This is a genomic window from Aerolutibacter ruishenii (assembly GCF_007830115.1).
Taxonomy (GTDB): domain Bacteria; phylum Pseudomonadota; class Gammaproteobacteria; order Xanthomonadales; family Xanthomonadaceae; genus Aerolutibacter; species Aerolutibacter ruishenii.
In genome coordinates this window covers 1-57,289 of sequence record NZ_VLKP01000014.1, presented here as the reverse complement: position 1 = coordinate 57,289, position 57,289 = coordinate 1, and the positions used below count along the sequence as shown (strand labels likewise).

At 68.9% G+C, this 57,289-nt stretch carries 50 protein-coding genes and 1 pseudogene (1 of these 51 cut by a window edge); 21 read left to right on the top strand and 30 right to left on the bottom strand.

The features are described 5' to 3' along the window. The 3 genes from IP93_RS14110 to IP93_RS14100 form a co-directional block, all read right to left on the bottom strand. Positions 1-307, bottom strand: the 5' end (the start) of a protein-coding gene (locus IP93_RS14110) for a DUF924 family protein (RefSeq protein ID WP_144816771.1). The gene continues 308 nt to the left of window position 1, outside the view; the window shows 307 of its 615 coding nt (coding positions 1-307); the start codon lies at positions 305-307; the stop codon falls past the left edge of the window. Continuing rightward, entirely contained in the window at positions 304-870 is a 567-nt protein-coding gene (locus IP93_RS14105) for a lysozyme inhibitor LprI family protein (RefSeq protein ID WP_144816769.1), read from the bottom strand. The genes IP93_RS14110 and IP93_RS14105 overlap by 4 nt, the downstream gene beginning before the upstream one ends. Positions 871-938: 68 nt before the next feature. Continuing rightward, positions 939-1,715, bottom strand: a complete 777-nt coding sequence (locus tag IP93_RS14100; protein ID WP_144816767.1) for an AMP nucleosidase — start codon at positions 1,713-1,715, stop codon at positions 939-941. Positions 1,716-1,863: 148 nt separating this feature from the next. On the opposite strand from IP93_RS14100, the gene IP93_RS14095 reads away from it, so the two are divergent. The 7 genes from IP93_RS14095 to IP93_RS14065 all read left to right on the top strand — a co-directional run bounded on the left by IP93_RS14095 (position 1,864) and on the right by IP93_RS14065 (position 10,615). After that, entirely contained in the window at positions 1,864-3,312 is a 1,449-nt protein-coding gene (locus tag IP93_RS14095; protein ID WP_144816766.1) for an amidohydrolase, read from the top strand. Positions 3,313-3,362: 50 nt separating this feature from the next. Further along, positions 3,363-4,697, top strand: a complete 1,335-nt coding sequence (locus IP93_RS14090) for an amidohydrolase family protein (RefSeq protein ID WP_242006880.1) — start codon at positions 3,363-3,365, stop codon at positions 4,695-4,697. Positions 4,698-4,714: 17 nt separating this feature from the next. Next, positions 4,715-4,966 carry a hypothetical protein gene (locus IP93_RS14085; RefSeq protein WP_158636362.1) on the top strand — a complete coding sequence of 84 codons (252 nt, stop codon included), beginning with the start codon at positions 4,715-4,717 and terminating at the stop codon, positions 4,964-4,966. 31 nt (positions 4,967-4,997) lie between these two features. Beyond that, positions 4,998-5,402 carry a DUF1761 domain-containing protein gene (locus IP93_RS14080; RefSeq protein ID WP_144816762.1) on the top strand — a complete coding sequence of 135 codons (405 nt, stop codon included), beginning with the start codon at positions 4,998-5,000 and terminating at the stop codon, positions 5,400-5,402. A 137-nt stretch (positions 5,403-5,539) separates the two neighbouring features. Next, a complete protein-coding gene (locus IP93_RS14075) occupies positions 5,540-6,487 on the top strand; it encodes a DegV family protein (RefSeq protein ID WP_144816761.1) in 948 nt (315 codons plus the stop codon). A gap of 153 nt (positions 6,488-6,640) precedes the next feature. After that, positions 6,641-10,108 (top strand): amidohydrolase family protein, encoded by a 3,468-nt coding sequence (locus IP93_RS14070; protein ID WP_144816759.1) that lies wholly within the window; start codon positions 6,641-6,643, stop codon positions 10,106-10,108. A 162-nt stretch (positions 10,109-10,270) separates the two neighbouring features. Next, positions 10,271-10,615 carry a hypothetical protein gene (locus IP93_RS14065; RefSeq protein WP_144816757.1) on the top strand — a complete coding sequence of 115 codons (345 nt, stop codon included), beginning with the start codon at positions 10,271-10,273 and terminating at the stop codon, positions 10,613-10,615. A 31-nt stretch (positions 10,616-10,646) separates the two neighbouring features. Here the strand turns inward: IP93_RS14065 and IP93_RS14060 are convergent, their stop codons facing one another. The 10 genes from IP93_RS14060 to yihA all read right to left on the bottom strand — a co-directional run bounded on the left by IP93_RS14060 (position 10,647) and on the right by yihA (position 22,648). Further along, positions 10,647-11,363 carry a response regulator transcription factor gene (locus IP93_RS14060; RefSeq protein ID WP_144816756.1) on the bottom strand — a complete coding sequence of 239 codons (717 nt, stop codon included), beginning with the start codon at positions 11,361-11,363 and terminating at the stop codon, positions 10,647-10,649. A gap of 90 nt (positions 11,364-11,453) precedes the next feature. Further along, positions 11,454-12,287 carry an S-formylglutathione hydrolase gene (gene fghA / locus IP93_RS14055; protein WP_144816754.1) on the bottom strand — a complete coding sequence of 278 codons (834 nt, stop codon included), beginning with the start codon at positions 12,285-12,287 and terminating at the stop codon, positions 11,454-11,456. Between the two features lie 48 nt (positions 12,288-12,335). Then, positions 12,336-13,445 carry an S-(hydroxymethyl)glutathione dehydrogenase/class III alcohol dehydrogenase gene (locus tag IP93_RS14050; RefSeq protein ID WP_144816752.1) on the bottom strand — a complete coding sequence of 370 codons (1,110 nt, stop codon included), beginning with the start codon at positions 13,443-13,445 and terminating at the stop codon, positions 12,336-12,338. A 35-nt stretch (positions 13,446-13,480) separates the two neighbouring features. Beyond that, positions 13,481-13,756: a formaldehyde-responsive transcriptional repressor FrmR gene (gene frmR / locus IP93_RS14045; RefSeq protein WP_144816750.1), complete on the bottom strand. Its 276-nt coding sequence runs from the start codon at positions 13,754-13,756 to the stop codon at positions 13,481-13,483. Between the two features lie 49 nt (positions 13,757-13,805). Next, positions 13,806-16,562 (bottom strand): phosphoenolpyruvate carboxylase, encoded by a 2,757-nt coding sequence (gene ppc, locus IP93_RS14040; protein WP_242006874.1) that lies wholly within the window; start codon positions 16,560-16,562, stop codon positions 13,806-13,808. A gap of 223 nt (positions 16,563-16,785) precedes the next feature. Then, positions 16,786-18,162, bottom strand: a complete 1,377-nt coding sequence (locus IP93_RS14035) for a glutamate--cysteine ligase (protein WP_425480054.1) — start codon at positions 18,160-18,162, stop codon at positions 16,786-16,788. A 230-nt stretch (positions 18,163-18,392) separates the two neighbouring features. Continuing rightward, positions 18,393-19,529: a PepSY-associated TM helix domain-containing protein gene (locus IP93_RS14030; protein ID WP_144816745.1), complete on the bottom strand. Its 1,137-nt coding sequence runs from the start codon at positions 19,527-19,529 to the stop codon at positions 18,393-18,395. 47 nt (positions 19,530-19,576) lie between these two features. Then, positions 19,577-21,775, bottom strand: a complete 2,199-nt coding sequence (locus IP93_RS14025) for a TonB-dependent receptor (protein ID WP_144816743.1) — start codon at positions 21,773-21,775, stop codon at positions 19,577-19,579. A gap of 54 nt (positions 21,776-21,829) precedes the next feature. Next, on the bottom strand, positions 21,830-21,973 hold the full coding sequence (locus tag IP93_RS15705) for a hypothetical protein (RefSeq protein ID WP_158636361.1): 144 nt from the start codon (positions 21,971-21,973) through the stop codon (positions 21,830-21,832). A gap of 39 nt (positions 21,974-22,012) precedes the next feature. Next, the gene (gene yihA / locus IP93_RS14020; protein ID WP_144816741.1) at positions 22,013-22,648 is read right to left on the bottom strand and encodes a ribosome biogenesis GTP-binding protein YihA/YsxC; all 636 of its coding nucleotides are present in this window, start codon (positions 22,646-22,648) and stop codon (positions 22,013-22,015) included. A gap of 350 nt (positions 22,649-22,998) precedes the next feature. Here yihA and IP93_RS14015 point away from each other — a divergent pair, with 350 nt between their 5' ends. The 4 genes from IP93_RS14015 (at position 22,999) to IP93_RS14000 (ending at position 26,420) form a co-directional block, all read left to right on the top strand. Next, the gene (locus tag IP93_RS14015; RefSeq protein ID WP_144816739.1) at positions 22,999-23,880 is read left to right on the top strand and encodes a c-type cytochrome; all 882 of its coding nucleotides are present in this window, start codon (positions 22,999-23,001) and stop codon (positions 23,878-23,880) included. A gap of 144 nt (positions 23,881-24,024) precedes the next feature. Beyond that, the gene (locus IP93_RS14010; RefSeq protein WP_144816737.1) at positions 24,025-24,729 is read left to right on the top strand and encodes a thiol:disulfide interchange protein DsbA/DsbL; all 705 of its coding nucleotides are present in this window, start codon (positions 24,025-24,027) and stop codon (positions 24,727-24,729) included. 88 nt (positions 24,730-24,817) lie between these two features. After that, the gene (locus tag IP93_RS14005) at positions 24,818-25,627 is read left to right on the top strand and encodes a thiol:disulfide interchange protein DsbA/DsbL (RefSeq protein WP_144816735.1); all 810 of its coding nucleotides are present in this window, start codon (positions 24,818-24,820) and stop codon (positions 25,625-25,627) included. Positions 25,628-25,646: 19 nt separating this feature from the next. Then, complete coding sequence (locus IP93_RS14000; RefSeq protein WP_144816733.1) at positions 25,647-26,420, top strand: endonuclease/exonuclease/phosphatase family protein; 774 nt, start codon at positions 25,647-25,649, stop codon at positions 26,418-26,420. A 135-nt stretch (positions 26,421-26,555) separates the two neighbouring features. Here the strand turns inward: IP93_RS14000 and IP93_RS13995 are convergent. After that, a pseudogene (locus IP93_RS13995) lies at positions 26,556-29,554 on the bottom strand (TonB-dependent receptor plug domain-containing protein). Between the two features lie 219 nt (positions 29,555-29,773). Beyond that, positions 29,774-30,601 carry a sulfite exporter TauE/SafE family protein gene (locus IP93_RS13985; RefSeq protein WP_277874045.1) on the bottom strand — a complete coding sequence of 276 codons (828 nt, stop codon included), beginning with the start codon at positions 30,599-30,601 and terminating at the stop codon, positions 29,774-29,776. 231 nt (positions 30,602-30,832) lie between these two features. Here IP93_RS13985 and IP93_RS13980 point away from each other — a divergent pair, with 231 nt between their 5' ends. From IP93_RS13980 to IP93_RS13970, 3 genes are read left to right on the top strand one after another with little or no spacing between them, the layout of a single operon-like run. Next, positions 30,833-32,827, top strand: coding sequence for a lytic transglycosylase domain-containing protein (locus tag IP93_RS13980; RefSeq protein ID WP_144816728.1), 1,995 nt, complete (start codon positions 30,833-30,835; stop codon positions 32,825-32,827). Beyond that, a complete protein-coding gene (locus tag IP93_RS13975; RefSeq protein ID WP_144816726.1) occupies positions 32,824-33,738 on the top strand; it encodes a complex I NDUFA9 subunit family protein in 915 nt (304 codons plus the stop codon). Before IP93_RS13980 ends, IP93_RS13975 begins: the two co-directional genes overlap by 4 nt. After that, positions 33,735-34,979: a multifunctional CCA addition/repair protein gene (locus tag IP93_RS13970; protein ID WP_144816724.1), complete on the top strand. Its 1,245-nt coding sequence runs from the start codon at positions 33,735-33,737 to the stop codon at positions 34,977-34,979. Before IP93_RS13975 ends, IP93_RS13970 begins: the two co-directional genes overlap by 4 nt. 95 nt (positions 34,980-35,074) lie before the next feature. Here IP93_RS13970 and IP93_RS13965 read toward each other — a convergent pair whose 3' ends face one another. After that, positions 35,075-35,479 (bottom strand): VanZ family protein, encoded by a 405-nt coding sequence (locus tag IP93_RS13965; protein ID WP_144816722.1) that lies wholly within the window; start codon positions 35,477-35,479, stop codon positions 35,075-35,077. After that, positions 35,476-36,660, bottom strand: coding sequence for a class I SAM-dependent methyltransferase (locus tag IP93_RS13960; RefSeq protein ID WP_338419424.1), 1,185 nt, complete (start codon positions 36,658-36,660; stop codon positions 35,476-35,478). Before IP93_RS13960 ends, IP93_RS13965 begins: the two co-directional genes overlap by 4 nt. Positions 36,661-36,721: 61 nt before the next feature. Here IP93_RS13960 and IP93_RS13955 point away from each other — a divergent pair, with 61 nt between their 5' ends. Then, positions 36,722-37,465, top strand: a complete 744-nt coding sequence (locus tag IP93_RS13955; protein WP_144816719.1) for a pteridine reductase — start codon at positions 36,722-36,724, stop codon at positions 37,463-37,465. Between the two features lie 70 nt (positions 37,466-37,535). Here the strand turns inward: IP93_RS13955 and IP93_RS15700 are convergent, their stop codons facing one another. The 4 genes from IP93_RS15700 to tsaD form a co-directional block, all read right to left on the bottom strand. Then, the gene (locus tag IP93_RS15700; protein ID WP_158636360.1) at positions 37,536-37,700 is read right to left on the bottom strand and encodes a hypothetical protein; all 165 of its coding nucleotides are present in this window, start codon (positions 37,698-37,700) and stop codon (positions 37,536-37,538) included. Between the two features lies 1 nt (position 37,701). Further along, the gene (gene folK, locus IP93_RS13950) at positions 37,702-38,184 is read right to left on the bottom strand and encodes a 2-amino-4-hydroxy-6-hydroxymethyldihydropteridine diphosphokinase (protein ID WP_144816717.1); all 483 of its coding nucleotides are present in this window, start codon (positions 38,182-38,184) and stop codon (positions 37,702-37,704) included. Next, the gene (folB, locus tag IP93_RS13945) at positions 38,184-38,567 is read right to left on the bottom strand and encodes a dihydroneopterin aldolase (RefSeq protein WP_144816716.1); all 384 of its coding nucleotides are present in this window, start codon (positions 38,565-38,567) and stop codon (positions 38,184-38,186) included. Before folB ends, folK begins: the two co-directional genes overlap by 1 nt. Before the next feature lie 225 nt (positions 38,568-38,792). Continuing rightward, positions 38,793-39,815 (bottom strand): tRNA (adenosine(37)-N6)-threonylcarbamoyltransferase complex transferase subunit TsaD, encoded by a 1,023-nt coding sequence (tsaD, locus tag IP93_RS13940; protein ID WP_144816714.1) that lies wholly within the window; start codon positions 39,813-39,815, stop codon positions 38,793-38,795. A 589-nt stretch (positions 39,816-40,404) separates the two neighbouring features. Here tsaD and rpsU point away from each other — a divergent pair. From rpsU to IP93_RS13920, 4 genes are all read left to right on the top strand, one after another. Continuing rightward, on the top strand, positions 40,405-40,620 hold the full coding sequence (gene rpsU / locus IP93_RS13935) for a 30S ribosomal protein S21 (RefSeq protein WP_036137208.1): 216 nt from the start codon (positions 40,405-40,407) through the stop codon (positions 40,618-40,620). 198 nt (positions 40,621-40,818) lie between these two features. Then, on the top strand, positions 40,819-41,262 hold the full coding sequence (locus tag IP93_RS13930; protein ID WP_144816713.1) for a GatB/YqeY domain-containing protein: 444 nt from the start codon (positions 40,819-40,821) through the stop codon (positions 41,260-41,262). A gap of 161 nt (positions 41,263-41,423) precedes the next feature. Next, entirely contained in the window at positions 41,424-43,172 is a 1,749-nt protein-coding gene (dnaG, locus tag IP93_RS13925; RefSeq protein WP_144816797.1) for a DNA primase, read from the top strand. Positions 43,173-43,342: 170 nt separating this feature from the next. After that, positions 43,343-45,325 carry a S9 family peptidase gene (locus IP93_RS13920; protein WP_144816711.1) on the top strand — a complete coding sequence of 661 codons (1,983 nt, stop codon included), beginning with the start codon at positions 43,343-43,345 and terminating at the stop codon, positions 45,323-45,325. A 37-nt stretch (positions 45,326-45,362) separates the two neighbouring features. On the opposite strand, the gene IP93_RS13915 is transcribed toward IP93_RS13920, so the two are convergent. Genes IP93_RS13915 through IP93_RS13900 form a run of 4 tightly spaced genes read right to left on the bottom strand, consistent with a single transcriptional unit; the run spans position 45,363 to position 48,725 of the window. Then, the gene (locus tag IP93_RS13915; protein WP_144816709.1) at positions 45,363-46,289 is read right to left on the bottom strand and encodes a heme o synthase; all 927 of its coding nucleotides are present in this window, start codon (positions 46,287-46,289) and stop codon (positions 45,363-45,365) included. Continuing rightward, complete coding sequence (locus tag IP93_RS13910; RefSeq protein WP_144816707.1) at positions 46,289-47,437, bottom strand: COX15/CtaA family protein; 1,149 nt, start codon at positions 47,435-47,437, stop codon at positions 46,289-46,291. The genes IP93_RS13915 and IP93_RS13910 overlap by 1 nt, the downstream gene beginning before the upstream one ends. An 8-nt stretch (positions 47,438-47,445) precedes the next feature. Beyond that, the gene (locus tag IP93_RS13905; protein WP_144816706.1) at positions 47,446-48,009 is read right to left on the bottom strand and encodes a hypothetical protein; all 564 of its coding nucleotides are present in this window, start codon (positions 48,007-48,009) and stop codon (positions 47,446-47,448) included. Beyond that, positions 48,006-48,725 carry an SURF1 family protein gene (locus tag IP93_RS13900; RefSeq protein ID WP_144816704.1) on the bottom strand — a complete coding sequence of 240 codons (720 nt, stop codon included), beginning with the start codon at positions 48,723-48,725 and terminating at the stop codon, positions 48,006-48,008. The genes IP93_RS13905 and IP93_RS13900 overlap by 4 nt, the downstream gene beginning before the upstream one ends. A 93-nt stretch (positions 48,726-48,818) precedes the next feature. On the opposite strand from IP93_RS13900, the gene IP93_RS13895 reads away from it, so the two are divergent. Further along, positions 48,819-49,025 (top strand): twin transmembrane helix small protein, encoded by a 207-nt coding sequence (locus IP93_RS13895; RefSeq protein WP_144816703.1) that lies wholly within the window; start codon positions 48,819-48,821, stop codon positions 49,023-49,025. 127 nt (positions 49,026-49,152) lie between these two features. On the opposite strand, the gene IP93_RS13890 is transcribed toward IP93_RS13895, so the two are convergent. The 5 genes from IP93_RS13890 to coxB are packed head-to-tail and all read right to left on the bottom strand — an operon-like array spanning position 49,153 to position 53,451. Beyond that, positions 49,153-50,031, bottom strand: coding sequence for a cytochrome c oxidase subunit 3 (locus tag IP93_RS13890; protein ID WP_144816701.1), 879 nt, complete (start codon positions 50,029-50,031; stop codon positions 49,153-49,155). A 37-nt stretch (positions 50,032-50,068) separates the two neighbouring features. Beyond that, positions 50,069-50,689, bottom strand: coding sequence for a cytochrome c oxidase assembly protein (locus IP93_RS13885; RefSeq protein ID WP_144816699.1), 621 nt, complete (start codon positions 50,687-50,689; stop codon positions 50,069-50,071). Next, a complete protein-coding gene (locus IP93_RS15995; protein ID WP_277874044.1) occupies positions 50,686-50,820 on the bottom strand; it encodes a hypothetical protein in 135 nt (44 codons plus the stop codon). The genes IP93_RS13885 and IP93_RS15995 overlap by 4 nt, the downstream gene beginning before the upstream one ends. A gap of 25 nt (positions 50,821-50,845) precedes the next feature. Beyond that, positions 50,846-52,462, bottom strand: coding sequence for a cytochrome c oxidase subunit I (gene ctaD, locus IP93_RS13880; RefSeq protein WP_144816697.1), 1,617 nt, complete (start codon positions 52,460-52,462; stop codon positions 50,846-50,848). 29 nt (positions 52,463-52,491) lie between these two features. Beyond that, positions 52,492-53,451 (bottom strand): cytochrome c oxidase subunit II, encoded by a 960-nt coding sequence (coxB, locus tag IP93_RS13875; RefSeq protein WP_144816696.1) that lies wholly within the window; start codon positions 53,449-53,451, stop codon positions 52,492-52,494. A gap of 393 nt (positions 53,452-53,844) precedes the next feature. Between coxB and putA the strand changes: the two genes are divergently transcribed. After that, complete coding sequence (gene putA / locus IP93_RS13870) at positions 53,845-57,075, top strand: bifunctional proline dehydrogenase/L-glutamate gamma-semialdehyde dehydrogenase PutA (RefSeq protein WP_144816694.1); 3,231 nt, start codon at positions 53,845-53,847, stop codon at positions 57,073-57,075. Positions 57,076-57,289 lie beyond the last annotated feature (214 nt).

Sequence of the window (57,289 nt, the reverse complement as noted above, 5' to 3'; positions counted from 1 at the left end):
AGGCGTGGGCGCTGTCGCGGAACACGTTGCGCGGGATCTGGTCGAGCAGCAACAGCAGCGCCAGCGCGCCTTCGGCGCTGGCCATCCACGCTTCCAATCCGCGACGTGCGGCGGCATGGTGCGCGGCCAGGAATCGCGTGCACTCGTGGTCGAATGCGTCGTCGCGGTTGAACCAGCGCTGCATGCCCGCTTCGCGCCAGAATCCGACCACCGAGGCGGCATCGACCGGACCATCGGCCCGCGCACCCGCGCCCGTGCCCGCCCAGGCAATCGCCGGGTCCGACGTGACGTCTCCGTGCCGGCTCATGCGCTTTCCTCCTCGTCGCCCAGTTGCGTTTCCAGCTCGGCCGCCCACGCCGCGGTGATGCTTTCCAGCGTCACCGCGTGGATCAACGGCCGGATCGACCCGCCGGCATAGGACTGGGCGATGAAGCGCGCGTAGTGCTCGCGGAACGCCAGCCAGGCCCGGTGCGTTTCCTCGAACACGGCCAGCCCTTCGGCATCCAGTTGCGCGCGCAGGTGCGTGAGCAGCGCCTGCAGCCGCGCCTCGGCCCCGGCCAGCGCCTCGCGCGCCTGGGTCACCATGTCGGCCGCGCGCGCGTCGCCGCCGTGGCGCGCCACTTCCTCGGCCTGGCTGAAGTAGTTGTCGGCCATGCGCGCGGCGGTCTCGGCCTTGCCCAGCAGGCGGTGCTCGAAACGCCGCAGGTCGTCGAGGTTGAGGTTGGCGCCCTCCAGCCCCTGCTTGAGCGCCAGCAGTTTCTGGTGGCGGTCGATGGCCTCGCTGGTGCCGCGCCGCTCCAGCCGTCGCTGGATGAAGTAGAACGCCCAGGTCAGCGCCGCGCCCAGCAGCAGGTAGATGGCCTTGTCCATGCGTTCCCCTTCTCCTTCAAACGGGGCCCAGTGTGCACCGTGGGCGTCGCAGGCGTTGCGATGCCGCGCTATTCGTCAAAGCGCAGGTGCCGCACCGACTTGCCGTTGCGCCGGATCAGCTTCAGCGCCTCGATGCCCACCTGGATGTGGTTTTCCACGAACTCGGCGCTGACCTTGGCGTCGCTGGCCTCGGTCTTGACCCCTTCCGGGATCATCGGCTGGTCGGACACCAGCAGCAGCGCGCCGCACGGGATGCGATTGGCGAAGCCGGCGGCGAAGATGGTCGCGGTCTCCATGTCGATGGCCATGCAGCGCATCGTGCGCAGGCGTTCCTTGAAGGCCTCGTCGTGCTCCCACACGCGGCGGTTGGTGGTGTAGACGGTGCCGGTCCAGTAGTCGTGCCCCAGGTCGCGGATCATGGTCGACACCGCGCGCTGCAGCGCGAACGCGGGCAGTGCGGGCACCTGCGCGGGCAGGTAGTCGTCGCTGGTGCCGTCGCCCCGGATCGCGGCGATCGGCAGCACCAGGTCGCCCAGCGCGTTCTTGCGCTTGAGCCCGCCGCACTTGCCCAGGAACAGCACCGCCTTGGGCGCGATGGCCGACAGCAGGTCCATCAGGGTGGCGGCGTTGGGGCTGCCCATGCCGAAGTTGATCATGGTGATGCCGTCGGCGGTGGCGCTGGGCATCGGCCGGTCCAGGCCCACCACCGGCGCGCCGGTCAGCCGGGCGAAGTGGTGCAGGTAACCGCCAAAGTTGGTCAGCAGGATGTACTCGCCAAAACCATCCAGCGGCACGCCGGTGTAGCGTGGCAACCAGTTGCCCACGATCTCGTTCTTGCTTTTCAATGCGTCCCCGCGTCCTCGTGATGTCGGCCCCATTCTGGCACCGGGCATGACCATCGTCATGGTTGTGCGGCACGGCGGGGGGCCGGTACGGTTCGGGGGCTGGCCCGCGGCGTGCGCGGGCCGCGCCTGACCAAGGGAATCCAGCACCATGTCCACACCTTCCACCGCCGTGCTTGCCACGGCGCTTGCAGCCACCTTGGCCTGCGGCAGCGCGCTGTCCGCGCCCGCGGGCACGTCCACCGCGACGTCGCGCTTCGCCGCCGACCCCTACCCCAGCACCTACCGGGTGATCGCCGCACCGCCGGTGCTGATCAGCAATGCCACGGTGCTGACGGGCACCGGCGCGCGCCTGGACGGCAGCGACGTGCTGCTGCAGGACGGCAAGGTGGTGGCGGTGGGCGCGGGACTTCAGGTCCCGGCCAATGCGGTGCGCGTGGACGGCACCGGCAAGTGGGTCACCCCCGGCATCATCGACGTGCATTCGCACCTGGGCGTGTATCCGAGCCCCGGCACCCAGTCGCACAGCGACGGCAACGAGATGACCGCGCCGGTCACTGCAGCGGTCTGGGCGGAGCATTCGGTGTGGCCGCAGGACCCCGGTTTCGCCACCGCGCTGGCCGGCGGCGTGACCGCGCTGCAGATACTGCCCGGCTCGGCCAACCTGATCGGCGGGCGCGGCGTGACGCTGAAGAACGTGCCGGCCACCACCTACCAGGCGATGAAGTTCCCCGGCGCGCCATGGGGCCTGAAAATGGCCTGTGGCGAGAACCCCAAGCGCGTGTATGGCAGCAAGGGCGGCCCGGCCACGCGCATGGGCAACGTGGCCGGCTACCGCGCGGCGTTCATCGACGCCAGCGAATACCTGCGCAAGAACACGCCCAAGCCGGCGAAGAAGAAGCACTGGTGGGAGTCGTCCAACGGCGAGAAGGCCGACAGCGACAAGGACACCGGCGGCAAGCGCGACCTCAAGCTGGACACGCTGGCCGGCGCGATCAGCGGCGACATCATGGTGCACATCCACTGCTACCGCGCCGACGAGATGACCACCATGCTCGACCTGGCCAAGGAGTTCGGCTTCAAGGTGGCCGCGTTCCACCACGGCGTGGAGGCCTACAAGATCGCCGACCGGCTGGCTGCGGAGGGCGTGTGCGGCGCGCTGTGGGCCGACTGGTGGGGCTTCAAGATGGAGGCCTTCGACGGCATCCAGGAGAACATCGCGCTGGTCGACCGCCCGGCCGGCAGTTGCGCCATCGTCCACTCGGATTCGGGCGAGGGCATCCAGCGCCTCAACCAGGAAGCGGCCAAGGTGATGGCGCAGGCCGGACGCGTGGGCATGGACATCGCGCCCGAGCATGCGATCCGCTGGCTGACGCAGAACGCCGCCAAGTCGCTGGGCGTGCTCGACCAGACCGGCACGCTGGAGCCGGGCAAGATGGCCGATGTGGTGCTGTGGAACGGCAACCCCTTCAGCGTGTACGCGAAGGCCGAGCAGGTCTACATCGATGGTGCGCGCGTGTACGACCGCCACGACCCGGCGCGCCAGCCCAGGTCGGATTTCCTGCTGGGCCAGGGTGCAACCGATGGAGGTGTGCGATGAGCCGCCCCGCTGCCATTTCCAACGCCACGGTGCCGTCGATGTCCAAGCCCATGCCACGCCGTCGCGCACTCATCGGGGCGTTGCGCCTGGCCGCCGCGCCACTGCTGGCGGCCATGCTGCTGCTGGGCACCGAGGCCGCCGCGCAGGACGCGCTGATCCGCAACGCCACCGTGCACACCGCCGGCGCGCAGGGCACCCTGCAGCACGCCGACGTGCTCATCGGCGGGGGCAAGGTGCGCGCGGCGGGCACCGGGTTGACGGCACCGGCTGGCGTCGAGGTGATCGACGCGCAAGGCCGTCCACTGACCCCTACCCTGTTCGCGGGCATCACCGAAATCGGCCTGGAAGAAGTCTCCGGCGAGAAGGCCACCGTCGACCAGGCGCTGTCGTTGGGCAAGGGCGGCGAGATGTCGGTGCGCCCCGAGTTCGACGTGACGCTGGCGTTCAACCCCGAGTCGGTGGTGATCCCGGTCAGTCGCATCGAAGGCATCGGCTGGACCCTGCTGGGCGCCAACGCCACCCAGGGCGGATCGCTGATTGGCGGCCAGGGCGCGGTGGTGCGGCTCGACGGCGGTCCCGATGCCGTGGGACCGAAAGTGCTGTTCGTGAAGCTGGGTGGCGACGCCTCCGGCCTGACCGGTGGCTCGCGCGCGGGCCAGTGGATGCTGCTGGACCAGCTGATCGACGAGGTGCGCGGGCGCATTGCGCCGGGCTCGCACGCGGCGCTGCTGACCCCGGCCGGCCGTGCGGCGCTGGCGCGCTACCTGGACGGTAGCGGCCGTGTGGTGGTGCAGCTGCATCGCGCTGCCGACATCCGCCAGCTGCTGCGCTGGGCCGGGCGCCACAAGGTGCGCGTGGCCGTGGCCGGTGGCAGCGAGGCGTGGAAGCTGGCGCCGCAACTGGCGGCGGCCAGGGTGCCAGTGTTCGTGGACCCGCTGGCCAACCTGCCGGCGGACTTCGACCAGATCGGCGCAAGCATGGACAACGCGGCGCGACTGCGCGCGGCGGGGGTGTCGGTAGGCTTCAGCCAGGCCGGCGACGCCTCGCACCACGCACGCAAGATGCGCCAGCTGGCGGGCAATGCGGTGGCCGCCGGCCTTCCGTGGGAAGACGGCCTGGCCGGCCTGACCCGGGTGCCGGCCGAGGCCTTCGGCGTGGCCGACCAGTTGGGCCGCATCGCCCCAGGCCAGCGCGCCGACCTGGTGCTGTGGAGCGGCGACCCGCTGGAGGTCAACAGCGTGGCGCTGCGAGTGTGGATGGACGGCAAGGCCATCCCCATGCGCAGCCGCCAGACCGAACTGCGAGACCGCTACCTGCGCACGGTGCCCGCGGCCGAGCAGGGCGGGCTGCCGCGCGCGTACCCGCCGGTGGGCGGGGTCCGCTGAGGACCGCTGCGTTGGTTGTGCCTCTGCTCTGGCCGGCGCTGCTGGGCGCGGCCTTCGGCCTGCAGCCACCGGGCGAGTTCCATGGCGACGAGCCGGTGGCGCGCGACGGCGAACGCTGGCTGGCACTGCGGGTCGACGGCCGCCTCGACCTGGTCTTCGATACCACCGATCATTACAACCTGCTGCGACCGACGCTGTTCCTGTCGTCGCGCGCCGCGGCCGGCGAACTGGTCGGCCAGGTCGCGCAGTACCAGTCCGTGGGCTGCTGAGCCCCGCCCACACCCCTGAGGATCCCTCGCCATGCCCCCGATACCCACCGACCTCAACTGGCTGGCGATCCTGGCCGCCACCGCGTCCAGTTTCGTGCTGGGTGGACTCTGGTACGGGCCACTGTTCAAGAAGGCCTGGTGCCGGGAGGCCGGCATCGATCCGGATACCGCGCCACCGCATCCGGGACGGGTGTTCGCCACGGCCATCGTCTGTGCCCTGCTGTCGGCCACGGTGTTTTCCACCCTGCTGCCCGCCACGGCCACGGCGGTGGACGGCTTCGGGGCGGGGTTCGTGGTCGGCGTGTTCTTCGTGGCGATGAGCTTCGGCATCAACTACGCCTTCGCCCAGCGCAGCCTGAGGCTGTGGATGATCGACGGCGGCTACCACATCGTCCAGTTCGTCCTGTTCGGGGTGATCCTCGGCGCCTGGGGTTGAGGATCCACTTCCGCGAGGCGCCGCCGCCCGCCGCCCGCCGCACAGGCTCCTGCGCACCCTCTCCGAAGATCGGATTTGCCGCTATGCTTCATGCATGAGCCGCCCTCAGAGCGGTTGTCCGACAAGGGGGAGGCGCGATGCGTATTGGACTGGCAGTGGACTCGGCCTGCGACCTGCCGACGTCGTTCCTGGAACAGCACGACTTCACCATCCTGCCGATCACGGTGCGCATCGGCGAGGCCGTGCTGGCCGACCATCGCGACGAACAGGCCACGCTGGAATTCCTGGACTCGCACGTGGCCGCGCGCGGCCATGAAGCCGAGACCATGCCGTTCACCGTGCAGCAGATCCAGGACCTGTTCCTGCAGAAGCTGGTGATCGACTACGACTACGTGTTCTGCATGACGATCACGAAGACGCGCAGTCCGATCTTCGACAACGCCAGCCAGGCCAGTTTCGCGATCCTCAATGACTACCGGCCGATCCGCACGGCGGCCGGGCATGACACGCCATTCGCGCTGCGCGTGATCGATACGCAGAACCTGTTCGCCGCGCAGGGCGTGCTGGCAGTGGAGGCGGCCCGCCTGGTGGCCGCGGGCGAAGGCGCGCCGAAGATCCGCGCGCGCCTGGAGCACCTGGCGCTGCACACGCAGGGCTACCTGATCCCTCCGGATCTGTATTACCTGCGCAACCGCGCACGCACCAAGGGCGACCGCAGCGTGAGCCTGCTCAGTGCGGCGCTGGGCACCGCGCTGGACATCAAACCGGTGCTGCACTGCAACCGCGGCGAAACCGGACCGGCTGCCAAGATCAAGGGCTTCGAGCCGGCGGTGCAGAAGACGCTGGAGCACGTGGCGCGCCGCGTGGAAGCCGGCGACCTGCTGACGCCCACGGTATGCATGAGCTACGGCGGCAACCTCGAGGAACTGCACCGCCTGCCGGGCTACGAGAACCTGCGCGCGGCCTGCCGGGCGCACAACGTGGAATTCTTCGAGAGCGTCATGAGCCTTACGGGCATGGTCAACGTGGGCAAGGGCGCGGTGGTGGTCGGCTTTGCCGCCGAAGGGCAGAAGTTCAGCGCATGACCATTCCGGGCCGGCACGCCTCCGTGGCGGCTGCCCGCCCCGCTGGAGTCGCCACCCAGCCCCGGCGGGTGGCGCGACCGGGACTTTCTACCTAGAGCCACGCGGGCGCGCGCGGGTTAGGCTGCGGGCTTTGCCCGCCTGCGTGGTTCTTCGATGACCTCCAACCGATGCCTGCTCGCCGTCGCGCTCGCCAGCGCGATCTCCTTCCACGTGGCCACGCCCGCGCACGCGCAGCAACCGCCGCCGCAACCGCAGCCCCAGGCCAAGGAGCAGGCCGACAAGGACAAGGTCCAGCTGGAGCAGGACGCGCTCGACCCGGCCGGCAACGACCCGGCCAAGGCCCCGGCGCAGACGGCCAAGGGCCGCACCAGGCCCGGCGAGGACGCCGACCAGAAGAAATGGGACGTCACGGCCGCGCACGGCCAGACCAAGCCCGTGCGGTTCGAGACCGACGAAGGCACGTGGATGGATGTGGATGTCTCGCCCGATGGCCGCCAGATCGCGTTCTCGCTGCTCGGCGACCTGTACCGCATGCCGATCGGCGGTGGCGCCGCCACGCGCGTGACCAGCGGCCCGGCGTGGGACGTGCAGCCGCGCTTCTCGCCTGACGGCAAGGAACTGGCCTTCACCTCCGACCGGGGCGGCGGCAACAACCTGTGGCGCGTGCCGGTGTCGGGCATGAGCGCCGACGGCAGCAACGCCACGCAGGTGACCAAGGAGGACTTCCGCCTGCTCAACAACCCGGCGTGGACGCCCGACGGGCAGTTCCTGATCGGCCGCAAGCATTTCACCGGCGAGCGCTCGCTAGGCGCGGGTGAGCTGTGGCTGTACCACGCCAGCGGTGGCGGCGGCGTGCAGTTGACCAAGCAGAAGAACGACCAGCAGGACCTGGGCGAGCCGGCGGTGTCGCCGGACGGCCGCTACGTGTATTTCTCCGAGGACGTCAGCGCCGGCCCGTTCTTCCAGTACAACAAGAACCCGCATGCGGTGATCTACGCGCTCAAGCGCCTGGACCGCGAGAGCGGCAAGATCGACACGCTGGTGGCCACACCCGGCGGCGCGGTGCGCCCGCAGCCTTCGCCCGACGGCAAGTCGCTGGCGTTCGTGAAGCGCATCCGCGACAAGTCGGTGCTGCACGTGCTCGACCTGGCCAGCGGCGAGGCGCGCCCGGTGTGGAACGGCCTGTCGCACGACCAGCAGGAGGCGTGGGCGATCTTTGGCCCGTACAGCAACTTCGACTGGACGCCGGATTCCAAGGCGGTGGTGGTGTGGGCGCAGGGCAAGCTGTGGCGCGTGGACATGGCCAGCGGCAAGGCGGCCAACATCCCGTTCACCGCGCAGGTGGAGCAGACCGTCACCGCGCCGCTGCGCTTCGAGCAGAAGATCGACGAAGGCACGTTCGCGCCGAAGATGATCCGCGACGTGGCCACCAGCGCCGACGGCAAGACCCTCATCTTCCACGCGGTGGGCCAGCTGTGGCGCAAGCGCCTCCCCGACGGCAAGCCCGAGCGCCTGACCGGCAATGACGGGGTGTACGAATACCAGCCCAGCTTCAGCGCCGACGGCCGCAAGCTGCAGTACACCACCTGGTCCGACGCGGGCATGGGCGCGATCTACGTGCGCGATGCCGGTGGCAGCGGGCTGGGCAAGCGGCTGACGCAGGAGAAGGGCTTCTACTACGGTCCTCGTTTCTCGCCCGATGGCTCGCGCATCGTGTACAGCAAGACCGGTGGCGGCGGCCTGACCGGCTCGATGTGGTCGGGGGAGAAGGGCATCTACGTGATGCCGGCCGGCGGCGGCAAGCCGATGCGCGTGGCCGACAGTGGCGAGGCGCCGCAATTCAGCGCCGACGGCAAGCGCGTGTATTTCCTCACCGGCGGCGGACTGAAGAAGAAGCTGATGTCGGTGGGCCTCAACGGCGAGGAGCCGCGCGAGGTGTACGACCTCAAGTACGTCGACGGCGTGAGCATCAGCCCGGACGGCAAGTGGGTGGCGTTCACCGAGCTGTTCAATGCCTACGTGGCGCCGCTGGTGACCACCGGCAAGGCGGTCGAGTTGTCCAAGGACAGCAAGGCGATGCCGGTGACCGCGGTCAGCGCCGACGTGGGCAGTTACCTGCACTGGTCGGCCGATTCGAAATCACTGAACTGGATGGTCGGCGACCGTTACTACTCGCGTCCGCTCAACCAGGCGTTTGCGTTCCTGCCCGGCGCGCCGAAGGAGCTCCCCAAGCCCACCACCAATGGTGGCATCGCGGTGGGGCTGACCGTGCCGGTCGACAAGCCCCGCGACGTGGTGGCCTTCACCAACGCACGCATCGTCACCATGCGTGATGCGGAGACCGCCCAGGAAGTGATCGAGAACGGCACGCTGGTGGTGCGCGGCGACGTGATCGAGGCGGTGGGTGTGGGCGTGGCGATTCCTGCCGGCGCACGCGTGGTCGACGCGGCCGGCAAGACCATCGTGCCGGGCTACGTGGACGCGCACGCGCACGCGGCGCACTTCGGCCAGGGCGTGGTGCCGCAGCAGAACTGGGCGTACTACACCAACCTCGCCTTCGGCGTGACCACCATGCACGACCCGTCGGCCACGACCGAGTTCGTGTTCTCCGAGAGCGAGCTGCAGAAGGCCGGCAAGATGGTCGGCCCGCGCGTGTTCTCCACCGGCACGATCCTGTACGGCGCCGATGGCGACTTCAAGGCGGTGGTCAATTCGCTGGATGACGCGCGCAGCCACCTGCGCCGGATGAAGGCCAATGGTGCCTTCAGCGTCAAGAGCTACAACCAGCCGCGTCGCGACCAGCGCCAGCAGATCAACACCGCCGCGCGCGAACTGGGCATGCTGGTGGTGGAGGAAGGCGGCAGCACCTTCCACCACAACATGACCATGGTGCTGGACGGCGTGACCGGCATCGAGCACAACATCCCGGTGGCGCCGCTGTACAAGGACGTGGTCGGGCTGTGGTCGCAGACCGACGTGCGCAACACGCCGACGCTGGTGGTGAGCTACGGCGGCCTGTCGGGCGAGTACTGGTGGTACGCGCGCGACAACGTGTGGGAAGACAGGAAGCTCAACCGCTTCTTCCCGCGCGAGACGCTGGACGCGCGCAGCATCCGCCGCGAGACCGCGCCGGATTGGGATTACTGGCACATCGAGGTGGCCAAGTCAGCGAAGAAGCTGCGCGATGCAGGGGTGAAGATCCAGGTCGGCGGCCACGGCCAGCTGCAGGGCCTGAGCCCCAACTGGGAAACGTGGATGCTCACCCAGGGCGGCTTCAGCAACTTCGAGGCGCTGCGCGCGGCCACGTTCGACGGTGCCGACTACCTCGGCCTCGGCAAGCAGATCGGTTCGCTGGAGGTGGGCAAGCAGGCCGACCTGGTGGTGCTGAATTCCAATCCGCTGGAGAACATCCGCGCCACCACCGACACACGCTACGTGATGGTCGATGGCCGCCTGTTCGATGTGGATGCGGACATGGCCGAGGTCGGCAACCGTGGCGAGAAGGCGCCGAACTTCTATTGGCAGCGCCATCGCGACGGGCAGACCTTCGGGCTGGAGTACGGGCCGACGGCGGTGTGCCACTGCCCGAAGGGGCATGGGGCGCACGTGCACCTGGACTAAGGTGCCAGACGCGGATCCCGGGTGGAGCACCCACCCGGGATCGTCCCGCACGGCAGGCATCGCGTTGCAACATGCCTGACTTGCGCAACACGCATCGTCCGTTCACGTGGCGACGATGCGCGCCCCGCTAGCCTGAATCCACGACGACAAGGAACGCACACGATGGTTGCCAGGTACTACATCACCCTGCCCGATGCCAGCCGCGCACGCGGCCAGGACGCCCGTTTCACCTTCACTGCCGTGGGCGCCGAGGGATTTGCGGAGCAACTGCAGGCCGCGCTGCGCACCGACGACCTGTTCGAACGCTGGCGTCTGGTGCAGGACGATCCCGACGAGGTGGATCCCGCGCTGGGTGCCACCGACCCTGGTGCGACTGTCGAGGGCCAGCAGCAGGACCTGCACGTGAACCTGGTGGTGACCTCGGCCATCCCGGGGACCGTGCTCAAGCACCGGTTGAGACTGTTGGCCGGTGGCCACTGGGAACTGCGCGACGTCACCGCGGCATGAGGCTTGGCGGGGGCCGACCGGCATCAGGCGCTCATTGGCCGTAAGGCTGCGCGGCGCCTGCACCGGCGCCCTGGTCCAGGGTTTCTTCCGGGTCTCTTGCGGGGGGATGCTGGCGCGACCACTGCGCCGCCGACAGGGCGACCCGTCCGCTCACGCCCGCGCGCTCGAAGGCGTGGTGCAGGTGGGTCTTCACGGTTTCCGGACTGATGCCCAGGTTGCGGGCGATCTGCTTGTTGCTCAGGCCTTGCGCTGCCCATTCCACGATCTCGCGTTGGCGTTGGGTCAGTTGCGCCAGGCAGGCCGGCATGGGTTCGTCGCTCCAGGCGCTGCCGTCCAGCCGTGACGGCTGGTGCCAGGACGTCAGTACCGCGCGCAGCATCAGCACGGGCTCCACCGCAAACAGGCCAGCGACCACCGCCCGCAACGCGCGAAGTACGACTTCCGGCGATGCATCCTTGCCAAGGCAGCCGCTGGCACCGCTGCGCACGCAGTCATGCAGGGCCGCCACGGTGGGCGACCGGTAGAAGTACAACCGCTGCGGAAGCGCCACGCGCCAGGCGCGGATCTCGCGTTCGACCCGAGGGTCGTCACCATCCACCAGCAACAGCGCGGGTTGCTCTTCGCCTTGGACCTCCCCCGGTCCGTAAGCGCCCAGCCACGAAATATCGCCCCGGACGGTCAGTATCCGCTCCAGTCGTGCCCTCCAAAGTCGGTCGCTGGCTATGGCCATCACCGGCAATGTCGTCATGCGCGCTACCCATCAGGTTGGCACGGGCGCCCCTGAAACGCCGGCATTGCAGTTAACGCGGGACTTCGGGGGGGCCGGCCATGATGGGTGTCACTTGCCGCCCAGTGACGCCGCATGCCACGCGATGTGCGCACCGATCAGACTGGCGATGAAGTAATAGCTGTGGTCGCTGCCCGGATGCATCCCCAGCTGCAGCGGATACCCCGCGGCCTCGCATGCCGCCTGCAACCGCCATGGCTGCAACTGCTCCTGCAGGAAATCATCGGCCTCGCCCTGGTCCACGCGCAACGGCAGTCGTTCGCGCGCTTGCGCGACCAGCGCACAGGCATCCCACTCCAGCCACGCCGCTTCGTCCACACCCAGGTACGCGGTAAACGCCTTGCGCCCCCATGGCACCTGCGACGGCGCCACGATCGGCGCGAACGCGGACACGCTGCGGTAGCGCCCGGGGTTGCGCAACGCCAGCACCAGCGCGCCGTGTCCACCCATCGAATGCCCGCTGATGGCACGCGCGTCGCTGGCGGGGAAATGCGCCTCGACAAGCGCGGGCAACTCGTGGACCACGTAATCGTGCATGCGGTAGTGCGTGGCCCACGGCGCCTGCGTGGCATTGAGATAGAAGCCGGCGCCCACGCCCAGGTCATAGCCCTCCGCATCGGGCACGCCGTCGCCACGCGGACTGGTATCGGGCGCGATCAGGATCAGCCCGTGCTCGGCCGCGTAGCGCTGCGCGCCCGCCTTGGTGATGAAGTTCTGCTCGGTGCAGGTCAGGCCGGACAGCCAGTACAGCACCGGGCACGGTCCGTCCGCCGCCTGCGGTGGCAGGTACACGCCCACGTTCATGGCGCAGCCCAGCGTAGTCGACGCGTGCCGCCACACCTCCTGCCAGCCGCCGAAGCACGCGTGCCGTTCGATACGTTGCATGGTCATGGCTCCCGCGCCGGATGCGCCATCGCACCCGGCGTCACTGGTTCAGTAGTGGATCACCGAGCGGATCGACTTGCCTTCGTGCATCAGCTCGAAGGCATCGTTGATCGCCTCCAGCCCCATGGTGTGGGTGACGAAGGGCGCCAGCTCAATGTCGCCCTGCATCGCCTCCTCGACCATGCCCGGCAACTGGCTGCGGCCCTTCACCCCACCGAACGCGGTGCCCATCCACTTGCGACCGGTGACCAGCTGGAACGGTCGCGTGCTGATCTCCTGCCCTGCACCGGCCACGCCGATGATCACGCTCTGGCCCCAGCCGCGGTGCGCGCACTCCAGCGCCGCGCGCATCACCTGCACGTTGCCGATGCATTCGAAGCTGTGGTCCACGCCCCAGCCGGTCATCTCCACGATCACCTGCTGGATCGGCTGCGCGTGGTCCTTCGGGTTGACGCAATCGGTGGCGCCCATCTGCCGCGCCAGCTCGAACTTGGCGGGGTTGGTGTCGACCGCAATGATCCGCCCGGCCTTGGCCTGGCGCGCGCCCTGGATCACCGCCAGGCCGATGCCGCCCAGCCCGAACACGGCCACCGAATCGCCAGCCTGCACCTTGGCGGTGTTGTGCACGGCCCCTATCCCGGTGGTCACGCCGCAGCCCAGCAGGCACACCTGCTCGTGGTTGGCCTCCGGGTTGATCTTCGCCAGCGAGACCTCGGCGACCACCGTGTACTCGCTGAAGGTGGAGCAGCCCATGTAGTGGTACACCGGCTGGCCGTTGTAGGAAAAGCGGGTGGTGCCATCGGGCATCACGCCCTTGCCCTGGGTGGCGCGCACGGCCACGCACAGGTTGGTCTTGCCGCTCTTGCAGAACAGGCACTCGCCGCACTCGGCGGTATACAGCGGGATCACGTGGTCGCCGGGCTTGACGCTGGTGACACCCTCGCCGACTTCCACCACCACGCCCGCACCCTCGTGGCCCAGCACGCAGGGAAACAGCCCCTCCGGGTCGTCGCCACTCAGCGTGAACGCATCGGTGTGGCACACGCCGGTGTGGGTGATCTTCACCAGCACCTCGCCCTTGCGCGGCGGCTCGACGTCGATCTCGACGATCTGGAGGGGCTGCCCTGCGGCGAAGGCTACGGCGGCTCGGCTTTTCATGGGGAAGGGTCTCCTGTGGGGGGCGCAACGCGGGTTTACTTGAGGTACGAACGCACCAGGCCGGCGAGTTCCGCGACACGCGCGGCACGTTCTCGATCGGAACCGGCGGGCTCGCCAAAGCCTTCGCGGATGTGCGCTTCCATCACTTCCGACATCAAGCCGTTGATGGCGCCGCGCACGGCCGCGATCTGCTGCAGCACGGGCGCGCACTCGGCACCGGCCTCCAGCGCGCGCTCCAGCGCTTCGAGTTGGCCCTTGATGCGGCGCACGCGGGTCAGCACCCGCTTCTTCTCGTGGGGGGAATGGGGCACGACGGCCTCCCGCCGCGGGGCTATCCGATACTGGGGGATAGTATACCCGTCAGCCGGTGTTCTGCACCCCGGCGGCAATCCCGTTGACCGTGGCGACCAGCGCGTTGAACAGGTCGTCTTCCGCGCGACCCGCCGCACGCCAGCGTGCCAGCAGTTCCACCTGCAGCAGGCTGATCGGGTCGACGTAGGGATTGCGCAGCCGGATCGACTGCTGCAGCCGCTGGTCGCCGTTGAGCAGTTCGCCCTCATTCTTGATGGCCAGCACGGCCACCCGCGTGCGTTCGAACTCGGCGGCGATGCCGGGGTGGAAACGGGCATGCAGGTCACCCTCGGGCAACTCCCGCGCCAACCGCGAATAGCGCTCGAAGATGTCCGGGTCGGACTTGGCCAGCACCATCTCCATGTCGTCCACCAGCGTGCCAAAGAACGGCCAGTCTCGCGCCATCTCCATCAGTGCTTCGCGGCCGTGGCGGGCCAGCGCGCGCTCCAGCGCGGTGCCCACGCCGTACCACGCGGTCAAGCCCGCGCGGTTCTGCGACCAGGCGAATACCCAGGGAATGGCCCGCAGCGAACCGATGTCGCCGCTGCCCGCGCGCTTGCTGGGGCGCGAGCCGATGCGCAGCCGCTCGATCACGTCGATCGGCGTCGCGGCGCGGAAGTACGCCGGGAACAGCGCATCGTCGTGCGCCAGCGCGCGGTAGTGCGCACGCGAATCCCGGGCCAGTTCCGCGGCTATCGCCCGCCACGCGCCTTCCCGCGGTTCTGGTGGCCGTGGCCGCAACGTCGCGCGCAGCACGCCCCCGGTCGCCTGCTCCAGGTTGCGCAACGCCAGCGCACGGATGCCGTACCTGCGGTGGATCACTTCGCCCTGTTCGGTCAGGCGCAGGTAGCCGTCCACCGAACCGCGCGGCGCGGCGATCACCGCGCGCTCGGTCTTGCCGCCGCCCCGGCTGACCGAGCCGCCCCGCCCATGGAAGAACGCGATGTGCACACCGCTGTCGCGTGCCAGCTGGGTCAGGGCGATCTGCGTCTGTTGCAGCGCCCAGCGCGATGCCACGGCCCCACCGTCCTTGGCGCTGTCGGAATAGCCCAGCATGACCAGCTGGCGGTTGTCGCGCGCGGCCAGGTGCGCGCGATACACCGGATCGGCAAACAGCGCGCGCAGGGTGGCCTCCGACGCGTCCAGGTCGTCCACGGTCTCGAACAGCGGGGCCACGTCCAGCGGCACGTTGCCCGCCGCGTCCACGCATTCGGCCACCCGCGCCAAAGCCAGCACGGCCAACGCGTCGGCCGCAGTGCGGCTCATGCTGATGATGTAGGGGCCGAAGGCGCGGGCGCCGTAGCGCGGCCGCAGCGCGGCCACGGTGCGGAACACCGCCAGGGTATCGGCTGCGGCCGCGGCATCGGGATTCGGCACCTTTGGCGACGAGGTTCCCAGCAGTGCATGCAGGCGCAGCGCCCGCTCCCCGGGCGTGCGCGCACTCCAGCCGTCGTCATCCAGCAGCGCGGCCAGCGCGGCATCGTGGGTGCCGGAATCCTGCCGCAGGTCCAGCGTGGCCAGGTGGAAGCCGAAGCATTCGACGCGCCGGCGCACGCGCTGCACCGCGTGCGCACCGGCATGTATACCGCCATGCGCGCGCAGGCTGTCGGCAATCAGGTCCAGGTCGGCCAGCAACGTCTCCGCGTCCGGATAACCCTCGCGGTCATGGTGCGAGTTGGCCCACAACCGCTCGCTCATCAGCGTGAGCAGGTTGCGGTACGGCATGTCCGCATGGCGCGGGTGCAGTTTGGCGGCGCCAGTGGGCAGCAGCGTTCGGTAGGCCGCCACCTGCCGCACCACCGCATCCGACACCGTGACCCGCGACAGCGACTGGCTGAGCGTCTCGGCCAGGGCGGCCAGGTCGCGGCGGTACGCCGCCAGCACCAGCGCACGCTGCCCGTCGAGCGTGGCGGCAATCGTGCCCGCGCCCACGTTGGGGTTGCCGTCCATGTCGCCCCCCACCCAGGTGCCGAAGCCCAGTACTGGCGGCAGCGGCGGCGCGCCGGGGAAATGCGCGCGCAACGCCTCTTCGAACACTTCGCAATACACCGGCAGCACCCGGTACAGCACCTCGGACAGGTAGTAGCTGACGTGCTCGAACTCGTCGGTGACGCTCGGCTTCACCGGCGGCGCCTCGGCGGTCTGCCAGCTGGCGGCCAGCGCCATCCGGATGCGTTCGCGGTCCACGCGGCGTTCCACCGGCGTGCGCCCGCGATCGACGTCGTCGATCAGGCAACGCACGATCACGCGCTCCTTCTCCAGCAGCACACGGCGCACGGCCTCGGTGGGGTGCGCGGTGAACACCGGCTCGATCCGCAGCCGCGGCAACAGCGCTGCCACCTCCTCCACGCCGACGCCTTCGCGCGCCAGTTCGCCCAGCACGGCCAACAGGCCGCCGGGTTGCGCCCCGTCGCCGCTGCGCTCATGGTCGCGGCGGCGGCGGATGCGGTGCACGCGCTCGGCCAGGTTCACCGCCTGGAAATAGGTGGCGAACGCGCGCACCAGATCCGCCGCGTGCCGGGTTTCGATACCGGCCAGGGCCTCGGCCAGTTCGGCCACGGGTGCCTGCTGCTCGCGGCGCCGGATCGCGCTGCGGCGCAATGCCTCCACTTCGTCCAGGAAGTCCTGCCCACACTGTTCGGCCAGGATCTCGCCGACCAGGCCCCCGAGCGCTTTCACGTCTTCGCGCAGCAGCCCGTCGGTGGGGGCGAAGGCCACGGTGCGCAGCGGTTCGTCGGCGAGGGTGGCAGCAGGGGGCAGGGGCACGGGGAGGCCGGCTATCGGGGAAGTCCCTGCATTGTGGCCCCAGCCACGCGCGCGTGGCGCAACAGTATCGGCTGCAACTTCCGACCGCATGGCGCGGCCATCATCGCCGCGTTCGGCACCGCGCCTTTGCCGGCTACCACCCGGGCCGGCAATGCGCATCGAGGACAGGCACTCGCGTCACGCACGCACTGCCGGTGGTTGGCGCCGTACCCGCGCCAATCCGTCAGTACGCGAACGCGCGGAACACCCGGTCGATGTCGCCCTGCCACTCGCCGTGGAACAGCGCCAGCTTGCGCTCGGCCGGGGTGATGCCGGCGTCGACGAACTCCATCAGCGGCTCGAGGTAGATCGACTCGTCCGCGCCGTTGCGGTTCCGGCACGCGCGCCGGGCCAGGCCATGCGCCGAGATCTCCAGCGCGCGGCGTGCCAGGTCGAGCACGGTGCCATCGCGGAACGGCAACTTGAGCGCGTGCCGCGGCACGCCGTCACGCAGCGCATGGCGCTCGGCCAGGCTGAAGTCCTTGACCAGGTCCCAGGCTGCATCCAGCGCGGCATCGTCGTACAGCAGGCCCACCCAGAACGCCGGCAACGCGCAGATGCGGTTCCACGGGCCGGAGTCGGCACCGCGCATTTCCAGGTACTTCTTCAGCCGCACCTCGGGGAAGGCGGTGGTGCTGTGATCGGCCCAGTCCTGCAGCGTGGGCCGATGCCCCGGGAACGCCGGCAGGCGGCCATCCATGTAATCGCGGAACGACTGGCCCGAGGCATCGATGTACTGGCCATCGCGGTAGACGAAGTACATCGGCACGTCGAGCAGGTAATCGGTGTAGCGCTCGTAGCCGAAGCCGTCCTCGAACACGAAGTCAAGCAGGCCGGTGCGGTCGTTGTCGGTATCGGTCCAGATGTGCGAGCGGTAGCTCAGGTAACCGTTGGGCCGGCCCTCGGTGAACGGTGAATCGGCGAACAGCGCGGTGGCGATCGGCTGCAGCGCCAGCGACACGCGGAACTTCTTCACCATGTCGGCCTCGGAACCGACGTCGAGGTTGACCTGCACGGTGCTGGTGCGGGTCATCATGTCCAGGCCGAGCGAGCCGACCTTGGGCATGTACTCGCGCATGATCTTGTAGCGGCCCTTGGGCATCCATGGCATCTCATCGCGCCGCCACTTGGGCTGGAAGCCCATGCCCAGGAAGCCCAGCCCCATCGGCTCGGCCACCGCGCGCACCTCCTGCAAATGGGTGGAGGTTTCGCAGCAGGTCTCGTGCAGGTTGGCCAGCGGCGCACCCGACAGCTCCAGCTGCCCGGCCGGCTCCAGCGACACCGACGCGCCATCTCGGACCAGGGCGATGACCCGGCCGTGCTCCTCCACCGGCTCCCAGCCGAAGCGGACCAGGCCCTTGAGCAACGCCTCGATGCCGCGTTCGCCGTCGAACGTGGGCGGACGCAGGTCGTCGGTGCGGAAGCCGAACTTCTCGTGCTCGGTGCCGATCTTCCAGTCCTCGGGCGGGCGCACGCCGCTGGCGAGGTAATCGATGAGCTGGGCGCGGCCGTCGGCACCGGTGCCGATGGGGACATCCTTGACCTGACTCGGACCGGACACGGACACCTCGTTGGGGATATTGGGCAGGCGATATGCGGCCCGTCGCCGGCAATCGCAAGACCTTGGCAGTGTAGCCGGGCGCTTGCCCCGCACAACCTCCGCCATGAAACGCTCTGGTACGCTACCGCTTGCAGTCGTCCCCTGCCGCGCGGGCGCCCCATCGCGATGGCAATGCCGCGGACGACGCTGGCACCTGCCTCGCCGGCGAAGCGCCGCCACCGCGCATGGCGTCAGTGTGCCGGACGCCGCGAACGTGCCTGGCGCCGTTGCCACCACAGCCAGGCGCCGGTCGCGAACAGCAACCCCGGCAGCAACCCGAACAAGGTCCAGAGCATGCGCCCCGCCATACCCAGTGCTTCGCCGCTGTGCAGGGGAAACAGCCAGGCGATCAGGGTGTCGCCCGCCGGCGCGTTGAGTGGATCACGCACTTCGGCGATGCGGCCATCGGCGTGCACGCGCACCCGGGTATCGCCGGTATCCATGCGCGGTTCACCGGCCTGCAGCAGCCGGACTTCGAATGGATCCCCGTCGCGTGCTGGCAAGCCCACGCGACTCCAGGTTGCGGACGGCCACAGCTGCTCGGCGCAGGTGACCAGCGCATCGGGCGAAAACTGGCCATCAACGTGACCGCACGGGCGCTGCGAATTCGTCGGGGCGCCCCGCGACGATTGCGACTGCGATGACGGCGATGGCAGCACCGCCGCCACCACCGCGCGGCCCTGCTTCGGGAAGCACAGGTAAGCGCCGCTCACCGCCATCAACAGCAGGAACGCCAGCAGCCACAGCCCACCGGCCCGGTGCAGGTCGTAATAGCGGCGGCGCGGTGCCGCGCCACGTTTGACCGTCAGCGCGCGCTTCCACGCCTCGCGCGTGGCATGTCGCGGCCACGCCGTCATCGCGCCACTGACCGCCACGAACAGCAGCGCCAGCCCGGCCAGGCCCACCAGCGCGTGCCCCACCTCACCCGACAGCAGGGAACGATGCAGCTCGTACAGCGCCGGCACCGCATGCGCACGATCCATGCGCAGGGCGCCCCATTCGCGCCGCCCCAGGTACGCGTCGCAGCCCACGTCGACGAAATGCTGGAGGCGCGCGCCATCGGCCGTCTTGCTCCATACCACGTGGGCCGCACCGGGTACGGCAGGCGCCATCACCTGCGTCGCCACCGCGCCGTCTCCGTCGCGCGCCAGCACGGCCAAGGCCCCGACCACCGGTCGCTCCACGTCGGCGCACGCCGCACGTGGTGCAAACCACTGCGGGTTCAACGCACGGTCCAGTTCACCGTGCCACACCAGCACCGTCCCGGTCAGGCCGAGCAGCGCGAACCAGGTGCCCAACACCAGCGCCACCCAGCGATGCAGGCGCATCGCCAGTGGACGCCACTCCAGGTGCGCGCGCCTTCCCACGTAGGTACTCAGTCGAAGCTGCGACGCCAGCCGACGGTGAACGTGCGACCACGGCCGGCGAAGTAGTTCAGGTCGTCCGGGTTGGGCTGCGATTGCGGGTAATAGCCCACATACTGGCGATCGAGCAGGTTCTCGATGCCAAACGAGAACTCACCCACGCGCGTTTCCCAGCCTGCACCGAAGTCCACCAGCGTGTAGCCCTCGAAGTGCTCCTCGTAGATGGTGGTGCCGGTGTTGCGCCCCTCGTTGATGTCGCGCGACAGGTAACGCGCGCCCTGCAGGCGCAGGCTCAACGCTTCGGTCGGGGTCCAGCGCACGGCCAACAACGCCTTGTCCGGACCCTGGGTACGGGCACCCAACTCGAGATCAAGCGGCAACCCCTCGCCCACCGCGGTTTTGCCACGGGTGCGGGCGTAGGTGCCCGACACGCGCCAGTCCGCATGCGGACGCCACTCACCGGCAAACTCGAAGCCCTTCACATGCACCGGGGTGCGGGTGATCGACCCCAGTCCGGTGACACGGTCCACGCGCACCTGGCTGCCCAGCTCACTGCGCGAGTCGTAGTACGACGAAGTGAAGCTGCCCTGTGCCCCGGCCCATGTCAGCCCGACCTCGCGGTTGTCGGTGACGACCGGCTCGAGCGCGACGAGCTTGTCGACCGACTGCCCATCCCGGTTCACCGCGCGCAGCACCAGGCCGACATCCGGCAGGCCAAAGCCCTCGTTGTACGACGCGAAGGCCGACCAGCCCTCGGCGAAGCGCCACACCGCGCCGAGGTTCTTGACCCACTGCGTGTAGGAACGCTGGCCGCCTTCCACCACCCGGCTGCCGTACGTGGCCAGCGTGGTGTAGGTATCCACGTTGAGCGTGGCGTGCTCGCGGCGCACGCCGCCGCGCACCGTCACCGGGCCCTGCTCCCATTCCATCTGCGCGAACGGCGCCCAGCTCTCGAACTCCAGTTCCGGCACCCACAGGCGGCCGGTCAGCGCGAGTTGCTGGTACGAGGTATCCGACAGCCAGTCCAGGCCGGTGGTCAGCTCCAGGCTATCGGCCAGGAAACCGGGGCGCACCCAACTGCTGCGCAGGCCCGCCTTGTCAGCGACCACCTCGGACTGGTCGAGCAGCGTCCCGATCGGTGCGATGGACACATCCTGGAAATTGGCAAAGGCGCCCGCGCCATAGGTCGCCGCGAAGTCCTGCTTGTACACCTGCACCAGTGCGGCACCCCCGGCCAGATCGGCGTCCGACCATTCCAGCGACGCGGTCCGCGCCTTGTTGCGCGGCGGCTCGCCCACCGGCATGCCACGCTCGGCGCTGGTCGGGATGCCGGCGTCGCGGTCACCCGCGACCGCGCGCCAGTCGGCATCGCCCGCCATGCGGAACTTGTTGTAGGTCAGTTGCAGGCGCTGGGTCTCAGCGAAGTCGTAGCCAAGCTTGATGAACACGTCGCGCGCAATCGAGTCCTGCGTATCGCCCTGCGTGCCCTCGATGCCGAGCCGGCGACCCTCGCCGTCCACGCCCACGCCGCGCGCGGCCCAGCCCATGTAGCCCAGCGCATCGAACGCGCCCTGCTTGTGCTCCAGCAGGTAGCCGCCCTTCTCGAATGCGTCATCGCTTTCGAACTGGGTGCCGTATTTCAGGTCGAAGGTGTGCCGCGTCCCCTCGGTGCGCGGCGTGCGCGAAATGTAGTTGATGATGCCGCCGGTCGCGCCGAGGCCCTGCACGGCCGACGCACCGCTGACCACTTCCACCCGCTCGATCACCGCCGGGTCGGCGAAATAGCCTTCGCGCGCGCCGTTGCGCAGCGGGTTGCTCTGCGGGATGCCGTCGAACAGGACCAGCGGCGTGCGCCCGCGCATCGATTCGCCAAAGCTGGTCATCTTGCCGCGCGATGGTGCGTAGCCCGGTACCTGCGTGGCCAGCACTTCGCTCAGGTCCTCGACCACGCGCAACTGCTCGTCCAGGTCGGTGCGGGTGATCACGCTCACCGCGCCGGGAATCCTGTCGATGGCCTTGCTGCCACGGGTGGCGGTGACCACCACGCGGTCCAGCGTGGTGGCGGAAGGCGCGTCCGCGCCGTCCACCGGCAGGGGCGCCCCGTCAGCCTCCGTGGCGGGGGCGTCCTGGGCCAGGGCAACAACGGGGTGGGTCAAGGCCAGTGCGGCGCCCAATGCCAGCACGAGAGGGGCTTTGCGATACGGCAGCATGGAGAGTCCAGGAAAACGCTGCCGTCGGATATGCGGCAGTCAACGCCGCGCATGTTATTGAGATCGATTCGCATTTGCAATAAAACGCCCCGACAAGGGGTGGCCGGCGCGCGATACCCGCACGGCCGGATCCAGTTTCTGGTCGACGCCGGAGCTCACCCGGTCGTCACCGATCACCAACGCTGCCAGCATGCGCATTGCCACCTTTATGGGCAAATGGCCGAGTGTGTCAGGGCATCAGGGAGTATCGGCAACAGCCGCGGCACCGCCCATTTCCAGCCAGTCACCAATCACCGCGCGCACCTCGTCCACGCCCAGCTTGGACTCGCCCGAGAACACCTGCACGCTGACGCTGTCGGCGAACTGCGATGACAGCTCGCGCTTGACCGCGGCCAGCGACTGCATCTGCTGGCTGCGGCTGAGCTTGTCGGCCTTGGTCAGCAGTGCGTGCGCCGGCAGGCCGCGCCGCACTGCGTAGCCCAGCATCTGCAGATCGTAGTCCTTGAGCGGATGACGGATGTCCATCACCACCACCAGGCCGCGCAGGGCCTGGCGGGTTTCGAAGTACTGCTGGATGAACGCCTGCCAGTGCGCCTGCAGGTCCTTGGGCACCTTGGCGTAGCCGTAGCCCGGCAGGTCGACCAGGAAGCGGTCGGTGGTCGGCGGGATGTCGAAGAACACCAGCTGCTGGGTGCGCCCCGGGGTCTTGGACACGCGGGCCAACGCGTTCTGGTTGCAGATCGCGTTCAGCGCGGTGGACTTGCCCGCGTTGGAGCGGCCGGCGAAGGCCACCTCGAAACCGCCGTCGGGCGGCAACTGGCGCGGGTTGTGGGCGGCCAGCAGGTATCTGGCGCGGGCAAGGGGATTGGACATCCGGCTAGGATCGCACGGCCTTACGTACTCCAGCCGAAATACAGCACTTGCGTATGGTCGACTCGGTTCTACTGCGCTAGCGACCTGCCTGGCCCTACCGCCAGACCCAGCAGCGCACCGCCCCTCTGGCACGCGAGCACGGCCCCACGGCCCGCCGCCCGCCTCGGTCGCCCCCCGCCCGGGAAGGCGCCGTTCGGGGCAAACAGAGCGGAAAGTGGCGTGGTTCGCGGCTTCAACCGCCGCCGCGTTGACCCCACCGCGGCCGCCGACGATAATTCCGCGGTTCCGGCACCGCTTGTGGTGCCGCCCGCTTGCCTGTCTACACACCAGATTTTCCGGAGCCCAGCCTAATGAGCCAAGCCCGCGTCCTCGGCATTGTCGGCCTCGTCGCCTTCGCGGCTGCCGCCGTCGCCTATGCCCAGACCACGGTCACCCCGGTCGAGCCGACCGCGCAGGTGCAGACCGCCCCGCTGGACGCCAAGCCGGAGAAGACGGTGTGGGGCGATGCCAAGGCCGGCGCCGCCAAGGCCGGCACCTGCGCCGCCTGCCACGGCCTGGACGGCAACCCGACCGACCCGCAGTACCCGCGCCTGGCCGGCCAGAGCGAGCGCTACATCGCCCAGCAGCTGGCGCTGTTCAAGAGCGGCGAGCGCAGCGGCGGCATGGCCGCGGTGATGATGCCGTTCGCCTCCATGCTGACCGCGCAGGACGCGCGCGACGTAGGCGCGCACTTCGCCGCGCAGAAGTCCGGCGCCGGCATCGCCGACGACACCGCCATCGCCACCGGCCCCAACGCCGGCAAGAAGTTCTTCGAAGTGGGCCAGCAGCTGTTCCTGTCGGGCGACAAGGCCCGCGGCGTCCCGGCGTGCATGGCGTGCCACGGTCCGACCGGCGCCGGCAACCCCGGCCCGGCGTACCCGCGCGTGGCCGGCCAGACGGCCGACTACAGCAAGCGCCGCCTGGAGGAGTACCGCACCGGCACCACCACCCAGCGCGACCCGCACCTGTTCAACGTGATGGCCACCGTGGCCAAGCAGCTGACCGACGAGGAGATCACCTCGCTGTCCAGCTACCTGCAGGGCCTGCACGCGCGGCGTGACGACATCGCGTCGACCGCGCCGGCTCCGGCCGCGCTGCCCGCCGCTCCCGCCACCCCGGAGGCGCCCGCCGCGGACGCGGCCGAGGACACCACCGAGCAGACCGACAGCAGCTCGCGTCCGCTGGGCGGTTGAACTTCACGTAGCGACCGCGGTCACACCCGCCAACGCTGCATTCAGGACGCCGACCGCTATCCTAGCGGTCGGCGTTTCTGTTTCCGGGCGCCCCTTTTTCCACCACCCACCGCAATCGCGCGGGCCACCAGACCCGACTGACCGATGACCCCACACCGCCCCTCGCTCCTGACCACGCTGGCCCTGTCCGCCCTGCTCGCCATCACGCTGCCGCTGGCCAGTGCCGTTGCCGCCACGCCCGCGGCCAAGGCCCCGACCGCGCTCGTCGCCGGCGTGGACTACGAACTGATCGAAGGTGGCGCCGCCTATCAACCGGTGACCGGCAAGGTCGAGGTCGCCGAGGTCTTTGGCTACACCTGCCCGCACTGCGCACACTTCGAACCCGCGTTCGCGGCCTGGAAGGCTCGCCAGCCCAAGGACGTCAGCGTGGCGCTGGTCGCCGCACCGTTTGGCGGAAGCTGGATGCCTTACGCGCGCGCCTTCTACGCAGCGCAGCGTCTGGGCGTTGCCGGCCAGACCCACACGGCCATGTTCCGCGCGCTGCACGAGGACGGCAGCCTGCCGCTGGGCAACGCCACCGCCGACGAGATCGCCACTTTCTATGCCGGGCGCGGCGTGGACCGGACCCGCTTCATCGACCTGTTCAACAGCGCCGAAGTGGGCGCCGACATGCAACGCGCCCGCGACTTCATCATGCGCAGCGGCGTGGATGGCACGCCCACGCTGGTGGTCAACGGCAAGTACCGCGTGATCGGCGGCCAGAACTTCGCCGATCGCCTGCGCATCGTCGACCGGCTCATCGCGCAGGAGCGTGCGGCAGGGCGTCCCACCGCCCGTGCCAAGCGCTGACGACGACGCGGCCTGCCCGACAGGGCGCGCTGCCGCATAATGCCGAAGACGCCTCTCGCGCTCCCTTTCCTCCAGTGGAATCGATGCAATGACTTCACGCCTGACCCTGATCCTGTTCACCGCCCTGACCCTGGCTGCCTGCGGCAAGCAGGAAGCCCCGGCACCGGCCGCCCCGGTGGCGGAGACGACCCCGGCGGCCACCCCCACGCCGGCCGCGACCGAAGCAGCCACGCCGGCCGCCGCCACAGAAAGCGCGCCGAACAACAACCCTATCGTGCCGCCGCAAGGCCCGGCGCCGGTGCTGGGCACCGACTACGTGGAGATCGCGGGCGGCCAGCCGTTCCAGCCGGGCACCGGCAAGATCGAAGTGGCCGAAGCGTTCGGCTACACCTGCCCGCACTGCGCCAGCTTTGAGCCGGTGGTCACGGCGTGGAAGGCCAAGCTGCCGGCCGACGTGAACTTCGTGCCGGTGGCCGCGCCGTTCGGCGGCTACTGGATGCCGTACGCCAAGGCCTACTACACCGCCGAAGGCATGGGTCTGGTCGGCAAGACCCACGACGCCATGTTCCGTGCCATCCACATCGAGCGCACGCTGCCGGTGCAGGGCGTGACCGACGAGCAGATCGGCGCCTTCTACGCCAAGTACGGCGCCGATGCGAAGGCCTTCGCCAGCACCATGTCCAGCTTCGCGGTTGCCGGCAAGCTCAAGCGCGCCGAGCAGTTCCTGGTGCGCAGCGGCGTGGAGGGCACCCCGACCCTGGTCATCAACGGCAAGTACCGCATCACCGGCGGCCAGGGCTTCGAGGACGTGCTGCGCATCGCCGACCACCTGATCGCCCAGGAACGCGCGACCTCGGCGCCTGCAGCGGCCGCACCGGCCACCGGCACCGGCGGCTGATCACGGCGGAGACGTTGGCATGACCTCGCCTGGCAGGAAGACGCGACGGCTGCGGCTGCTCAGCGCCAACATCCAGGCGGGTTCCAGCACGCGCGGCTACCACGACTACGTCGCGCGCAGCTGGTCGCACGTGTTGCCGGCAGGCAACAAGCGCGGCAGCCTGGACACCATCGCCCAGCTCGCCGGCCAGTTCGACATCGTCGGGTTGAACGAGAGTGACCCCGGCAGCCTGCGTTCGGGTTTCACCAACCAGACCCATTACCTGGCCGAGCGCGGTGGCTTCGATTACTGGAGCCACCAGCCCAACCGTCGCGTCGGAGGCGTGGCATCCAGCGCCAACGGCCTGCTGGCCAAGCTTGAACCGCGCGAAGTGCTGGACCACAGCCTGCCCGGCCGCCTCGGTGGCCGCGGCGTGCTGGTCGCACGCTTCGGCAACGAGGCCGACTCACTGATGGTCGCGGTGGCGCACCTGTCGCTGGGCGCGACCTCGCGCGCCTCGCAGCTGTCGTTCATCGCCGAACTGCTTCACGGGCACCCGAACGCGGTGCTGATGGGCGACTTCAACTGCCCCATCGACCGCCCCGAGATGCAGCAGTTGTTCAAACGCACCCGACTGCAGCCGCCGGACCACGACACGCCCACCTTCCCCAGCTGGAGCCCGCAGCGCGCCATCGACCACATCCTGGTGGGTGACGGCCTGCGTTGCAGCGAGCCACAGGCGCTGCCCGCGGCGTTCTCCGACCACCTGGCATTGTCGGTCAACCTCGACGTACCGGAGCAGGCGTTGGCCTGATCGGGATGCACGTCGCGCACGCGCTTCTTGCCGGCCTGATCTTCGCGGCGCTCCGCACGCACCATCAAGACACGCCATGAAGCAGAACGGCCGGGGATCGCTCCCCGGCCGTTGCGTGTTCACGCTTTCAACCGATCAGAACCGCAGGTCGGCACGCACGTAGAAGTAGCGGCCACCCGGGATGTCGTAGGTGGAAGCGTCGTAGCCGTTGAGCGAGCACGACAGGCAGATCGGCGGATCCTTGTCGAACACGTTCTTGGCGCCCAGGGTCAGCTGCAGGCCCTTCATCCAGTCGAAGCGGTAGCCCACCTGCACGTCGTGGTAGGTAATCGCCTCGAGATGGTTGGTGCCAGCCCAGATGTCGTTCCCGTCGTCGTCCTGGCCGACGATGGCACCATCGCTGCAGATCGGGAAGGACGCGGCATCGCCACAATCCTCGGTGAGCTCGGAGATGTGGCGCATGGTCCACGACGCGGACCATGCGTTCTTGCTCCACTCCAGCGAGGTGTTGGAGGTCCACTCCGGGATCGCGCTGTCGGTGACTTCCACGCCCACCGCGCGCGGCTGCACCTGGCCCGCGGCGCCGATCGCCTCGTAGCGACCGACGAACGTGTTCTGCCACGCCAGCTTGAAGTTGCCCAGCGAAGTTTCCGGCAACGTCCAGAACACGTCGAAGTCCCAGCCATCGGTCTTGATCGAGCCGAGGTTGGTCAGGCGGTTGTTGAAGCTGTTGATGCTGCCCACGTTGGGTGCGCGGGTGATGCCGTTGCAGTACAGCGGATCCATCGTCTCCACGCACAGGTCCAGCTGGGTCTGCGCGTCGATGGCCTGTACCGCGCCTTCCAGCGAGTGGCGGTAGTAGGTCAGCTCGATGTCCAGCCGCTCGGACCACGCCGCGTCGCTGGCGAAGGACGGGCTGAACACCAGGCCCGCGGTGAAGCTGCGCGCGGTCTCCGGATCCAGGTCCGGGTTGCCGCCGGTGGTGACCGAGATCTGGCTGTTGGACTGGCTGGCGCCGGCCGGCACGCCCAGCGCGCGGCAGTTGGCGATGTTGCCGGTCGGCGCCGAGCCATCCAGGCCGATCAGGCACGGGTCGTCGATCTGCAGGTCGGCACGGCTGGCCGAGCCGTACAGTTCGCCGATCGACGGCGCGCGGAAGCCTTCGGCGTAGGTGGCGCGCAACAGCAGTTCGTCGGCCACCTGCCAGCGCAGGCCGAACTTCGGCGTGAACTGGCCGCCGAAGGTGGAGTAATCCGAATAGCGGCCGGCCAGGCTCAGGTCCAGGCTCTTGCCGAACGCGGTGTCGCGCATCAGCGGCACGGCAAACTCGACGTATGCCTCGCTCACGTCATACTCGCCCGAGGTCGGCAGCGACGGCACGCCGTTGTAGTGGCTTTCGACCACGGTACTGCCGTCCGGACGGGTCATGGTCACGTAGTTGATCGGGTCCGGAATGTATTCACCCTCGTAGCGGCGGTGCTCCAGGCCCGCGGCGAACGACAATGGCCCGGCCCACATCTCGAACAGGTCGCCGGAGATGTTGGCCGTGGCCAGCTGCAGCGTCTGCTCGCTGCGGTCGCGCACCACCGGCTGGATCCATGCCAGCATCTCGCGCGTGATCGTGCCCGGGCCTCCAAAGAGGTTCAGCGGCACGCAGCCCGGCGTGGTCGCGCAGGTGGCCCCGGAGGTGTCGGTGTCACCCAGCGCCAGCGCGACGTTGCGGATGTTGTACGAGCCGAAGTTGGTCTGCTCCGCCTCGTTCTTGCTGGCGGCGACGTTGACGTCCCAGAACCAGGTCTTCTCGCCGGCATCGAAGCTGCCTTCCATGCCCGCGGCGAAGTACTGGGTGTCCACCTTCTGTTCGAAGATGCGCGGGCCGCCTTCGACCGGGCGGCGACCGATCATGATCAGGTTGGAACTGGAGTCCAGGTCGATGCCGAACGGGTTGTAGACGTGCGAGGCGGGGATGAAGATGCCATCCGCGTACGGGTTGCCGGTGCCGGCATCGCCACCGAGGAAGATCGGCTCCGGCGCGGCCTGGTTGGTCGACTCGCGGCGGTTGTACAGCGCCTTGGCGTAGGCATGCACGTTGTCGCTGAAGTAGTAGCGGAACTGCCCGAACACGCCGGTGCGCTCCGACGGCGTCAGCAGCATGTTGTATTGCGAGAAGTTGAAGCGGTTCGCGGTGCGGAACGGGATGAAATCACCCGGGTAGCCCGGCGTTGGCGAGAACGTGGAGCCATTGGGCGTGGTGATGTTGCAGAACGGCACGTCCGGTGTGGCAGGGTTGTCGTCCAGGTCCACCGCCGGGCAGGCGGTGCTGGGCACGCCCGGCAGGAACACGAAGCGACCGTTGGGCGTGGCCGAGCTGCCAAAGGTCAGTCCGGTTCCGGGTGTCGGGAAGCTGGACTGCTCGCGGGTGTTGGAATAGATCGGGTCCTGGTTGACGTAACTCGCGCCGATAAAGAAGTTGGCGCGCTCGGTGCTGGTGCCCCACGCCAGGTCGACACTGCCAAGGCGCCGTCGCCTTCACCGTACTGGCCGGCGTTGACGGTGACCTGGCCGCCTTCGAAGTTGCGGCGGGTGATGATGTTGACCACGCCGGCGATCGCGTCGGAGCCGTACAGCGAGGATGCGCCATCCTCCAGCACTTCGATGCGCTCCACCAGCGCCAGCGGGATGGTGTTGAGGTCGGTGGCCGCACCCACGCCCGAGGCGGAGGATTCGTTGATCCAGCGCACGCCATCCACCAGGACCAGCACGCGCTTGGGGCCCAGGTGGCGCAGGTCGACCTGCGCCGAGCCCGCGCCCACGCCGTCACCGTTGGGCGAGAAGCCGAAGTTGCCGGACGAGTTGAACTTGGTGTTCAGCGCCGAACCGGCACCGGTCAGGCTCTGCACGATGTCGCCCAGCGAGGTCAGGCCGGTGCGGTCGATGTCGTCGCGCGAGAGCGTCTGCACCGGCACCTGGCTTTCGACCTCGGCCTTCTTGATGCGGGTACCGGTCACGCGCACCGAATCGAGGGTGGTCGCCTGCGACGACTCGGCTTCCTGTGCGGCAACGACGCCGGGCAGGGCGATCAGCATGGACAACTGGATGGCTTTCGCCAGGGTCTTGCGGCGCAACGCTTGCATCGACTTTTCTCCCTAAAGTGATGAAACAACCCACGGCCGCCCGGCCCCTGTTCCAAGGCGTAACCGGGTTGTAAACAAATTGTGAACCCACCACAAGCGGCAAAGGATTGGGCCGGAGCAGCATGAATACCCGAAATCAGATGCCGACGACCCGATGACGCCCCGTTCAGCGTCGGGCCCCGTGAAACCGGGATCGCGGCCGGCAGACCGTCGCGGGCCTCACCCGCCCAATAACAGGCTGCTCCCGACCAGCACCAGGAACCCGGCAAACACACGCTTCAGCGTCTCCCCCGAAAGCCGGTGCGCCAGTCGCGTGCCATAGGGCGCTGCGAACACCGAGGCGATGGCCACGCCGATGGCCGCCGGCAGATACACGTAACCGATGGCGTGCGCCGGCAAGGCCCCGGCAGGTGCCTGCAAGGCATAGCCGGCAGCGCTGGCCAGCCCGATGGCTACCCCACAGGCCGACGACGTACCCACCGCACGCACCGGGGCAACGCCACGCGCCACCAGCAACGGTACGGTCATGCTGCCGCCGCCGATGCCCACCACCGCCGAAACCGCGCCGATGCCCACGCCGGCCGCGCTCATGCCCGGGCCGCACGGCGCCGGCCGAGTGTGTGCATCGGCGGGCGTGCGCCGTCCCAACAGCAGCTGCGCGGCGGCCAGGAAGCAGTAGCCCGCGACCAGCCAGCGCAACCAGTCGCCCGGCAGGTGGATGGCAAACGCGGCACCCGCCCAGCCGCCCACCAGCAAGCCCGGCACCATCCAGCGCACCGTGGGCCACATCACGCTGCCGCGCCGGGCGTGTGCCCGCGCCGAGGCAGCGGCGGTGAGGACGATGCTGGCCAGCGAACTCGCAAGCGCCGCGTGCATCGCCGCGTCCTGCGGCACCCCCAGCAGCGGCAGCATCCACGCCAGCGCCGCGACCAGCACCAGGCCACCGCCCACGCCCAGCAACCCGGCCAGCACGCCTGCGATCGCTCCCAGCCCCAGAAACGCCAACCACGCCATCGACACGCTCTCTTCTCCTGTTTTAGCCTGCATTTGCGCGCCACCGTTATTGCGTGCGACGCCATTCAAGTCGTTCATTTTGACTCGGCTATAGTCCGGGCCATGCGACAAAAAACGACCCCCATCGTAATCGCGTCGCTGCTGGCGGCGTCTGCCACCACCGGATGCGCGCAGCCTGCACCGGTCGACGCCAGGCCGGCCGGCGTCCGCGCAAACTCCTCCGCCAACGCCGCTGCCATGGCTGTCGAGCCTGTACGCCCGGCAATGAACGGGCCATCGGCGCTTGTGACCACGACCACCGGAACCGCTGCCGCGCAGTCCCCGGACACTGCCCGTTTGACCCGGGTCCGCGCCGCCCTGGAAGCGGCCGAACGGGGCGACTTCGACGCATCGCAGTACGCGGACCTGGCACGCGACCCGCTGTGGGGCTGGATCGAACATGCGGCACTGCGTCGCGATATCGACACGCTGGACCCCGCACGCGCACAGGCGTTCCTGCGCCGCCACCAGGGCCAACGGGTCGCCACCGCGTTCCGCGAGGCGTGGCTGGCCGCCACCGCGCGGCGCGAAGACTGGATCGCGTTCACGACCGCGTGGACGCCCGGGTTCACGGACGATGACCTGCGTTGCGCGGATCTCAAGGCGCGGCAGGCACTGGGCCACGCTGATGCCGCCTGGCGCGCCGACGCCCAGGCGATGTGGCGGCAGGCGGGCAAGTCGCTGCCAGCCGCCTGCGACGCGCCGATGGCGGTTCTGGCCGACGCTGGTGACCTGCCGTCGCCGCTGCGCTGGGAGCGAATCGACCGCGCCATCGGGGCGGGCGAGCCGGGCGTGATCCGTGCCGCCGCACTCGGCCTGCCCACCGAGGAACGCGCGCTGGCCGAGGACTACGCCGCTTTCCTGCAGGCGCCCCACGAGCGCGCGCTGGCGTGGCCGAAGAACCAACGCAGCCGACGGGTCGTGGTGCAGGGTCTGGCCCGGCTGGCCAAGGACAATCCCGAGGCCGCGGAAACGCAACTGGCCACCCATGCGCCGACGCTGCAGCTGGATGCGAAGGAGCGCGGGCAGGTACTGCATGCCATCGCCCTGTGGACGGTGGCTTCCTACGGCCCTGACTCGGCCAGACGCCTGGCCGCGGTACCGATCGAGGCCTATGACGGGCGGCTGCACGAATGGCGCGTTCGCGAAGCAATGGCGCGCTCCGACTGGTCCGCCGCACTGGCGGCCTTGCGCCTGATGCCGCCGGCGCAGCGCGGTGATTCACGCTGGCAGTACTTCGAGGCCCGCCTGAGCGAACTGACCGGCGACCGTGCCACCGCCCGGCGTCTGTATGCCGAAGCGGCGCGCAAGCCTGAATTCCATGGTTTCCTCGCTGCCGATCGCATCCGGCAAGCGTATGCCCTGTGCCCGCTCACGCCCGAGGACGACCCGGCGGCCCGAAAAGAGGTCGCACGCGACCCCGCGCTGGTGCGCGCACTGGCGTTGTATCGACTGGGGCGCCCCGGCTGGGCGCAGCGTGAGTGGGACGACGCCCTCTCGCGCTTCGACGACACGCAGCGGCGCATGGCGGTGGCCGAAGCCCAGGCCAGCGGCTGGTTCGATCGCGCGGTGTTCAACCTGGGCAAGCAGCGCGACGAACTGCGCCTGTACCACCTGCGTTTCCCGCTGCACCACGACGCCACCATCCGCCGCGAGGCCACCCGCCAGCAGCTGGACCCCGCCTGGGTGGCCGCGGAAATCCGCGCCGAGAGCATCTTCAACCCGACCGCGCGCTCATCGGCCAATGCGATGGGCCTGATGCAGGTGATCCCCGCCACGGGCGCCGCGGTCGCCTCCCGCATCGGCCTGCCGTGGACCGGCCCGGAGATGCTTTACGACCCCGACGCCAACATCGCCATCGGCACCGCGTACCTGCGCCAGTTGATGGACAAGTACGGTGGCCAGCCTTACACCACCATCGCCGGCTACAACGCCGGCCCCGCACCGCTGGCCCGCTGGCAGGCGCAGCGGCCGGGCATGGATCCGGATTTCTGGATCGAGACGATCAGCTACAAGGAGACACGCGAATATGTCGCCCGGGTGCTGGCGTTCAGCGTAATCTACGACTGGCGGCTCAACGGCGACGCAGCCACCCTCAGCGATCGCCTGCGCGGCATCACCGACGGCCCGCGCAAGCGCCTCGAGTGCCCCGAGCCGGAGGCGGCCGTGGCGCCGGCGCCCGTGGCCAAGCCCGGCAAGAGAACGAGAACGCGAAGATGAGCAGACAGCACGTCGTGGTCCTGGGCGGCACCGGTTTCGTGGGGCGCCACCTGGTGCCGCGCGTGCTGCGCGATGGCCACCGCGTCACCGTCGTCACCCGTGGACTGACCGCGGACACGCGCGCCGCGCTCTCGCGCGAGGCCAGCGTGCGCGAAGGTGACGTGCACGACGCCGCGTTCCTCGCCAACGTGTTCGAGGATGCCGATGCGGTGGTCAACCTCACCGGCATCCTCAACGAGAAGGGCGACCGTGGCGATGGCTTCGAACGCGTGTTCGTCGGCGTCACCGAAACCGTGATCGCGGCGATGAAAGCCAGCGGCACGAAGCGACTGCTGGAGATGAGCGCGCTCAACGCCGGCCACGGCGAAAGCCATTACCTGCAATCGCGCGGGCGCGCCGAAGCCAAGGTCCGCGGCTCGGGGCTGGAATGGACGATCTTCCGCCCTTCGGTGATCGCCGGCCCAGGCGACGGGCTGTTCTGTCGCTTCGACAAGTTGCTCGGTGCCGCGCCGGTGCTGCCGGTCGCGCGCGGGCATGCGCGCTTCCAGCCGGTATGGGTCGAGGATGTCGCCGAAGCCTATGCCCGGGCGCTCACCGACGCTGGCAGCATCGGCCAGGTGTACGAACTGGTGGGGCCGGACGTGCTTACGCTGGCCGAGATTGTGCGCCTGACCGCGCAGGCCCGCGGCCGCCATCGCACCGTGCTCGCGCTTTCGGAGCGACTGGGCCGCTGGCAGGCCGAAATCGGCGAACACCTGCCGGGCAAACCGATCAGCCGCGACAACTGGCGCGCGCTGGCGCTCGATTCCACCAGTCAAGACAACGGCCTGCCCAAGCTCGGGATCACGCCCACCCGCGTCACCGACCGCCTGCGCGAGATCCTGCGGTTGGACGGCGCCCCGGACGCATGAGCCTGCACGTGCCTGGCCGCGTCTATCTGGTCGGCGGCGCGGTGCGCGACCGCCTGCTGGGCCTTCCACCCGGCGACCGCGACCACGTGGTGGTGGGCAGTACCCAGGCGGCGATGGAAGCCGCCGGCTTTCGCGCCGTGGGCCGCGACTTCCCGGTGTTCCTGCACCCCGACACTGGCGAGGAATACGCATTGGCGCGCACCGAGCGCAAGTCCGGGCGCGGCTACCGCGGCTTCGTGGTGGATGCTGATCCGGCGGTGACGCTGGAGCAGGACCTCGGTCGCCGCGATTTCACCATCAACGCCATCGCCGAATCACTGGACGACGGGGCGTTGGTGGATCCGTTCGGCGGTGCGCGCGACCTGCAGGCGCGGGTGCTGCGCCACGTGAGCCCCGCCTTTGCCGAGGACCCGCTGCGGGTGCTGCGCGCGGCACGGTTCATGGCGCGCTTCGCCCCGCTGGGTTTCGAGGTGGCGCCCGCGACCGTGGCGCTGATGCGCCAGATGGTCGAGGCCGGCGAACTGGAACACCTGGTGCCCGAGCGGGTGTGGCAGGAACTGCGCCGCGCGTTGTCCGCTGCCCGCCCGTCGGCGTTCCTGGCCACCCTGCGCGCCTGCGGCGCGCTGGCGGTGGTGCTGCCGGAGGTGGATGCCCTTTACGGCGTGCCGCAGCGTGCCGAGTTCCACCCCGAGGTCGATACCGGTGTGCACGTGGAACTGGTGTGCGACATGGCCGCGCGCATCGCCCCAGGCGATGACCTGGTGGGTTTCGCCGCGCTGACCCATGACCTGGGCAAGGCGCTCACCCCGGCACACGTGCTGCCGCGGCACATCGGCCACGAAGGCGCGGGCGTGGCACCGCTGCGCGCCTTGTGCGAACGCCTGCGGGTGCCCACCGAGCACCGCCTGCTGGCCGAAGCCGCCTGCCGCGAGCACCTCAACGTGCACCGTTTCGACGAACTGCGCGCCGAGACCGTGCACGCGCTCATCGCGCGGTGCGACGGTTGGCGCAACCCGGCGCGCATCCGCCAGTTGGCACGGGTGTGCGAGGCGGACAAGCGCGGCCGCACCGGGCACGCGGACGATGCCTATCCGCAGGCCGCCGCGCTGTGCCGCGCGCTGGAGGCCGCGCTGGCGGTGCGCACGGCGGACCTGCCGCCGGGGCTCACCGGGCCGGCCATCGGCGAGGCCATGGCGCGCGCACGCGTGGCCGCCATCGCCGCGGCCACCGGCAAGCGCTGAGCGACCCGCTGCCGTCCGACCAACGTCCCGCGCACCGGCGACGCAGCGACCGGGCGCCCTGTTCTTCCGCGTTGATGCCCTGGCGCGACCTTGGGTCAGCCCGCCTGGCGACCGTCAGGCAGCCGCAGGCGCGCCACCATCTTCCGCCCCACCCACCAGCCCAGCACCACGCCCAGGGTGTTGGCCGCCATGTCGGCCGGGTCGGCCAGCCGGGACGTGGTCCAGGCCGCCTGCGCCGCTTCCAGCGACGCCCCCAGCGCGACCAGCGCCACGGCCGCCAGCAGTTGCGCCCGCGCCGGGACAAACAGCAGCACCGCACCCGCCGACAGCACGGCATAGGCGGCCAGGTGCTCGACCTTGTCGATCCCGGCGAAAGAGGGTTCGGGCAGGGTCGCCGAGGGCAACAGCGAGCCGACCACCACGGCACCGATCAACAGCAACCAGGCGAGCAGCAGCAGGCGCGGCTGGCGCCAGGGACGCAGCAGGCGGGTGTTGCTCACAGGCGGAAGCTCAGGTCGCCGACCAGGAATGCCGCGCCAAACTCCACCCCTTTCTCGAAACCCATCACCTGGAAGCGTTCGCCCATTTCGCTGGGCAGGGTCAGGCGCTTGATCTCCTGGTGCCGGCGCAGGCGTTCGACCTCGTCATCCAGCGCCTCGATCCGCGCCAGCACCCCGGCCAGGCCGTTGCCGAGCAGGAAGCTGGCCTGCGAACAGTAACCGGCCAGGTCGAAGCCCGCGCCGACGCCCGCCTCGGCCAGCGCGGTGAAGTCCACCGACGCGGTCAGGTCCTGCAGGCCCGGCCACAGCATCGGGTCGCCGTGCATGCGATGGCGATAGAACGCACGCAACGTGCCCTCATCGCGCTCGGGCAGGTAATACTCGCCGCGCACGTAGCCGTAATCGACGAACAGCATGGCGCCGGCCTTCATTCCGCCCGACACCGCCTGGATCCAGTACGGCAACTGCGGCAGCACCTCGGAGCGGTAGCCGTCCGGCAATGGCGCCTGCAGGCCGCCCTGCAGGTGGCGTACCGCCGCACCAAGGAAACCATCGGCCGGGCGCAGCACGCGCACCAGGCGGCCGTCCTCGAGCGCGACGTGTTCCTCGTAGACCTCGCCGGCCTCGACCGCGAAGCGCGGCGTGGGCAACGCGTCGATCACTTCGTTGGCGAACAGCACGCCGATCCAGTCGTGCGGCACTGGCCCGTCCACCCATTCCACCAGGTCGAACAACGGCGGCACCAGCCGTTCGCGCAGCCGCTCGCGCTGGCGCACGCGCAACTGCGCGCTGGGCTCCAGGATCAGGTAGCGGTTGGGCAACGCGTCCAGTTCCATCAGCCGCTTCAGCGCCACCTCGGCGAAAGCGCCGGTGCCGCCGCCCAGTTCCAGGAACAGCGCCTCGGGGCCGAGCTGCTGCAGCACCGGCGCCACCGCCTCGGCCACGCACGCGGCAAACACCGGACCCAGTTCAGGCGCGGTGACGAAATCGCCCGCGTCACCGAACTTGGTCGCACCCGCGCTGTAGTAGCCCAAACCGGGCGCGTACAGCGCCAGCTCCATGTATCGCGAGAACGGGATGACGCCGGCCTCGCTGGCGGCGATCTCGTCCTGGATGGCGGCGGTCAGCCTGGCGCTGTGCGCCAGCGCATCGGCATCGGGTTCGGGGAGCTGGAGGTTCACGATGGCTTCCTGGATCACGTGCGCGCAGGATAGCCTGTCGCGTGCAACCGGAGCCTGACCGATGAACACCCCCGTCCGTCCCGTCGCCCTGATCACCGGCAGCGCGAAGCGCATTGGCGCCGCCATCGCCCGCACGCTGCATGCCGCCGGCTACGACGTCGCGCTGCACTACCGCAACTCGCGCGGGGCGATCGAAGCGCTGGCCGCGGAACTGGACCACGCCCGCCCCGGCAGCGCGCACACCCTGCAGGCGGACCTGGCCGAGTTCGACCGCATTCCCGAGTTGTTGGCGCACACCGTCGGCCGTTTCGGGCGCCTGGACGCACTGGTCAACAACGCGTCCTCGTTCCACCCCACGCCCATCGGACTGGCCACGCCGGATGACTGGGACGCGCTGATGGCCAGCAACGCCCGCGCGCCATTCTTCCTGGCGCAGGCCGCGGCGCCGCACCTGCGCGCCAGCGGCGGCGCCATCGTCAATCTCACCGACATCTACGGCGAGCGCCCGCTGCGCCAGCACACCGTGTACTGCATGGCCAAGGCCGCGCTGCTGATGATGACCCGCTCGCTCGCGCTCGAGCTCGGCCCGGAGGTGCGCGTCAACGCGGTGTCGCCCGGCGCGGTGCTGTGGCCCCAGGACTGCGGCAACACCGCCGCGCAGGAGGCGATGCTGGCGCGCACCCCGCTGGGCCGCACGGGCACACCGGAGGAAGTCGCCGAAGCGGTGCGCTGGCTGCTGCAGGACGCACGCTACAGTACCGGCGAGGTGCTGCACCTGGACGGCGGCCGCATGCTGGCGGGTTGAAGGCGCAGGCAGCGCCGTACCCGCAACACCACGATCACGATCGCGTCTCAAGCAAGCCGCGGTAGCGAGCTCAACGTGGCGGCTCGTTCCCTTCGCGCGCCGCGGCTTCGCTCTCGCGGATCTTGCGGCGGAGGAACAGGTGGATGGCCACGGTGAGCGCGATCGACAGTACGGTTACCGCGATCGCCAGCCAACCCATCGGCGTGGTCAAGAGCTGGTCCAGCAGTGGCGACATCTCACAACTCCACGCTATCGAAGGCGCGTTCGTGGTCCGGGTGCACCGCCCACAACTCGGCCAGCGTGCGTCCATCGCCCGGCACGCGCACGCCCGGCGCGATGTCGGCCAGTGGCTTGAGCACGAAGGCGTGCTTCAGCTCCGGTCGCGGGATGCGCAGGTTGCCCTCGCCCGCGCACACGCGGTCGTCGAACAGCACGATGTCGATGTCCAGCGTGCGGTCGCCAAATCGCGGCCCGCCACGGTCCCGCCCGTGCGCATCTTCCAGCGCGTGCAGCCAGTCGTTCAGCGCCTGCGGCTCCAGGTCGGTCTTGATCATCGCCGCGGAGTTGAGGAAATCATCGCCGTCAAAACCCACCGCCGCGGTGCGGTACACCGGCGAATGCAGCACCACGCCGAAGCGCGCCTGCAGCGCCGCCAGCCCGCTGCGCAGGTTGGCCTCGGCATCGCGGTTGCTGCCCAGGCTGAGGTAGGCCCTGTGCATCACAACAACCCGCTGATGCCTTCCGGCGAGCGCCCCGCGCTGCGCTCGATGATCACCCCCACCGCGCGCGCGCCGCGCACGGCGCCGGGCTTGCTCAGCTTGAGTCGCACGTGGCTGACCCCGAATTCGTCGAGGATGATCTCGGCCACGCGCTCGGCCAGCGTCTCCACCAGGCCGAAGCCCGATTGCGACACGTACTCCTCGACGCGGCGGCTGATGTCCTTGTAGTTGAGCGTGTCCTCGATCGCGTCGCTGGCGGCCGGCACGCGGTTGTCGAAGGCCATCTCGATGTCGAACACCAGCGCCTGCCGGATACGGCGTTCCCAGTCGTAGATGCCGATCAGCGCCTCGATCTCGAGCGCTTCGATGAAGACCTTGTCCACTCGTAGTACCTGCCTGCCTGCGCCATGCGTGCGCCGTCACGACATTTTGTCACGGGCGCGGGGGTTGATGCCGCAGGCAGCGGCGGCACGCATGCTGCTGGCGCCCCGCCCCCGTTGGCGCAAATCGGACGCGCGTTCATCGCCGGCGAAAATGACTGGCAACGCCATGGGGATTGCCCTGTCCGCGATCCGCATGGGACGACGGCAGGGCATGCCATCCGCGGCTCAGACTGCTTCCAGCGTCGCCATGTCCCAGCGCGGGGTGACCCGCACCGATTCGTCCACGTGCTGGCCAGCCTGCAACCGCAGGGCGCCGGCATAGGCGATCATCGCGCCATTGTCGGTGCAGAACGCCGGCCGCGGGAAGCTGACCCGCCCGCCACGCCGCGCCGCCATCTCCTGCAGCTTCGCCCGCAGGCGCTTGTTGGCCCCGACGCCACCGGCCACCACCAGCGTGTCGCAGCCCGCCTCGTCCAGTGCGCGCTGGCATTTGATCGCCAGCGTATCCACCACTGCATCCTCGAATCCGCGCGCGATGTCGGCACGGGTTGCTTCGGACTGGTCGCTGCCCTGCCACGCCAGCAGCACCTGGGTCTTGAGCCCGCTGAAGCTGAAATCCAGTCCCGGTCGATCGGTCATCGGCCGCGCGAACCTGAACGCGCCCGGCCGGCCCTGTTCGGCAAGCGCGGCCAACTGCGGCCCACCCGGATACGGCAGGCCCATCAGCTTGGCGGTCTTGTCGAAGGCCTCTCCGGCGGCGTCGTCCAGCGTCTCGCCAAGCAGCTTGTAGCGGCCGATGGCCTCCACATGGATCAGCTGGGTGTGGCCGCCGGAGACCAGCAGCGCCACGAAGGGCGGCTCGGGGCGACCGAGCGGGTCATCCTCCATCAGCGGCGCCAGCAGGTGGCCCTCCATGTGGTGCACGGCCACCGCGGGCAGGTCCAGCGCCCACGCCACCGCGCGGGCCACGCCGGCGCCGACCAGCAGTGCGCCCACCAGGCCGGGACCGGCGGTGTAGGCCACGCCATCGAGCTCGTCGATGGTCATGCCGGCATCGACCAGGGTCTGGCGGATCAGCGGCAGCAGCTTGCGCACGTGGTCGCGGCTGGCCAGCTCGGGCACCACGCCGCCGTATTCGGCGTGCAGGGCGATCTGGCTGTACAGGCCATGGGCACGCAGGCCGGTGTCCGTGTCGTACACGGCCACGCCGGTCTCGTCGCAGCTGGTTTCGATGCCGAGGACTTTCATTCTGGGGATATGGGGGCGTTTGGACTGAAAGCGTAGCGCTTTTGGGGGGTATCGGCCGGGAGTGTCTTGGGCCTGGCATTGCTCCAGCCCTTATCTCTCGCATTTCTGCCAAGGTAGGCATCGAGAGCCGGCGTGGGCCATCCATGGCCCGCTTTTCCGCAACGCCAGGCCCAAGCCCCTCCCTCTCAAACGCCTCCGCCGCGAAGGGGAAGAGCAAAAGCAAGAGCCGGAGCATCGCGGCATCGGGCCGCCGAGGTCTGCGCCCTCATGGAGTGTGGCGGAAGGCGGGCCACGCCCAGGCACCTCCCTCTCCCACCCTCCGCGACGGATGAAAAGGACAGCTGCCGGAAGCATTCAGCATTGAATCGGCGAAGACGGCGTTCTGCCCGGGTGCTGCGGAGAGCCGGCCATGGATGGCCGGCGCCCCCGACTCGGGGCAGGAAGCCCCGATGGAGGGGCGTAGCAGTACCCGGGCAGAGCGTCGCCCCCACCGAAGCCAGGCCCCGGACTTGCACTCCCCACCCAAGCGCGATTAAAATGCGCGGCTCACCCGGTCCTCCCGGGATCGGTCCCTGAATAGAGATTACGTATGCCCAGCGTCAAAGTCCGCGAAAACGAGCCTTTCGAGTTTGCCCTGCGTCGCTTCAAGCGCACCTGCGAGAAGGCCGGCGTCCTCGCCGAGACCCGCAAGCGCGAGTTCTATGAGAAGCCGACCCAGGAACGCAAGCGCAAGGCCGCCGCTGCGGTGAAGCGCCAGTCGCGTCGCGCCTCGCGCGATGTGACCAAGCGTCAGCGCCTGTACTGAGTACAGCGGGTTCGTCCGCTGTGGCCGGCCTCGGGGCGGGTCACGGTGGATGCCGAAAGCCGGCCGCGCCTCCGCGTCGCCGGCTTTTTGTGTTTTCTGATGCCCGTGCGGGAATTTGTCCGCCGCGCATCGGCCCGGCTCCCTCGCCATCACGCACCCCGGATGGCACCTGCGCCACACCCCCATTGGAGTGATCCCATGAGCCTGAAGCTACGCCTGACCGACGACATGAAGGCCGCCATGAAGGGCGGCGACAAGGACACGCTGGGCGTCATCCGCCTGATCAACGCCGCCATCAAGCAGCGCGAAGTCGACGAGCGCATCGAGCTGGATGACGCCGCGGTGATCGCCGTGCTGGAGAAGATGGTCAAGCAGCGCAAGGATTCGGTCAGCCAGTTCGAAGGCGCCGGCCGCGAGGACCTGGCCGCGATCGAGCGCGCTGAACTGGTGATCATCGACCGCTACCTGCCGGCGAAGATGGGCGAGGCGGAGATCGCTGCCGCCGTCGACGCCGCCATCGCCGAAACCGGTGCCACCAGCGCCGCCGACATGGGCAAGCTGATGGGCGTGCTCAAGCCGCGCCTGGCCGGCCAGGCCGACATGGGCCTGGTGTCCAAGCTGGTGAAGCAGAAACTGGGCTGAGTCACACGGAGCACGCCTTCGGGCGGCTCCGTCCGCCTCCTCGACGCCGCCCGCAGGCGGCGTTGGCGTTTGTACGCCCTGCACACGCGCCCACACGCCATGCGGTCAGCGAGCGCATGGCATCATCGTCTTACTGCTTCAAGGAACCGCCCGCGCCCGCGATGGCCCGCATCCCCGACGCCTTCATCGACGACCTGCTCGCCCGCTCCGACATCGTCGAGCTGATCGGCGCGCGCGTGCCGTTGAAGAAGCAGGGCCGCGAGTACAGCGCGCGCTGTCCGTTCCACGACGAGCGTTCGCCGTCGTTCACCGTCTCGCCGACCAAGCAGTTCTACCACTGCTTCGGTTGCGGCGCGCACGGCACCGCGATCAGCTTCCTGATGAACTACGACCGCCTCGAATTCCTCGACGCGGTGGAGGAACTGGCCAAACGCGCCGGCATGGAAGTGCCGCGCGACACGCAGCAGCGCAACGCCAATCCCGACGGCCAGGACCTGTACGCGGCGCTGGATGCGTCGGCGAAGTTCTTCCAGAAGCAGCTGGCCGGCAGCGCGAAGGCGCAGGCGTATCTCGATGGCCGCGGTGTCGACGCGACCACCCGCGAGCGCTTCGCCATCGGCTATGCGCCCGATGGTTTCAACGCACTGCGCGATGCGCTGGGCAGCGACGAACGCCGGCTGAAGCTGCTCGAGCGCGGCGGCATGATGTCGCGCAACGACACCGGCCGCGTCTACGACAAGTTCCGCGACCGGGTGATGTTCCCGATCCACGACCGTCGCGGACGGACCATCGCCTTTGGCGGCCGAGTGCTGGAGAAGGACGACGGCCCCAAGTACCTCAACTCGCCCGAAACCGAACTGTTCCACAAGGGCCGCGAGCTGTATGGCCTGTGGCAGGTACGGCAGGCGCACAACAAGATCCCGCGGCTGATCGTGGTCGAGGGTTACATGGACGTGGTCGCGTTGTTCCAGCACGGCGTGGACACCGCCGTGGCCACGCTCGGCACCGCCACCACGCCCGACCACGCCGAACTGCTGTTCCGCAACGCACCGGACGTGTACTTCTGCTTCGACGGCGACCGCGCGGGCCGTGGTGCGGCGTGGAAGGCGGTGGAGTCGGTGCTGCCGCGCATGAAGGACGGCCGCCAGGCATTCTTCCTGTTCCTGCCCGAGGGCGAGGACCCGGATTCACTGGTGCGCCAGGAAGGCCAGGAAGGCTTTCACGCGCGCCTGCAGCAGGCCACGCCGCTGTCGCAGTTCTTCTTCGATTCGCTCAGCGCCGACGTCAACCTCTCCACGCTGGAAGGCAAGGGCCGCCTCGCCGAGCGCGCCAAGCCCTACCTGCTGCAGATCCCCGACGGCGCCTTCGGCGACCTGATGAAGCAGCGGCTGACCGAGCTCACCGGCGTGGGCGCGCGCACCAGCTCACCCCAGACGCACGTCCGCGCGCAGCGCGCACGCAGCGCAGGCGCCGCGCCGGCTGCCGGCAAGCGCAGCATCGTGCGCAGCGTGATCGCGCTGCTGCTGCAGCATCCGCCATTGGGCGTCGAGTTGCAGCCGCCCTACCGCTTTGCCACGTTGCGCCAACCCGGGGTCCCGTTGCTGGTCGAGCTGCTGCAACTGGTCGACCAGCGCCCCGACATCAATACCGGCGCACTGCTCGCCCACTTCGAGGGTCGCGACGAACAGGCCGCGCTGCAGAAGGTGGCGCTGCTGAACCTGCCCGGTGACGAAGTGCAATGGCTGCGCGAATTCATGGATGGGATCAACCAGCTCGAGTCGCAGACGGTGCAGCAACGCATCGACGATCTGAATGCCCGGATCCGCGACGCGGGCAGCATGTCGGCATTGTCCGCTTCGGAAAAGGCGGAACTTCGAGAGTTGCAGAGCCCGGTTCGCAAAGACCCCTGACCCGCGGCCTCCCATGCGCACCGCTGGCTGGCAGGAAGCGGTCCGTCGCCGGGGATGTCGCGCCATGGTGGTCTTGCCTGCGCTCTCCCCGTCCACCGGTTTCGCCCACTCCGGCAACCTGCTGGCGCGTTAAGCTCGGGGCTTCGCTGCCACCCTGTCCGGAGCCCCTGATGCGCCTGCACCGCCTCGCCCCGATCGCCACCCTCGTGCTGGCCTGTGCCAGCGCCAGCGCTGCCAGCCCCACGGTGCAGCGCGAGGAAGTCGGCACCCGCATCAGCGAGAACATCCCAGCGATTCCGACGGCACTGGTCGAACAGCTCAACCGCTACCAGAACACACGTGGTGCCGGCTTCGTCGGCTGGACGTCGGGCGGCTGCATGCTGGTCGGCACGCGCTTCGCGGAGACCAACCAGATCCACCGCGTGTGCCAGCCGCTGGGCATGCGTGAGCAACTGACCTTCTACCCCGAGCCGGTCAACGGCGGCCGCGCCGCGCCAGCCGGTTCCGGGCTGGATGGTTTCGTGTTCGGAAAGGACGTGGGCGGCAACGAGTTCTGGCAGTTGCACTGGTTCGACCTGGCCACGCGCAACGCCACCCTGCTCACCGATGGCAAGTCGCGCAACCAGGCACCTGCATTTTCGGCCGACGGCAAACAACTGGCGTACAGCAGCACCGTGCGCAACGGCAAGGACGTGGACGTGTGGGTGATGGACCTGGCCACCCGCCAGCCGCGCCTGGTGGTCAGCGAAGGCGGCCAGTGGTCGGCCGAGGATTTCTCGCCGGACGGCAAGCGGCTGCTCGTCACGCGCTACGTGTCGGCCGCCGAGTCCTATCCGGGCGAAGTGGACCTTACCAGCGGCAAGCTCACCCTGTTCCCCGTTGACGGCGGCAAAGCCGCGTTCAGCGGGTTCCGCTACGCGCCCGATGGGCAATCTGTGTATTTCGTCTCCGACGAACCGGTCAACGGCAAGCCGAGCGAGTTCAAGACGTTGCGCCACCACGATCCGGCCAGCGGCAAGCTCACCGAGCTGTCGGCCGGCATCCGGTGGGACGTGGAAGACTTCGTCTTGGCTCGCGACGGCCGCCACCTGGCCTTCGTCACCAACGAGGACGGCATCAGCAAGCTGCATGTGCGCACCTTGCCCGGACATCGCCCGGTAACGCTGCCGGCACTGCCGATGGGCGTGATCGGCGGCCTCGATTTCTCGCCCGATGGGCAACGCCTGGCGATCACGCTCAACACCGCGACTTCGCCCAGCGATGTGCATGTGCTCGATCTGGGCAGTGGTGCACTGACCCGCTGGACGCGCAGCGAGATTGGCGGTCTGGACCCGTCGAAGTTCGTCACTCCCACACTGGTGCGCTATCCCACCTTCGACCAGGCTGATGGCAAGCGCCGTACCATCCCCGCGTTCTACTACCGCCCAGCCAACATCGCCAAGGGCACCAAGGTCCCCGTGGTGATCAGCATCCACGGCGGCCCCGAAGGCCAGTCGTTGCCGACCTTCAATCCCACCGCGCAGTTCCTCGCCAACGAAATGGGCGTGGCGCTGCTGGTGCCCAACGTGCGCGGCTCCAGCGGCTACGGCAAGACGTGGCTGGGCCTGGACAACGGTGCCAGGCGCGAGGATTCGGTGAAGGACATCGGCGCGCTGCTCGACTGGATCGCCAGGCAACCCGAACTCGATGCCTCACGCGTCGGCGTGCAGGGCGGCAGCTATGGCGGCTACATGGTGCTGTCGTCACTGATGCATTACAGCAGCCGCATCCGCGCGGGCGTGGACATCGTCGGCATCTCGCACTTCGGCACGTTCCTGAAGAACACCGAGAGCTACCGCCGCGACCTGCGTCGTGCCGAGTACGGCGACGAGCGCGATCCCGCAATGGCCAAGGTGTTCGAGCGTATCTCCCCGCTCAACCACGCCGACCGCATCACCTCGCGCCTGTTCGTCGCGCAGGGCAAGAACGACCCGCGCGTGCCGTATACCGAGGCCGAGCAGATCGTGCGGGCGGTGCGTGGCAATGGCCAGCCGGTGTGGTACCTGCTGTTCAACGACGAAGGCCACGGCTTCCGCAAGAAGAGCAACGTGGACTACTACAGCGCCGCGACCATGCTGTTCTGGCAACAGCACCTGCTGGGCGGGGCAGATTGATCAGGCCTGGAGCAGATCCCGCTGACCTAGGCGGCGATCACGCCGCCTGCAGTTCCAGCACCGGCGCCGTCACCAACAGCGGCGCCAGCCAGTGATCCACCAGCAGGAACGCGAACAACACCATCAGGTAAACGATGGAGTAGTTGAACACCTTCATCGCGAACATCTCGTCCGGCGGATCCATCAGCTTCCACGCATACCAGACGAATACCAGGCCCAGCACCAGCGCACCACCGAAATAGAACAGGCCGCTCATCCCGGTGGCCCATGGCAGCAGTGTTACCGCCACCAGCAGCACGGTGTAGAGCAGGATCTGCCAGCGGGTATATGCCACGCCGTGGGTGACCGGCAGCATCGGCACCATCGCCCGCGCGTAGTCGGCGCGGCGGAAGATCGCCAGCGCCCAGAAGTGCGGCGGCGTCCACACGAAGATGATCAGCACCAGCAACAGTGCATGCGCCCAGTCCCATTCGCCCTGCATGCCGGTCATGGTCGACCAGCCCAGCAGCGGCGGTGCGGCGCCGGCCAGGCCGCCAATGACGATGTTCTGCGGCGTGGCACGCTTGAGGTACGCGGTGTAGACCACCGCATAGCCGATCAGCGAGGCGAAGGTCAGCAACGCGGTGATGGCGTTGACGAACAGCACCAGTACCGCCATCGACAGCGCCGCCAGCACCAGTGCAAATACCAGTGCCTGCTTCGTGGAAACACCGCCCACCACCAGCGGACGCCACGAGGTGCGCGCCATCTTCGCGTCGATGCGCTGGTCGAGGATCTGGTTGATCGCCGCGGCCGATGACGCCGCCAGCCAGATGCCGAGGAAGCCGAGAGCGCCGCGCAAGGCCTCTTCCCCGGTCGGCATGCCGTCGATGGCGAGCAGCATGCCGACCAGCGCGGTGAACACGATCAGCGCCACCACGCGTGGCTTGGTCAGGTCCCAGTACTGGCGCATCGACGTGGCCATCAGTGCTCCGGTTCGCGCAAACGCGCGAGCAGGGTGACCAGCACGAACAGCAGCAACACCGCGCCGGCGTTGTGCGCCACCGCCACGTGCAGGGGCAGCGCGAGCTTGACGTTTGCGATGCCGAGGCTCACCTGCACCAGGGTCAGCACCGCCAGCAGCGTGCCCCAGCCGCGCATGCCCGGCATGCGCAGCAGCCGCACCGCCAACAGCAACAGGTAGACGAACACCACCACCGCCATCATGCGGTGGCTGAGCTGGATCGCGATGCGCGCCGCGCCGTCCAGCACGCCGCCCTCATAGTCCACGCCGATGCCGCGCCACAGCACGAAAGCTTCACCGAAGTCGTGCGGCGGCCACCACTTGCCCACGCAGGTGGGAAAGTCGGTGCCGCACGACAACGCGGCGTAATTGGCGCTGGTCCAGCCGCCCAGCGCGATCTGCAACCCCAGCACCACCAGTCCGGCGATGACCCACTTGCGCAGCACCGGCGCATCCGCCTGGCGGATCGGCAGGTGCGTGGCCCGCCAGGCGAACCACGTCAGTAGCGAGAAGGTGAGCAGCCCGCCCAACAGGTGACCCATCACCACGATCGGCTTCAGCAACCAGGTGACCGTCCACATGCCCAGCAACGCCTGGAAGATGATCACCGCCAGCGTCAGCACCGCCACGCGGGCATGGTCCAGGTTGCTCCAGCGCAACGCTGCGAACAGCAGGATCGCCTCGCCCGCCACCGCAAGCACCGACGCCGCCACGTGCTCGCCGTGCATGTACAAGGGGATGGCGACGGCCACCAGCGCGCTTGCGCCGAGGATCTGTGCGACACCGAAGCGCCGGCGGCGCGCGGCCAACAGCGCCAGCGACAGCACCAACAGGCCCAGCGTCGCAGCGATGTGGCGGTGTACCTGCTCGCGCCAGGCCTTGGTGGTGTCGAACGGGCGAATCGCGGTGGCCGCGTGATCCACCGCTTCGTGCGTGGCGCTCGGCCAGGTGGCGCGGCCGTAGCAGGTGGGCCAGTCCGGACAGCTGAGGCCGGCGTTGGACAGGCGCACGAAGGCCCCGAACACGATCACGCACAGCGCCAACGCCACGGCCAGCCAGGCGATGCGGTGCAGATGCTTGTACGGGACGGGCTTCACGGGTGCGGTCATGCGCGGACTCACTTCAGTTTCAGCAGCTTGGCCATGTCGGCGCGCAGGCCGCCCGGATCGAAGCCGGGAGCGTAACGCAGTATGACAAAGCCATTCGGGTCGATCACGTACACCGGCACGCCCTGCGGATCATTGACACGCGGCAGGCCCCTGCTCAGCGCGCCGGACGGCTGTAGCTCATGCAGGCTGGCCGGGCGCACCGCACCGGCAGGCACATCGCCGATCCACAGCACGTGCACCTTGTCCGCATCCTTGCCGAACAGCTGCCACACCACGTCAATCTCGCGTGCAAGCTCCACGCAGGACGTGGTGCACGATGCCGGCGGCGCCAGTGCAATGCGCCACGTGCGCTCCGCCGGGTTCCACGCATACGGCTGGCCATTCTTGTCGATGGGCGTGACCGCGCGCAGGTCGCCCGGCGGCTGCAGCAGTTCGCCGTGGTTCCTGCTACCGGCCGGACGCCAGCCGGAGAAACGCAGCACACCGGCGAACAACAGGCTGCCAAAGAAGATCGCGAAGATCGCCAGCAACATCAGGCGATTGCGGCGGACGGTAGTGGCGTCGGGGGTCATCGGCTCCTCCTGCGGAACGTCAGTATCAGGGCAGTCACGAGCACCGTCAGCGCCAGCGCGAACCATTGCACGGCGTAGCCGCGGTGCTTGTCCGGCGGCAGCGTGTTGGTCAGCAGCGTCAGGTCGCGCGCATAACCCATGGGCATGTCGGGGTCCAGGCGCAGCACGCGTGGCGCCAGCGGCACGGACAACCCGGTTGCGCGCGCGATTTCAGCCACGTCAACGCGCGCCAGCAGCCAGCCGTCGCCGTGTGGGGCCAGCGCCGGTCCGATCGCCAGGCCGGGCGATGGCGGCGGCGCCAGCAGGCCGCGCACCGTGACCACGCCCTCCGGCCGCTCGATCGCCGGCAACTCGCGGTTGCCCGGCAGCGGCAACCAGCCCAGTTCGACCAGCAGCGGCGCGCCCTGCTCGGGGACGAAGATGCGGTAGGCGCGCACGCCAGCGCGGCCCTCGCGCAGTTGGTTGTCCAGCCACAGTGGTCCACGCGCATCGAACCGGCCTGGTCCCTCCGCCCACGCAACGGTGCCAGCGCGGGCCGGATCAGCGGCGGTGGCCAGCGCCGTCGGCACGCGCTGCGCCAGAACCCGCGCCGCCTCGTCGAGCATGGCCTGCTTTTCCACCGCGCGACGCGACTGCCAGGTGCCCAGGCCGGCAAAACCGCCGGCCAGCAGCAGCGCCAGCAGCCACCACACCAGAAGTTTCAGGCCCGCGCGCATGCCGCCCTCTCCCACAACTGCAATAATGGCCCATCTGCCGCGCACCTACGGCCCCTGACATTCCCACGCACCTGCGTGCACCGGAGTTCTGCCATGAAGACCCTGATCATCGTCGGCGTCCTGATCCTCATTCTCTGGAACCTCGGTGCCGGCCTCTATTACATGCTGGTGGACAAGGGGGAGAGCAAGCGCACGGTCAACGCGCTCACCAAGCGCGTCGCGCTGTCCATCGCGCTGATCCTTGGCATCGTCATCGCCGCCAAGATGGGCTGGATCGAGTTCCACGGCGTCGGCCGCTGATCCACTGCACCCGCCCGGCCGGCATCGCCAGCGGGTCGCGCGCGGCGGTACGGCGCGCATCACCCGGGTTCCAAACAACCAACGGGCCGGCAATCGCCGGCCCGTTGCATATCCAGCCTGTCGCCGCTTACAGCACGTAGACGAACAGGAACAAGCCCAGCCACACCACGTCGACGAAGTGCCAATACCAAGCCACCGCTTCAAACCCGAAGTGGTCATCCTTGGTGAAATGGCCCTTCAGGCAGCGCAGCCAGATGATCGCCAGCATGATCGTGCCGAGGGTCACGTGCGCGCCGTGGAAGCCGGTGAGCATGAAGAACGTTGAGCCGTAGATGCCCGAGCCCAGGGTCAGGTTCAGGTCGCGGTAGGCGTGGATGTATTCCTCGGCCTGGAAGAACAGGAACGTGGCGCCCAGCAGCACGGTCAGGCCCAGGAACAGCAGCAGCTGCTTGCGGTGGCCCGCCTTCAGCGCATGGTGGGCGATGGTCACGGTCACGCCCGAGGTCAGCAGGATCAGGGTGTTGAGCAGCGGCAGGCCCCACGCCGGGATCGTCTGGTAGGCGCCGCCGACGTTGCCCGGGCCGTTGCTCGGCCATGCGGCGCTGAAGCCCTCCCACAGCAGGCTGTTGGTCATCACGCCATCGCCTTCGCCACCCAGCCACGGCATCGCGTACTGGCGGGCGTAGAACAACGCGCCGAAGAACGCGGCGAAGAACATCACCTCGGAGAAGATGAACCACATCATCCCCATGCGGAACGACACGTCCACCTGCTTGTTGTAGTTGCCGGCGACCGATTCGCGGATCACGTCGCCGAACCAGCCGAACAGCACGCCGCACAGCAGCGCGATGCCGACGAAGAAGACCTCGTTGCCCCACGAGACGTCGTTGAACCAGCTGGCAAGGCCAACCATGGTCACGAACAGCGCGATCGAGCCGAGGAACGGCCAGCGGCTGCTGTGCGGCACGAAGTAGTGGTTGGCGTCTGGCGATTGGGCTTGGGCCATGGCGGCTGGTTCCGTTTCGGTAACAGTTACAGGAGGATCACGGCGCGGCGTGCGGCGAGGCGGATGCCCCGGGCAGCTGCGATGTGAGCGCATCGTTCTTGAAGAAGGTATACGACAGGGTGATGGTCTTCACGTCGTCCGGCAGGTTGGGATCGACGATGAAGCGCACCGGCATGTCCCGCGACTCGCCGGCCTTGAGCGTCTGCGCGGTGAAGCAGAAGCATTCGGTCTTGTTGAAGTAGCCCGAGGCGCGCGCCGGGGCCACCGATGGTACCGCGCTGCCCACCATGTCGCGGTCGCTGGTGTTGCGCGCGAAGTACGTGGTCTCGTACTGCTCGCCCGGCACCACTTCCATCGACAGCTGGTGCGGCTGGAACTGCCACGGCAGCTTGGAGTTCACGCCGCCGTCGAACTCGACCTTGACCGTGCGGGTGACCTTGGCGGCGCCGGCCTTGCCAAGCTCCACCGCACCACGCTCCAGACGGATGCCCAGCACCTTTTCGCAGGCCAGCCGGTACAGCGGCACCAGGCTGAAGGTGAAGCCGAACGCCAGCAGCGCGACCACCACCATCTTGCCCAGGCCCGCGCTGCGGCGGGCTTCGGGCTTGGCGCTGGTCGCTGCCTCCACCGGCAGCTGCGAGGGGTCGTGTGCGCTCATTGGCCCAGCACTCCCATCAGCAGGAACACCACGTACACCAGCACGGCGATCCCGCCGACGATCCACGCCGTCCGGCGCGCGCCCTTGCGGCGCGCGTCGAGGTCGTCACGGTTGGCGGGATTCGGGCTCATGCCAGTGCGTGCTCAGCGGTCCGGATCAGTGGCTGATGTCGCCGTGGGCCAGGTCGCCGTCCTTGATCACCGGCGGGGTCGAGAAGGTGTGGTGCGGCGCCGGCGATGGCACGGTCCACTCCAGGCCCTTGGCGCCTTCCCATGCGCGGGCCTCGGCCTTGGCGCCGTGCTTCTTCGAGTGCCACAGCACGAAGGCCATGAAGAACGGCGTGACGAACATGCCGAACGCACCGATCGAGCTGACCAGGTTCCAGTCCGCGAACACCACGTTGTAGTCCGGGATGCGGCGCGGCATGCCGGCCAGGCCCAGGAAGTGCTGCGGGAAGAACAGCAGGTTGACGAACACCATGGTCCACCAGAAGTGGAACTTGCCCAGCTTCTCGTTGTACATGCGGCCGGTCCACTTGGGCCACCAGTAGTACACCGCGGCGATGATCGCGAACAGCGCGCCCGTCACCAGCACGTAGTGGAAGTGCGCCACCACGAAGTAGGTGTCGTGGTACTGGAAGTCCGCCGGCACGATGGCCAGCATCAGGCCGGAGAAGCCACCGATGGTGAACAGGATGACGAAGCCGATCGCCCACAGCATCGGGGTTTCGAAGGTCAGCGAACCGCGCCACATGGTGGTGACCCAGTTGAACACCTTCACGCCGGTCGGGACCGAGATCAGCATGGTGGCGAACATGAAGTAGATCTCGCCGCCCAGCGGCATGCCCACCGTGAACATGTGGTGCGCCCACACGATGAACGACAGGAACGCGATCGCGGCGGTCGCGTACACCATGGCCTGGTAGCCGAACAGCGGCTTGCGGCTGAAGGTCGGGATGATCTCCGACACGATGCCGAACGCCGGCAGGATCATGATGTAGACCTCGGGGTGGCCGAAGAACCAGAAGATGTGCTGGTACATCACCGGGTCGCCGCCGCCGGCCGCGTTGAAGAACGAGGTGGCGAAGTACTTGTCGGTCAGCAGCATGGTCACGGCGCCGGCCAGCACCGGCATCACCGCGATCAGCAGGAACGCGGTGATCAGCCAGGTCCAGCAGAAGATCGGCATCTTCAGCAGGTCAACGCCCGGGGCACGCATGTTGAGCACGGTGGCGATGACGTTGATCGCGCCCATGATCGAGCTGATGCCCATCATGTGAATGGCGAAGATCGAGAACGCCACGTTGTTGCCGCCCTGCAGCGACAGCGGCGGGTACATGGTCCAGCCGCCGGCCGGCGCGCCGCCCGGGATGAACAGGGTCAGCAGCAGCATCGCGAAGGCGAACGGCAGGATCCAGAACGACCAGTTGTTCATGCGCGGCAGCGCCATGTCCGGCGCGCCGATCTGCAACGGGATCATCCAGTTGGCCAGGCCGACGAAGGCCGGCATGACGCCACCGAAGATCATCACCAGCGCGTGCATGGTGGTCATCTGGTTGAAGAACTCGGGGCTGACGTGCTGCAGGCCCGGTTGCGCCAGTTCGGTGCGGATCACCACCGAGAACCCGGCGCCGATGATGAACATGATGAAGCTGAACACCAGGTACAGCGTGCCGATGTCCTTGTGGTTGGTCGAGAAGAACCAACGCTCGATGAAACCCTGCTGGTGGGCATGGTCATCGTGGTGGTCAGCGACGGGGTGCGTGGCAGCCATGGCCTACCTCTATCTGTGATGCGTGACGATCAGCCGGCGACCGCAGCGTGCTGGGTAGCAGCGGCGGCCGTGGCGTCGGTGGTCGGGGTCTCGCCTTCGGCCGGCGCAGCCGGTTCGGCGGGCGCGGCTTCAGCCGGGGCGGCGGCGGGCACGACCGCCGGAGCGGCCGGCGCGTTCCTCGCCTTCTCGGCGGCCAGCCACTGCTGGTACTCGGCCTTCGGCACGGCCTTGACCACGATCGGCATGAAGCCGTGGTCCTTGCCGCACAGCTCGGCGCACTGGCCGCGGTACAGGCCCGGCTCGCGGATCTCGGCCCAGGCCTCGTTGACGATGCCCGGGATGGCATCCTGCTTCCAGCCCAGCGCCGGCACCCACCAGGCGTGGATGACGTCGTCGGCGGTGATCACGAAACGGATCTTGGTGTCGGTCGGCAGGACCAGCACGTTGTCCACGTCCAGCAGGTAGTGGTCGTGGTCGCCGGCGGCGATGACCTTGCCGCTCTGGCGCAGTTCGTCGCTCTTGCGGTCCAGACGGCTGGTGAAGGAGACGCCCTCGCCCAGGTAGTCGTACTTCCACATCCACTGGAAGCCGGTGACCTTCACGGTCATGGCCGACTCGCGGGTGTCATACATCTGGATCAGCTTGCGGGTGGCCGGGAACACCATCACCAGCAGCAGGACCACCGGGACCACGGTCCACAGGATCTCCAGCTTGGTGCTGTGGGTCAGGCTCTGGTCGGCGACCGCGCCCTTGGACTTGCGGAACTTGAACATGGCCACGGCCATGGCGCCGAAGACCAGCACGCCGATCGCCACGCAGATCCACAGCGCCAGCATGTGCGCCTCGTAGGCGTTCTGCGACAGGTGGGTCACGCCGCGGCCCATGTTGAGCTGCCACGGCTTGGGATCGGCGGCCTGCGCGTTCGCGAGGACCGGCAGGGCCATGGCGGCGCCACCGACTGCCCACTGCTTGATACGACCGGCTTTCATCAGATTCGAGCCCCGATAAATCTAAGAAGTGTTGTTGGATACCGCTTCGCAGGCTACCCGCTCCGGCCGACCGAGGCTTGCCCGAAGGCACCAGGGGACCGTCCGGAAAGGGATGGCTGGCAGGCCCGCGAGGGCCCATCACGCCGGGAACGGCGCTACGGATAACCGCGAAATGGTAGCCCCGTGCATTGACTTGCGGCAAGCGAGGAAATTTTTATTGTGCTTTTTGGGCTCGTGGAAGGCGGTTCCGGCGCCGCCACGGCGGTGCACGACGTGATCGGCATCACGCCTTCCGGCGGCCGTATTCCATACCGGGCCCGATCCTGTGACAGCCAGCGCGGACGCGCAAAAGCTCTAGAATATTGGGCTTCCCCCGGCAGTCCCGCGGACCAGATGACCGACCAATCCCTCCCAGGCGGCACCACCGCCCCCTCCGGCACCGCCGGCCCACTCATCGCCCCCGAGCTTCCGCCCCCCTCCACCGGCGCGCGCGCCGCCCTCACGGCCGGCTGGGTCCGCGACGAGGCCACCCACGTCCGCGCGCTGCTGGAGCAGGCGCGCCTGCCCGAGGCGGACCGCACCACCGCCCAGGCCACCGCCGCCGACCTGGTGCGCCGGGTCCGTGCCCGCGCCAAGGACCAGGGCGCGATCGAGGCCTTCATGCGCCAGTACGACCTGGGCAGCGAGGAAGGCGTGCTGCTGATGTGCGTGGCCGAGGCGCTGCTGCGCATCCCCGACGAGGACACCGCCGACAAGCTGATCCGGGACAAGCTGGGCGAGGCCGACTGGAAGAAGCACATGGGCCAGTCCGACTCGGTGCTGGTCAACGCCTCCACCTGGGGCCTGATGCTGACCGGCCACCTGGTCGACCTTGCCGACGAGACCAAGCGCGACGTGCACAACGCCTTCAAGCGCCTGATCGGGCGCGTGGGCGAGCCGGTGATCCGCCTCGCCGTGCGCCAGGCGATGAAGATCATGGGCCACCAGTTCGTCATGGGCCGCACCATCGGCGAGGCGCTCGCGCGTTCGCAGAAGGGCGCCAACGCCGCCTACCGCTACTCCTTCGACATGCTGGGCGAAGGCGCACTGACCACCAAGGACGCGCTGCGCTACCAGCAGGCCTACCGCGACGCGATCCACGCGATCGGCAAGAGTGGCCCCGGCGGCAACTACCTCGGCCAGGACGTGTTCGGGGTGCCGTCGATCTCGGTGAAGCTGTCCGCGCTGCATCCGCGCTACGAGCACGCCAAGCGCGCGCGCGTGTTCGCCGAGCTGACCCCGCGTGTGCTGGAGCTGGCGCAGCTGGCCAGGTCGTACGGCATCGGCTTCACCATCGACGCCGAGGAGGCCGACCGCCTGGAGCTGTCGCTGGACGTGATCGCCGGCGCGTACAGCGATCCGTCGCTGGACGGTTGGGAAGGCTACGGTCTGGCGATCCAGGCCTACCAGAAGCGCGCCCCGGAGGCGATCGACTTCATCGCCGACCTCGCCCGCCGCACCGGCCGCCGCATCCCGGTGCGCCTGGTCAAGGGCGCGTACTGGGACAGCGAGGTCAAGCGCGCGCAGGTCGACGGCCAGCTGGGCTATCCGGTGTTCACCCGCAAGCCCAACACCGACGTGTCGTACCTCGCCAACGCGCGGCGCATGCTCGAGGCGAGCGACGCGATCTACCCGATGTTCGCCACGCACAACGCGCAGACCATCGCCAGCATCTGGCAGCGTGCGAAGTCGATGGGCCGCGCGCAGAACTTCGAGTTCCAGAAGCTGCACGGCATGGGCGATGACCTGTACGCCGAGGTGATCCCCGCCAACCGCCTCGACGTGCCGTGCCGCGTGTACGCGCCGGTCGGCAGCCACGAGGACCTGCTGCCGTACCTGGTGCGCCGCCTGCTGGAAAACGGCGCCAACTCCAGCTTCGTCAACCGCATCACCGACGAAGCCGTCGCCATCGACGACCTGATCCAGGACCCGGTGCAGACCGTGTCCGCCTTCGAATCCATCGCGCACCCGCGCATCCCGCAGCCGGTCGACCTGTACCGCAGCTACGGCATTGAGAGGAGCAATTCCATGGGCGTGAACCTCGCCAACGACGACCAACTGCGCGCGCTGGCCGAGCAGGTCAACGCCGAAGCGGCCAAGACCTGGCGCGCCGCGCCGCTGGTGCCGGGCGCGACCGTGACCGGCGCGGACCTCGCCGTGACCAATCCCGCCGACCGCCGCGAGACCGTGGGCCACTGGCAGCCTGCCGACAGCGCCACCGTCGAGCTGGCGCTGCGCAACGCGGTGGCCGCGCAGCCGGCGTGGGACGCGACCCCGGCCGCCAGCCGCGCCGCGATCCTGGAGCATGCCGCCGACCTGCTGGAGCAGCGCATGGCGCAGTACATCGCGCTGTGCACCAAGGAAGCCGGCAAGACCCTGCCCGACGGCGTGGCCGAGGTGCGCGAGGCGGTCGACTTCCTGCGCTACTACGGCGCGCAGGCGCGCTCGCTGTTCGCGGTCGAGGCGCTGCCCGGCCCGACCGGCGAATCCAACACCCTGCAGCTGTCCGGCCGCGGCGTGTTCGTGTGCATCAGCCCGTGGAACTTCCCGCTGGCGATCTTCATGGGCCAGGTGGCCGCGGCGCTGGCCGCCGGCAACAGCGTGATCGCCAAGCCGGCCGAGCAGACCAACCTGATCGGCCATGCCGCGGTGAAGCTGCTGCACGAAGCCGGCGTGCCGGAAGGCGTGGTGCAGTTCCTGCCCGGCGATGGCGCCACGGTCGGCGCGGCGCTGACCAAGGACCCGCGCGTGGCCGGCGTGGCCTTCACCGGCTCCACCGACACCGCGCGCGCGATCAACCGTGCCTTGGCCGCGCGCGACGCCGCCATCGGCGTGCTGATCGCCGAGACCGGCGGCCAGAACGCGCTGATCGCCGACTCGTCCTCGCTGCCCGAGCAGGTGGTGAAGGATGCGATCGGCTCGGCGTTCACCTCGGCCGGCCAACGCTGCTCCGCGGCGCGCGTGCTGTTCGTGCAGGACGACATCGCCGACAAGGTGATCGGCATGCTCGGCGGCGCGATGAACGAGCTCAAGGTCGGCAACCCCGGCCTGCTGTCCACCGACGTCGGTCCGGTGATCGACGAGGACGCGCTGCAGATGCTGCGCGACCACGCCGAGCGCATGGACCGCGAGGCCAGCAGGATCGGCGAGGTGGCGCTGGACGCCGACACCACGCACGGCACCTTCTTCGCCCCGCGCGCGTACGCGATCCCGTCGATCGACGTGCTGCACAAGGAGATCTTCGGGCCGGTGCTGCACGTGGTGCGCTGGAAGGCCGACCAGCTGGACAACGTGATCGATGCGATCAACGCCACCGGCTACGGCCTGACCCTGGGCATCCACTCGCGCATCGACGAGACGGTGGAGAAGATCAGCCGCCGCATCAAGGTCGGCAACTGCTACGTCAACCGCAACCAGATCGGTGCGGTGGTCGGCGTACAGCCGTTCGGTGGCCAGGGCCTGTCGGGCACCGGGCCGAAGGCCGGCGGCCCGCACTACCTGCCGCGCTTCACCACCGAGAAGACCATCACCATCAACACCACCGCCGCGGGTGGCAATGCGTCGCTGCTGACGCTGGGCGACTGAGGCGCTGCCGGCGGGCGCTCACCGCACGGTCCGGCAAGTCGCGGCCCGTTATCCGCTTGGTTGCCGGACCGTACGGCGAGCGCCCCTCAAGGCCATCGCCGATTGATGGAGAAAAAAAGAAGGTTCTTCACCCAAGTCCGGGGAAGGCAGCCCGGATCTTCAGGAAGAAATAGGCGTCATCGCGGTAGCCGTAGGCGATGCGCTTGATGACCTT

Bases quoted from the DNA above. Each gene is read 5' to 3' on its own strand.
- IP93_RS13975 (WP_144816726.1), top strand. From the start codon at position 32,824: ATGAGCAGACAGCACGTCGTGGTCCTGGGCGGCACCGGTTTCGTGGGG.
- yihA (WP_144816741.1), bottom strand. From the start codon at position 22,648: ATGTCCAATCCCCTTGCCCGCGCCAGATACCTGCTGGCCGCCCACAAC.
- IP93_RS14000 (WP_144816733.1), top strand. From the start codon at position 25,647: ATGACCTCGCCTGGCAGGAAGACGCGACGGCTGCGGCTGCTCAGCGCC.
- IP93_RS13985 (WP_277874045.1), bottom strand. From the start codon at position 30,601: ATGCAGGCTAAAACAGGAGAAGAGAGCGTGTCGATGGCGTGGTTGGCG.
- ctaD (WP_144816697.1), bottom strand. From the start codon at position 52,462: ATGGCTGCCACGCACCCCGTCGCTGACCACCACGATGACCATGCCCAC.
- IP93_RS13900 (WP_144816704.1), bottom strand. From the start codon at position 48,725: ATGCGCGCGGGCCTGAAACTTCTGGTGTGGTGGCTGCTGGCGCTGCTG.
- IP93_RS14015 (WP_144816739.1), top strand. From the start codon at position 22,999: ATGAGCCAAGCCCGCGTCCTCGGCATTGTCGGCCTCGTCGCCTTCGCG.
- IP93_RS13930 (WP_144816713.1), top strand. From the start codon at position 40,819: ATGAGCCTGAAGCTACGCCTGACCGACGACATGAAGGCCGCCATGAAG.
- IP93_RS15995 (WP_277874044.1), bottom strand. From the start codon at position 50,820: ATGAGCCCGAATCCCGCCAACCGTGACGACCTCGACGCGCGCCGCAAG.
- IP93_RS14005 (WP_144816735.1), top strand. From the start codon at position 24,818: ATGACTTCACGCCTGACCCTGATCCTGTTCACCGCCCTGACCCTGGCT.
- IP93_RS14010 (WP_144816737.1), top strand. From the start codon at position 24,025: ATGACCCCACACCGCCCCTCGCTCCTGACCACGCTGGCCCTGTCCGCC.
- putA (WP_144816694.1), top strand. From the start codon at position 53,845: ATGACCGACCAATCCCTCCCAGGCGGCACCACCGCCCCCTCCGGCACC.
- IP93_RS13905 (WP_144816706.1), bottom strand. From the start codon at position 48,009: ATGACCCCCGACGCCACTACCGTCCGCCGCAATCGCCTGATGTTGCTG.
- IP93_RS13920 (WP_144816711.1), top strand. From the start codon at position 43,343: ATGCGCCTGCACCGCCTCGCCCCGATCGCCACCCTCGTGCTGGCCTGT.
- IP93_RS13915 (WP_144816709.1), bottom strand. From the start codon at position 46,289: ATGGCCACGTCGATGCGCCAGTACTGGGACCTGACCAAGCCACGCGTG.
- IP93_RS13885 (WP_144816699.1), bottom strand. From the start codon at position 50,689: ATGAGCGCACACGACCCCTCGCAGCTGCCGGTGGAGGCAGCGACCAGC.
- IP93_RS14030 (WP_144816745.1), bottom strand. From the start codon at position 19,529: ATGCGCCTGCATCGCTGGGTGGCGCTGGTGTTGGGCACCTGGTTCGCG.
- IP93_RS13890 (WP_144816701.1), bottom strand. From the start codon at position 50,031: ATGGCCCAAGCCCAATCGCCAGACGCCAACCACTACTTCGTGCCGCAC.
- coxB (WP_144816696.1), bottom strand. From the start codon at position 53,451: ATGAAAGCCGGTCGTATCAAGCAGTGGGCAGTCGGTGGCGCCGCCATG.
- IP93_RS15700 (WP_158636360.1), bottom strand. From the start codon at position 37,700: ATGTCGCCACTGCTGGACCAGCTCTTGACCACGCCGATGGGTTGGCTG.
- IP93_RS15705 (WP_158636361.1), bottom strand. From the start codon at position 21,973: ATGCGCATGCTGGCAGCGTTGGTGATCGGTGACGACCGGGTGAGCTCC.
- IP93_RS14060 (WP_144816756.1), bottom strand. From the start codon at position 11,363: ATGACGACATTGCCGGTGATGGCCATAGCCAGCGACCGACTTTGGAGG.
- IP93_RS14065 (WP_144816757.1), top strand. From the start codon at position 10,271: ATGGTTGCCAGGTACTACATCACCCTGCCCGATGCCAGCCGCGCACGC.
- IP93_RS14090 (WP_242006880.1), top strand. From the start codon at position 3,363: ATGCCACGCCGTCGCGCACTCATCGGGGCGTTGCGCCTGGCCGCCGCG.
- IP93_RS13970 (WP_144816724.1), top strand. From the start codon at position 33,735: ATGAGCCTGCACGTGCCTGGCCGCGTCTATCTGGTCGGCGGCGCGGTG.
- IP93_RS14095 (WP_144816766.1), top strand. From the start codon at position 1,864: ATGTCCACACCTTCCACCGCCGTGCTTGCCACGGCGCTTGCAGCCACC.
- dnaG (WP_144816797.1), top strand. From the start codon at position 41,424: ATGGCCCGCATCCCCGACGCCTTCATCGACGACCTGCTCGCCCGCTCC.
- IP93_RS14080 (WP_144816762.1), top strand. From the start codon at position 4,998: ATGCCCCCGATACCCACCGACCTCAACTGGCTGGCGATCCTGGCCGCC.
- IP93_RS14050 (WP_144816752.1), bottom strand. From the start codon at position 13,445: ATGAAAAGCCGAGCCGCCGTAGCCTTCGCCGCAGGGCAGCCCCTCCAG.
- IP93_RS13955 (WP_144816719.1), top strand. From the start codon at position 36,722: ATGAACACCCCCGTCCGTCCCGTCGCCCTGATCACCGGCAGCGCGAAG.
- folK (WP_144816717.1), bottom strand. From the start codon at position 38,184: ATGCACAGGGCCTACCTCAGCCTGGGCAGCAACCGCGATGCCGAGGCC.
- IP93_RS13895 (WP_144816703.1), top strand. From the start codon at position 48,819: ATGAAGACCCTGATCATCGTCGGCGTCCTGATCCTCATTCTCTGGAAC.
- IP93_RS13980 (WP_144816728.1), top strand. From the start codon at position 30,833: ATGAACGGGCCATCGGCGCTTGTGACCACGACCACCGGAACCGCTGCC.
- IP93_RS14025 (WP_144816743.1), bottom strand. From the start codon at position 21,775: ATGCTGCCGTATCGCAAAGCCCCTCTCGTGCTGGCATTGGGCGCCGCA.
- IP93_RS13910 (WP_144816707.1), bottom strand. From the start codon at position 47,437: ATGACCGCACCCGTGAAGCCCGTCCCGTACAAGCATCTGCACCGCATC.
- IP93_RS14105 (WP_144816769.1), bottom strand. From the start codon at position 870: ATGGACAAGGCCATCTACCTGCTGCTGGGCGCGGCGCTGACCTGGGCG.
- IP93_RS14070 (WP_144816759.1), top strand. From the start codon at position 6,641: ATGACCTCCAACCGATGCCTGCTCGCCGTCGCGCTCGCCAGCGCGATC.
- fghA (WP_144816754.1), bottom strand. From the start codon at position 12,287: ATGCAACGTATCGAACGGCACGCGTGCTTCGGCGGCTGGCAGGAGGTG.
- rpsU (WP_036137208.1), top strand. From the start codon at position 40,405: ATGCCCAGCGTCAAAGTCCGCGAAAACGAGCCTTTCGAGTTTGCCCTG.
- tsaD (WP_144816714.1), bottom strand. From the start codon at position 39,815: ATGAAAGTCCTCGGCATCGAAACCAGCTGCGACGAGACCGGCGTGGCC.
- IP93_RS14075 (WP_144816761.1), top strand. From the start codon at position 5,540: ATGCGTATTGGACTGGCAGTGGACTCGGCCTGCGACCTGCCGACGTCG.